Source organism: Sporosarcina sp. P19 (assembly GCF_002743165.1).
Lineage (GTDB): Bacteria > Bacillota > Bacilli > Bacillales_A > Planococcaceae > Sporosarcina > Sporosarcina ureae.
Genome location: NZ_PDYR01000011.1, coordinates 1 through 57,671, shown reverse-complemented (window position 1 = coordinate 57,671; position 57,671 = coordinate 1). Strand labels below are relative to the sequence as shown.

The window sequence follows — 57,671 nt, the reverse complement described above, 5'->3', positions numbered from 1 at the left end:
GAATGATGATGTAGACCGGTGCAACGAACTGGAATAATGTTGCGACTACTGCGTCACTATGTGCGATGGTTTGAACGAATCCAAACTGTACACCGAGCATCCCGATAACGCCGAACATCACCATTTTACGCAACCACAACTTTTGCCTCATAGGACGACCGACCTGTATACCTTTTGCTTTCAATAATAATAGCAACACGCCACCCGCGATCGACAAACGTAGGATTAACATCATCGAAACGGACATTTCACTATGGTTCAAAATCCACTCCATCATAGGCCCCGTAGCGCCCCATAACATAGAACCTATAATAATCATGATAATTCCTTTTAATCGCAACATGATCTGTCACCCCTAACTAATTTCTTGTCTTTTTAGTCATATAGTATAAAATTCACACATGAGTCATGGACAACACTGAAACTTCATTTATAATAGTTATATAGTAGAATTGGAAAGGAGTACCTTTATGCATACAATTCCGTTACTAGAGACGAGCAGATATCAGGCACTAGTCGATAGTCTAAGTAAATACCAATTAGTTACACATACGGATGGCGATGGTCTAATCACCTACGCCAATCAAAACTACCTAACCGTCAGTGGTTGGACACCTAAACGCATTTTAGGAAAATCTTTCTGGCAAATGTTTTCGGATCAACCTGAAAGCCAGGAAATAGCGAACTCCATTTGGGATTGTTTGCTGTCAGGGAAAACATGGGCGGGTAAAATAGAAAAAATGTCTCGCAAAGGTGAATCATTCTATGTGAATACACTCGCTGTCCCTACCCTCTCCGACTTCGGAGAACTGCAATCCGTATTTTTCTTGGAGCTAGATATTACGGAAGATGTTCGTTTGCAGGAACGCTTAGGAGACATTGCATTCATTGATGTAGAAACAGGACTCATGAGCCGCCATAAGCTAGAACAAGTAGTGAACGAATACATCGCAAATGCTAACCATTTTTCATTTGTCTATTTGACGATCGATCATTACTTCACTATGAAAGAGCTGCAATCCCAAGAAACTGAGACGCAGCTGATTCAAGAATTTACCAATCGATTAAAACGTTATTTCCAAGATAATCCGATTGCACGTATCGATACGAATAGCTTTGTTGTGCTGACAGCTTTCGGCGATTGGTATATTCAAGGATTCTATGATTTCTTAAAGCAACAGCCGATCTACCTCAGCCACAATGCGCAAACACTTTCGATCAGTGGTGGGATTGTACGTTTCCCTGAAGACCAGAAAACATACACGCAACTATACAAAGTTGCGATGACTGCCGCAGATGATGTCATTAGTCAAGGTGGTGGACGGATTGCTTCACTGTCTGCTGAGTCCCATAAAATTCTGAACCGCCGTTTGGAAATTGACCGCAAGATGCTGACAGCACTAGATCGCAATTCATTGCATGTAGCTTATCAACCGCAATATGATGTGGCTAGCGAGAAAATTACATGCTATGAAGCGCTCGTTCGTTGGGAGGATGAAGATCTTGGCGTCATCAGTCCCGACGAATTGATTCCGATTGCAGAAGAAAACGGCTTGATCGAAGAAGTCGGTGCATATGTGGCAGAAGAAGCGATGACGTTCGTAACGAAATGGCATCGCGCCGGGAATGATATGAGTATTTCCATCAACTCTTCTATTCGTGAATCTTTGAATCCACAATGGAAAGACCGATTAATCTCCATCTTAAATGAAACAGGTTGCCCCGCAAATAAAGTGCATCTTGAGTTTACGGAGAAATTTGCGCTTAAAGCGGAAGAAGAACAATCCGTACTAGCACAAATGTCCGAACTACAAAACCTCGGTTTACAGTTCACTCTCGATGATTTCGGTTCAGGATATGCATCGTTGCGTTACTTGCAGCATTTACCGATCTCCAGCGTCAAAATTGACCGCGTCTTTATCGATGCGTTATTGAGCAATCCGAAGACGCAGAAATTGATCGAAGGACTGATCCAACTTTCCAAGAAGATCAACTTGTATACAATTGCAGAAGGCGTTAGCAATGAACAGCAATTTGAATTGCTGAAAGAGATGGGCATCGATGCTATGCAAGGTCATTTCATCGGAATGCCAATGCCGGCTGAGCAAATCGAAATTAAATAAAGTATCGCTATCAAATTAGATGGAGCTCCTTTCATAAAGAAAGGGCTCCATTTTTGTCTATCTTGTTCAGTTGTGGTTAGTCTTAGTGCGTTTGATTACAGCTTACTGTACGAGAGGTGAAAAGACAACCTTTTGATTGGTATGCGGGGTGGGGCTGGGCGGACTGTGTGGGAAGTATAGAGCGGATGGCGAACGTGATAGAGCGCTTGGATGGGTGGATTGAGCGGATGGCGAATGGGATAGAGCGCTTGGTTGGATGGATTGAGCGGATGCCGAACGGGATAGAGCGCTTGGTTGGATGGATTGAGCGGATGGCGAATGGGATAGAGCGCTTGGTTGGGTGGATTGAGCGGATAGCGGATGTGATAGAGCGCTTGGATGGATAGATTGAGCGGATAGCGAATGTGATAGAGCGCTCGACCAGCTTCATTGAGCGGATGGCGGCCACGATAGAGCGCTCGACAAAATAAATGAGCGCCCACCAATACTAGTGAGCGCTCAAGCCTTATTTTTCTATCGATTCACGGGGGGTACACTGTCCGATGTGTAGCTAGCTCTTTCTAACGTATCCAGCGGTGTGAATCGGTCTAATGTGTAGCTGTTTACTTCATTTACGGAAATCGTGTAAAGGGAATTGCCACTATACACTAGACGTTGGATTTCTTTTTCCCAGTCCATGTAGTTATTTGTCATGCGATTGGTTAGATCAGCTGCCTTAACGATACCATGTTCAGCTGTGATTTCGTAGATCATTGCGCCAGAGCTTTGTAGATCTAGAATGTTTTCACGCTTGGATTGCTCATACACTGAAATCGGGAAACCGAATAAGTTGCGGTTTGGATGGATGAACAACGCGTGATGATCGTGCTGGACTGAGGAATAGGTCCCTTGCCCTCCGATGACTTCAGATGCGGTTTCTTTGGGATTCGCAAAATCTGTTACGTCGAACACTGAGATTTTCATGCCGCCTGTTTGGATGATGGGCGCGCCGCCTTGTGGATTTTTCTTCGCGATTGTTTCATAGCCGAAGCCGATTAAATGGCCTTCATCAAGCGGATGCAAGTAGTTGCTGAAGCCAGGAATTTTCAGTTCGCCGAGTACTTTCGGGTTATTCGGGTCCGCAACGTCCATGACGAATAGTGGATCTGTTTCACGGAACGTTACCATATACGCTTTGTCTCCAAGGAATCGTGCGGAATAAATGCGTTCATTGACTGCCAGATTTTCGACTGAACCAACTTGTTTCATATTTTCGTCGAGGATGAATAGATGGTTCTTCGCTTTATTGCGTTCGTCCCAGAGATTACCTTCTGTTGTGACTGTACGAAAATAGCCGTTATGCTCATCCATAGAAAACTGATTTAAGATCGTCCCTTTTAGTTGTGCCGTTTGCTGGAAATGAACGTGCGTTTTGTCCAGGCTGAATTTGAAAATTTCGCTAGTGCTTTGCTGACTATCTTGGTAGTTTGTAGACGTCAAGTACAGATGATCTTCAGACATGTACAGTTGTTCGCCGCTGCCAAGATAAGCTTTCGTATTCATCCCACCTTTTTCATCCGACTCGATATCGAGTGTCGTGATGACCGAGTAGGAAGATTCCATCGCGCCTGGCAAAATCGAGATTTTAGCGAGTGTGAGCGGTTGTACTTTTTGATTGGATATAGAATCATAGACTTTTGGTACTAGCTGATCTTCTACCGGAGTTGGATGATCATACCAAAGGAATGGTTGATTGTTCGTGATCATATAGACAAATCGGCCAATTTTTCGTGTCCCGATGACGTAGCCTTCTGCACCTGTTTCGCGAATGAGTTTCGGATTCGTGCGGTCTGTGACGTCGTAGACACGAATGACGGACATTTGCTGCGTTGGCATCATGCGATCTTCAGTCATGTTCGAATCCATATTGGACGTCGATGCGTCTAGACTTTGGCCTCCGATTAATACGACTTTGTCTTGATCTACATACAGTTGGTTCGCATAGAACCCATCCGTGAAGTCGGTCTTGCTGGCACGGACCATCTCGTTTGGATTGCGGATATCCGTGATTATAAGTCCTTCACCATTTAGGACATCGTAGAGGAAATCACCGTCTGTTTTGACAGTATCCGCTTCATCTACTCCGGCTACTTGTTGATTGGTTTGTGAATGATCGTTACCACCGCCAGAAGCTTTATCTTCCGAAGAAGACTCCTCCATAATTTCACTGCGTCCCTGAGGTTTCACCCGCTCAAAGAAGTTCTCTATTTCTTTCATAGAAGTGACAGGCTGTACGGATTCGAGGACGGTGAATGAAAGCGCTTGGTCTTCTGCGCGTTTCCATATGCCAAAACTATTCGCTGGAATATGCAATGTATAGTCTCCCGGTTGCAGCTCCCCTACTTGCAATGATTTCTTTTCATTTCCGTACGCCAGCTTGGCCGGAGTTCTCTTATTACTTTTCGTCACGTGAAACTGCGAAGCATCCAAGTTTCCTCTCACTGAATCCGTAAAGTAAACATGTAGCGACTGACCCGCGAGCACGGACTTCATCGATGTGATGCCTACTTTAGGCCAGAACAGGAAACTGATTAGCACTAGGATTCCAATCGTTCCAGCTGCACCTAACACTATGAGCCATCTACCTGTATTCATAATTTTCATCTCCTTTTATTTAGTATGTAGTAGAGTAGACTGAATTTTTTTAGTTTCGTTACATCCTATTTAAAAAAGCTAAAACCACTCTTTTTATAGAGTGGTTTTAGCTTAGTTATAGCTTCTTCCATTGTTTATCGCCTTTAACATTACTGATTGATTGTCCCGTATGAAATAGATTTTCAAGCTCTAGTTCATCCAGATAGCCTCTCAATTCAAGCATAACGTGATTAGTATCGATCGTCTCCTTGTTGAGTAGACTTACATTCACTGCAAGCGGTACTTTCATTTTTTGTCCCGGTTCAATTTGCAGTCCAAGGTCAGTTGAGTACTTGAAGGGGTTTTCTGCCCAACCTTTCTCTAGTTTCACTTCGAAACTGAAGATTAATGTAGGCTGGTGAATTACCCTATTGGTGTCATTATTTATTTCAATTAAGTATTCGATTTTTCCATCTTCTAACGGTTTTTCTTGTAACACCTTGAGTTGTAAATTTTCTAGATCTTCATAAAGACCTATGGCTGGTACAACCTTTTCATTTTCCGTATTCGACTCTTGCAACAATGGTAACACGAGTAGAAAAAACATCACGGTGGCTGTCGCGACAACACTCCAGATTACAATACTCTGCTTTTTTCTACGGGGTTGAATTCTGTTGTCTTTCTGGTAGCTTCGGTCCTTTTTATGTTCGGTCATCGTATCCCCTCCTCTCTCTGTTACGTTTCTATTAATATTTTGCGGTAGTAACATAATGTATGCAGTAGACGTCTTGTATCGAATTGATTTTGAACCATTTCTTTGATTACAAAAAAAGGAAGAGCATAAAAACCGCTCTCCCTTTTTTTATTTACACGCTAACAATCGATAATTTTCTAAGCTGTTCAATCGCTTGTTCAATCAATTCGACTTTTTGCACGAGGGCAAGGCGGACGTAACCTTTTCCTGCGGTACCGAAGATGCTGCCAGGTACCATGACGACGCCCGCTTGTTTAATAACTTCAAAGACGAATTCTATGTCGGCGATGTCGTATGGATACTTCGCCCAGACGAACATACCGCCTTCAGATGGGGTCGTTTCCCAGCCTAGTGATGCGAGTCCGTCCATTAACGCGTGGTGGCGTTTAGAGAACTCGGCGCGTAGGCGATCCGTGATTTCTTCACCGTTATCGAGTGCCACAATGGCTGCTTCTTGGATTGGTCCGAATGTTCCATAGTCGAGGTTGGATTTCAGTTCGCGTATCACTTTGATCATTTCTGCATTTCCGACGAAGTAAGCAATCCGTGCGCCAGCCAAGCTGAAGCTTTTTGACAGCGAGTTGATTTCCAAACCGACTTCCATTGCGCCAGGTGTTGTGAGGAAACTTGCTGGACGGTCGCCAGTGAAATAGTATTCCGAATACGCTGCGTCATGAAGCACGATAATTTCGTGTTTCTTTGCGAACGCTACAACTTCTTCAAAAAAGGCTTCACTTGGCATTGCCGGTACTGGGTTTCCTGGTAAGTTTAGGATAAGTAGTTTAGTCTTTTTCAGCACGTCTTCCGGGACTTCATTCAGATTAGGCAAGAAGTCGTTTTCCGCAAGTAATGGCATGTAATAAGGCACTGCGCCTGCTAGTTTGATCCCTGCGTCATAGGCGACGTAGGCAGGATTCGTTGTTAGGACGTAATCTCCTTCGTCACAGAATGCGAAAGGTAAATGAACGAGACCTTCCTGTGAACCCATTGTCTGCAGAATTTCTGTATCGGGATTGATGATGACACCTGTGCGTCGTTTGTAATAATTTGCGACGGCTTCATGGAATCGCTTCGTCCCTCCCAGTGTGTAACCGTAAGATGAGGCCAACGCGCTATGCTCAGACAACGCTTGACGTACACGCTCGTCAGGCGGAAGATCCGGGCTGCCGAGACTCAAATCGACGACTTGCGCGCCTGTTGCTTTTTTTAACTCAGCAGCTGCTTTTAAGTCACCAAAGATTGCTGGTGAGAATATGGACATTTTTTTGGAAGGTTGAAAGTTCACGAAGACACGCTCCTTAGCTGTTATATAGTACTACACGACTTTATTATAACACGCAAAAACACCGCTTGGATTAATTTTATACCGGACATTTGAATGTTTGGTCATGAGCAATCGGGGAATACTTTTGGTAACTATGTATTGAGGAGGATATTACATGAGCCAAAACCCATACGAAAAAATCGACGACAACATTTCAGGACAGACACAATCTACACAGCCCGGTGTCGAGGAAAAGATGGACCCCGCGCCAATTTACGATGACCCGAATTTCAAAGGTGCCGATAAACTCAAAGGAAAAACTGCACTAATCACAGGCGGCGACAGCGGAATTGGACGAGCCGTCGCGGTTGCCTATGCGAAAGAAGGTGCGAACGTCGCCATCGCATATTTAGCTGATCAGGAAGATGAGGATGCCGATAAAACAATTGAATTAATCGAGAAATACGGTGGTAAAGCAAAAAAATATCAAACGGATATTAGCAGCGATCAAAACTGTAAACAACTGATCCGCCAAGTGATAGAAGACTTTGGCGAACTCAATATACTAGTTAACAATGCCGGTAAACAGTTCCCGCAAAAATCTATCGAAGACATTACGGAAGAGCAGTTGAAGGAAACATTTGAAACGAACTTCTTTGGGTTGTTCTTTATGTCCAAAGCTGCCATTACACATATGAAAAAAGGCGACTGCATAGTCAATACTTCTTCGATAACAGCCTATAACGGATCACCTGGTTTGCTTGATTACTCCGCGACAAAAGGGGCGATCACAAGCTTTACACGTTCATTGGCATTAAATTTATCGGACAAAGGAATTCGTGTCAACGCAGTGGCACCAGGACCGATCTGGACACCGCTGATCCCTGCCACATTTGACGCGAAGACGGTGGATGAACATGGTGCAGACACACCGATGAAACGCCGTGGACAGCCTGCTGAGAACGCACCCGCGTATGTATTCTTAGCTTCACAGGACTCGAGCTATATGACTGGACAGACGATACACGTCGATGGCGGAGATTTTGTTGGGTCTTAATTCGGCATACATGAAGGGTAGAGCGTTAAGCACGACCGCGCTACACCCTCAAAACCAGAAATTCCGCACACAAAAAAAACGATGCGGTAAGCCATACCGGCTTACCGCATCTTTTTCATTCCTCAAACGGCCACTTAGGCAACATCCGATTCAACTTCTTATCACTACGCTCCCCAAGCACATACTCCGCCTGCATGATCGTATGGATTTCCCGCGTGCCCTCGTAAATAACAGGCGCCTTCGAATTGCGTAAATACCGCGCAACCGGATACTCATCCGAATAGCCATACGCTCCATGGATCTGCACAGCATCATCTGCAGCTTGATTAGCAAAATCACACGCTTGCCACTTCGCGAGTGACGTCTCGCGTGTATTCCGAACACCGCTATTCTTCAACTCACCCGCACGATAGACAAGAAGACGACTCATCTCATAACCCGCTTCCATCTTCGCAAGCATCTGCTGGACTAGTTGGTGTTCACCTATTTTCTTACCGAATGTTTCACGCGTGGTTGCATACTGTACACTCGATTCAAGACAAGCGTACAGTAATCCCACTGCACCTGCCGCCACCGTGAAACGACCGTTATCCAGCGCCGCCATCGCAATCTTGAACCCTTCGCCTTCTTCACCTAATAGGTTGGCAGCCGGTACACGAACGTCTTCAAAGAATAGCTCACCCGTGTTACCTGCCCGAATGCCGTACTTCCCTTTGATTGCCTTTGATGAAAATCCCGGCATGCTTCGCTCTACAATAAACGCGCTGATGCCGTGGTGCTTCTTTGATTTATCCGTGTAAGCAAAAACGAGAAAGTTGTCTGCCGAATCACAAAGTGAAATCCAGGTTTTCTGACCGTTCAATACATAGTCATCGCCATCACGAACCGCGGTTGTCTGAATGGCGGAAACATCTGAGCCGGCGCCTGGTTCCGTCAATCCGAATGCACCGATTTTCTCGCCTTTCGCTTGCGGTACTAAATACTTCTTCTTCTGCTCTTCCGTTCCCCACTGCATCAACGTCATGCAATTCAAGCCGATGTGTACAGAAACCGCGGTGCGAAAAGCCGTGTCTCCACGTTCGAGTTCCTCGCATAAAATCGCCAAAGCATTATAATCCATCCCGCTGCCACCGTACTTTTCCGGGACACAGACGCCCATAAATCCAAGGTGCGCGAGCCGTTTCCAAATTCCTTTGTCAAAACTTCCTTCTGCATCCCATTTCGCAATATGCGGCATAATTTCCGCATCTACAAACTGTCTTGCCGTCTGTCGCAACATGTTCTGTTCATCTGTAAATGTAAAGTCCATCTTCGTGTCCTCCTTTACAATGAAACTAGGCTTTTTCGATGCGTGCGTTCACCGCAATCTGTCCTACTGGTATGCGGTATACGCGGTTATATAACTGTCGATAAAACTTACGGAACTGCCGCTCGTTCAATGCAGGCAGTGCCGTAGTTGTCATTAATAATAACGGGTGCTTGAAATTGGTTAGCTTCACTGTTTGATCCAGTGTCAATCCATTCCGTTCATAAAATGCGATACGTCGTGTCCGAATTGATAATTCTTCTTCATTCCGAGAAAGGTCGGGATCTTCCACTTCAAGTAAAATTCCCGCTGGTGATAACGCATCTAAACGGCGAAGCATAACGCTGCCTAAGCCATATGAACGGAATTCCGGCGCAATTGCCAAGTAGAGTACGTGAATACCTCCATATTTCGGGATTTCCTGATAGATGGCATAGCCGTAAACGTTAATACCGTCCGTCAAATAGACTGCACGCAAGATGTTTTTCTTAAGTGCGTTGCGCATAATCGGGAATGGAATATGGTCGAGAAATCCGAAGTCTACTAGCACGAATTTGAATAATCTATTCAATGTCCGTCGATTCGTTGCGAGATGCTGTAATCCCATCTGTGATGTATTCAATGTTTGTTGTTGCATTTCACTTCACTCCTTAGAATTACGAGGAGATGGTCTGTTGAGATCTAAATCCACGCTTTCTTACCAGTATATACTGTATCAGGCCTGTTGTACGTCAATAACCACTCCGCGTTTCTTCATTTCAGCGATATACAGTTCGCCAGGCACGATGTTTTCCGGTGGATAAGCGCCTCTTTTCGTGATGATTCCATTGCCGATCATTTGCGCTACGACAGAAATAGTGTTGGCCGTTGCGAGTGCCATAGCCGTTTCATTCGTGTTCGGGTCTTTTTCCGTAATCATATTAAACGTCACCGTCTGCGGATGATCGTCTTTCGTACCGCTCACTATGACGCGAAGTAAGACAGCGTCCGATTTATCTCCAAGGCGTAATTGCGGCGTCAAATGAGCGAGCATGACGTCGCGCACACGTAAAGGTCTACCATCTACTTGAATTGTAGAATCTCTAGATAGCAAGCCAAGATCAACTAATAGCTGCGCCTTTTCTGCATGACCCGGGTAGCGGATTGTCTTGTATTCTAGTGTTTCGATGTTAGGGAATGATTCAAGCATCGTCGACGTACCGCCTGATGTATGGAAGGCTTCCATTTCGCCATAGCCATCGAATTCTAGCGTTTCGATTTCCGATAATGAAGGTAATTCCTTCACTTCACCATTTCGCATAACGCGAGATGAATCGGTATAATGATCGAATAATCCTTCCAATGAAAAGACAACATTATAGTTCAGTGGCGGTTCGGATTTGACCGGAACTCCGCCTACGTACAGTTTGATCGACTTGATTTCATCTAGTAACGACGCGCCATATCCTGACAGAATATTAATCATACCGGGCGCTACACCAAGGTCTGGAATTAACGTCACGCCTTTTGCAGCAGCCTGTTCACTTAGCGCGAGCACTTTTTCCGTTGCTCCACCGATATGTCCGCCTAGGTCGACAACATGTACGCCACGTTCTACTGCACAGCGTGCGACCGCTTCATTGAATGTATAAAACAGTGCGTTGACAACAATATCACCAAGTCCGATGACGTCGCTCAGTTGCTCTTCATTTGTAGCATCGAGCAATAGAATGTCGAGCTTTTCATTCAGTAGTTCTTCGGCGAAATCTTCCGCTTGCCGAATTGCGCGGTCCGCGAGATACACTTTTCTCACTTCGTCCTGCTTGACTAAATCACGAACGACTTCTTTTCCCATTAATCCTGCACCTAATACAACAACTTTCATCTGTTCATCCCTTCTTCCTGTGAGTTCATTCCGTATCGATTTGTGCGCGTTGCAACTTGCCGCTGTAATCGATGTAAATGCTCTTCCATTCCGTAAAGACATCCAGTGCCGCAACTCCAGAGTCACGATGACCGTTCCCCGTCCCCTTCGTTCCGCCAAATGGCAAATGAATTTCCGCGCCCGTTGTGCCTGCATTGATATAGACAATACCCGTATCGAGGTCGCGTTGTGCGCGGAATACTTTATTGACATCTTGCGAGAAAATGGAACTGGACAAGCCATATGCCACGCTGTTATTCACTTCGATCGCTTCATCCAGACTGCTGACCGTAATCAATGAAACAACTGGGCCGAAAATCTCTTCCTGTGCAAGTCGACTATTCCACGCGACATCCGCAAACAATGTAGGTTCAAAATAATGACCAGTAGCGAATTTGCCTTCATTCAGCACATTTCCACCTGCCACTAGATTCGCACCTTCGCTTTTGCCGATTTCGATATAGCTTTGGATTTTCTCCAGCGCTTTTTCATTAATCACAGGGCCGACTTTCACCGTTTCGTCCAGTCCGTCGCCCATCGTCAGGTCTTGCATGCTCTCTAGCAGACGCTTCTGCAACTCTTCTTTGACGTCTTTATGAACGATTACCCGACTGCAAGCTGTACAGCGTTGTCCTGCCGTTCCAAATGCGCTCCATAAAATACCTTCTACCGCTAGCTCGATATCTGCATCTTCCAACACGATGACCGCATTCTTGCCGCCCATTTCAAGAGACACTTTCTTCAAGTGACGACCGCCTAATTCCGCAACGTGGCGACCTGTTTCCGTCGAGCCAGTAAACGAAATAACGCGGACGTCGGGATGTTCGATCAGCGCAGTACCAACATCTGAGCCTGAACCGAAGACGATGTTCGCGACACCATGTGGCAAACCCACTTCTTCGAAAATTAACGCCATTTCATACGCCATCAACGGTGTTTCTGTCGCCGGTTTCCAAATGAATGTATTCCCCGCCACAATTGCCGGAAACGACTTCCACGTAGCAATCGCAATCGGAAAATTCCACGGCGTGATCAGACCGACCACGCCAATCGGTGCACGAACGCTCATCGCGAACTTATCCTGCAACTCAGACGGAACCGTTTCACCAATCAAGCGTCGACCTTCTCCCGCCATGTAGAACGCCATATCGATTCCCTCTTGCACCTCTCCACGGGCCTCTTCTATTACTTTACCCATTTCCTTCGTCAGTACTTGCGCTAGATGTTCTTTTTTATCTTTCATCATACGGCCAATTTCATAGAGATAATCCGCACGTTTCGGTGCTGGCACCAAAGCCCACTTCTTCTGCGCCTTCTTCGCCGCAGCCACCGCCTGCTGCACCTCTTCCTCCGTCGACAAAGGCACCTGCGCCAACTCTTCCCCATTTGCTGGATTGAGCACAGCAGCATAACTAGCAGCTTCCCCCTGCCAAACACCATCGATGTAATTAGTTAGCTTCATCCATACTACCCCTCTCTACTCCATATCGTTTTCGTAAGTTGTCCCTATTAGAATTGTTCGACAATATATCATCCTATTCCTTTAAAGCTAGAAATATTCCGGAAATTTAAATAAGATATGCAACCTTGGAAAAGCATTGCTTTCAGTGAGTTGCTTGAGGATGCTTCCTTGCTAAGCCTACGGTTTGGAGGTGCCTTCGTTTAGTTAATGAAAGGAATCTTTACACATCACTAGTTTTAGAAACGTAAAGTAGTTGATCTGCGTTTTAGGCGGCGACTCCCGCAGGAAAAGCATGAGCCTTGAGACCCCGCAGGAACGCAGTGACGAGGAGGCTCAAGCCATGCCCGCAGGAAAGCGTCCACCTAAAACGCAGATTAACGGTGCCTTCTCATCGCTCACCAATGCCAACACAAAAGGCCGCCACAGCAAGTCGGAACCTCCAACTCGCCATGACGGCCTACATTCATTACAACAAATACCAAATATAATGCGCTTCCTCATGACTACCCGGTATAAGCGCAACACTCTTCGGATAACTCATCTTCTCCACAGCCATCTCCATCAACTTACTCACATGTGGATTCAATTGTTCCGCCTTAGCAAACAACTCCAAAGCACGCTCCGAAGACTCACCTTGCGCACGCTCCATCTCCACCAACCACGACAAATACCAATACGCTGCATCACCTTCAGAAACTTCTTCAGTCGCCTCCAGCAGTCGCGCAGCCTGATCAATTTCGCCTTGATGAATCAACGAAGAAACCGCCAAGTACCGTGCACGTTGATGATCAAAGAGGTCGAGCGACAGCAGACGTATAAACATCTCGCTCGCGTCCGCAAAACGGTCTTGCTCATAGAGCCACACGCCGTACTGCAACAAACTACGTAAATACGGACGATTCGGTGCGAACTTCCACGCGTCTTCCGCACGATTATCAAACTGTTTTTCACCAGAGAATATAGCTTGTTTAAAGAATTTCTCCTGCTCGTCCTTCGAATCTGTCAGCTCCGTCTGAAGTAACAACGCATCGACATTCGTCGGATCAGCGCCATACGCACCTACCGCGAAGTCATGTCGTTGTTCAACCGTTTCGGCATTGTATGCCATATAACAAAGCATCTGTGCTTCTTGTTGCTGATTTTCCGGCTCGAACGGTTGCTGCATTGCTTCTTGAATGTATGCTTGTGCTTCTTCTAACGAATCAAAGTTATGCTTTTGCGTCAACATATGCACTTGCCAATTCATTTGCTCAGATGGAAGTGGATTGGTTCCAATAGGATATGCAGCATCCTTCTTCCCTTCCTCCATCATCTTCTCGAGTTCATCAATCTTCTCTAGCAAAACATCCGTATGCTTTCGGAATGAAGATACAGAAACGTCGAACAGTTTCCCTACTTCCGCTTGTGTGTACGTATTCGGCATCATGTTCGTGTCCACTGCCAATTGGAAAGCTGCTGCGGCGAGTACTTCCGGCTTGCGGAACTTCGGAGCTTGATCGGTAAAGTAATACGCCATCAAGGACAGTACCATTTCATACGCACCCGGGTATAGCTCTTCCTTTTCGAGTTGAGCATCCAGAATTTCTATCACTTCGCGCTGTAACGGTGTGAAGTTCTGCTCGACTACGTCAGATAACGTCTGAACGTCGAGCTTACAAACGACTTCGTAAATGTCGACTAGATGCTTCTTGAAGAAATCGAAGCTATTCTTTTCGTCACTCGTTTCAGCTAGTTCCTGCACACGCGTCAATAGTTCCTCACTCATATGCTCATTCACTGCGATGGCAGAAATCGGCATGACCCAGCGCTCTTCATTGCGCATCTCTTCCAGGACGATGGCAACGACGGCGCGAACATCTTCAGGCTCGCCTGCTTCTCTCGCCAATAAATACTCGCCACTCCCAAGAATCTCTTTCATATGGTAGACTTCTTTCTCCGCCTTCGTCACTTCCGCGAACGTTATAAAAGCATTCTGCCAGCTCTTCAGAATAGCTCGTACCCCTCTGTTTTGCGTACGGTTCAACGCTTTTACTAGGTGGCGTCTCCAAAGATCTTTACGAACGATGAAGAAATAATAATCGCTCACATTCGTCACGAGTTCCTCTTCTTCCATCCACTCACCCAGACGTCCAGCCCACTCTTTCAATAATCCTTCTAATGATTGAATCTCAGCAGGAGACAATGAAGTTTCATAATAGCTGTTTAATACTTTCTTCAGTTCTTCTTGAACGATATTTGTGCCCGGCATATCTGTTTTGCCGCAGCAGTTCTCTACAATTTCCCCGCTTCCGCATGGGCACTTTTCTTTGTTCCCTATCACATCGAACACAACCTTTTCTTTTTACTATACCATACTAAAAAGAAGCTCCGCATGCATAGTAGCATACGAAACTTCTTATTCTACTTTTCGGACTGTTCCTTCACTTCACCCATAGTTGGCGAAGTCGGTGGCATGACCCGTTTAATGAATAACGATAGAATCAATGCAATGGCTGTAATAACCGTTGAGATGAAGAACGCGTGATTGACACCGTCGAGCATCGCCAAACGTCCAATCTCTTCTGTCATAGTGGACACATTGACTCCAGACGCGGCCAAATCCTTTGCTTGTGCCACTGCCGATGCATCCAACCGTTTTGTCATGAGTGTCAATAACAATGCCGAACCAATAGCACCAGATACTTGCTGCAATGTGTTGTTCATTGCGGTACCATGTGGATTCGAAATCATCGGCAACGAGTTCATTCCGTTTGTCATAACCGGCATCATGACCATCGACAAACCAAACATCCGGAATGTATATACGCCCATCAAATAATAATAGCCTGTATCCATCTGCAATTGGCTCAATAAATACGTCGTGAATACCGAAATAGTCAGTCCCGTATAGACTAGGGCACGCGGACCGTATTTATCGAATAAGCGACCTGTAATCGGCGACATGATACCCATTAACACTGCACCTGGCAACATGAGCAATCCTGCATCTAGCGGTGAAATACCTCGAACATTTTGCACATATAACGGTGTCAAAATCATTCCGGAAAACATCGCTACTGCTATTACCATGGATATGACGGAAGCGAGTGCAAACATCGGATACTTGTAAATTCGAAAATCAAGCATCGGCTCTTTCATACGTAATTGTCTTACAATAAACCATACGAGCGATACGGTACCGAGCGCAATCGTGCCATAGACAATTGGAGTACTCCAACCCTTTTCACCTGCAGAACTGAAGCCGTATAGCAAACCGCCAAAACCAATTGTCGATAAGACTAACGAGAAGAAATTAATGCGTACATCACGATTCGGTGTAATATCCTTGAGTTTGAAGATAGCAAGAATCAGAGTCAGCAATGAAATCGGCAAGACAATCTCAAACAATGTACGCCACGAATAATGTTCAACTACCCAGCCAGACAATGTGGGTCCGATCGCCGGTGCCGTGAACATTACCAGACCGAACATACCAAGTGCCGCTCCCCGTTTTTCGATCGGGAATGCTGTCAACATAACATTCATTAACAACGGCATCATCAGTGCAGAACCAGATGCTTGAATCATACGTGCGACGACTAGTAAAGAGAATGTCGGAGCGATGATCGCAATAAACGTCCCTAACGAGAAAAGCACCATCGCTGTAATGAAAATCCTTCTATTGGTAAACTTCTGTATGAAAAACGCACTTGCCGGAATCATAATCCCGTTGACCAGCATATAACCGGTCGTCAACCACTGAACGGCCGATGGCGTAATCGAAAACTCTTCCATAATGACCGGTAATGCGATATTCAACAAAGTATTATTCAAGATAGCAACAAATGCACCAATGAACAATATAGCAATGATCCCATAAGGCGGTTTCTCATGCATTTTTTTTATTTCTAATGATTCCACCATTTTATCCTCCTATAACATGTATAAAATATGTCAGATTTATATTTTATACCGCTAGTACATTTATTACAACTAATAAATTTCAAGAGGATTAAACGCTTGATATAACAATGTTTTAAGAATAGTATATGAAGTATACACACAGTCTAAAAACAAATTTAAATAACAGGTGATTATCTATGAACGACCGTAAAAAGCACGTATTGCTGATCGCAAAACAATTATTCATCGACAAAGGCTTTCACTCGACATCCATTCAAGACATTTTGGATGCAGCGCAAATTTCAAAGGGAACGTTCTATAATTACTTTTCTTCTAAAAACGAATGTCTAATGGCGATCTTGCGCGACGCCTATTATATAAGTTACTTACGAAGAAATGAGCTGGCGATCGGTAAAGATCTTACAGACCCCGCCCTGCTTTCTGCACAAATTGAAATTCGTTTAACGATGAACCGGGAACAAAACTTGCTACCGTTGTTTGAAACTATCGTTCATTCCCCCGATGACGAGCTACGTCAATTCGTCAAACAGATGCATTTCCGGGAACTGGCATGGATCGCAAAACGACTCGTTAACGTCTACGGCGAAGAAATAAAACCTTACTCCTATGATTGCGCATCGTTGCTTTTCGGCTTCATCCAACACGCACTCAACGTCTGGAAAAGTTCCACTACAGAGCGCATCGATACGATGAAACTAGTCGAGTTCGTCATGCAACGAATGGAAGTTATCGTGCCAGACATCATAAAACGAGACGCACACTTCCTGTCGCAAAACTTGCTAGAAGACATGTTAACGGCTGCAGATTTTTACCCTATGACACGCGAAGTATTGATTGAGAGTTTGCAGAAGTTCGTTGAAGAGTTACCAGAGGAAGAAAACCAAAAGACGTTATACAGCCAATTTTTATTGGACGAGTTATCGACAGATCAACCTCGACTCTATTTACTAGAATCCGTCGTACGCTCATTCCGCGAAGCCTTCGAAGGCTCCGAACTGCAGCTACGAGCAATCGAACTATCCGCAGCGGTTTGGTTGTTCATCAATAAATCTCAATAAGAACAAAAAGAGACTAGCAAAGTCGCCAAGCATGACTTTGCTAGTCTCTTTTTTAATGGTTGAAAATAGGTACAAGTAATTTAGGGATTTGTGTGTATTACATATTGAAACCTACTTCAGCACTGGAGGTTATTGTCGCTCGTGTAGTGTGGGGAAACCTTTACACGTCGGTATAGATAATGGAATAAACTAGTCGCCCCCCGTCACTACTAACCACGAACCTGATGATTAGGCTCTTCCCCTAGCGCAAACGCAAGCAACGCGTCCACGTTCAGCTTCATCATCGCCTTACGCGTTTTCACCGTAGCACTGCCGATATGCGGCAACACCGTCAAATTCGGCAACGTCAGCAATGGATGATCGAGCGGAACAGGCTCCGTCTCAAACACATCTAGCCCTGCCGCATGAATCTTCTTCGTGCGTAGCGCATCAAACAACGCGTCTTCATCCACAATCCCGCCACGCGCAACATTGATCAAAATACCCGTCTCTTTCATCTGAGACAACTGCTCCGCACCGATCATTCCCTTTGTCTCTTCACTATACGGCACCAAAATCAGTACAAAATCGGACGAAGCCAGCAAATCCGGAAGCTCGGCATAACGACAGCCATACATATCTTCCATTTCGGACTTGCGGTTACGATTATGATACAGCACGTCCATATCGAACCCTTTCGCACGTCTCATCACCGCTTCACCGATCCGGCCCATTCCGACGATACCAAGAGTAGCCCCGTACACATCAGTTCCTGTGAAGCCAAGCGGCTCCCAAGAAGTCCAACGCCCTTCGCGCAACGCGTTCTCTGCGCCAATCAAATCACGGGCCGTTGCCATCAATAAAGCAAACGCCAAATCTGCCGTCGTTTCTGATAGTACATCCGGTGTATTCGTTACGATAATATTCCGTGCCACCGCAGCTTTGACATCGATATTGTTATAGCCCACTGCCATATTGACGATTACTTGTAATTTAGGAGCTGCGTTAAGCACTTCTTCATCGATTTGATCGGAGATGACGGTCCATAGTGCATCCGCGTCAGCCACTTCTTTCAGCAATACATCACGAGGAACAGCTTCACTCGTTGATTCCCACATACGTACTTCGTAGTGCTCGCGTACTGGTGCGATCATTTCTTCCGGTATCTCTCGACAAATATATACTGTTGGTTTCATGTACAACACTCCTTTAGCCACCGATATAGTTCATATTAATTTTCTTACGGTTCTTCACAGTTTGCTCCGTACGTTCATCGGAATAGCGGTCTTTTCTACCTCTCCACACGTTGGCAATCACTTCGTATAATTCTTCGTCGGTTTTATCCGAACGAATTAATTCCCGTAGATCAAAGCCGTCAGACGCGAAGAGACACGTGTATAATTTCCCTTCGGATGATAGACGAGAACGCGTACAAGTTGAACAAAACGACTCCGAAACGGATGTGATGAAGCCGACTTGTGCATCCGTTCCTACATAACGATAGCGTTTTGCGACTTCGCCGTAATAGTCTTCTTCCGCAGGCTCCATGTCGAATTCAGCAGCCAGCATGTCATAGATTTCTTTCTTCGTGACCACTTTTTTGAAGCTCCAGCCATTGTCATTGCCGACATCCATAAACTCAATGTAGCGCAATGTGATGCCACGTTCTTTGAAATACGTAGCCATTGGGAGTATTTCGCTTTCATTGACACCCTTTTGTACGACCATATTCACTTTAATCGTAAAACCGATGTCTTGTGCCTTTTGAATATTTTTGAGAACAAGTTCAGGTGAAATGCCACGGCCGTTGATTTGGCCGAACAGCTCTGGGTCAAGTGCATCTAAACTGATGTTCAGACGGCGCAATCCAGCGTCGTAAAGCGGTTGCGCGTATTGACCGAGCAGCACTGCATTGGTTGTGAGTCCGATGTCTTCGATCCCTTCGATGTCGTGAAGCTTCTGTATCAACTCGGGTAAATTGCGGCGCATTAGCGGTTCACCGCCTGTCAAACGCAGTTTCTTGACTCCTAACTGAGCGAATATCCGAGCCAAGCGTTCCAATTCCTCAAACGATAGCAATTCATTTTTGGCTAAAAATACAAAATCATCACCAAATACTTCTTTCGGCATGCAGTACGTACAGCGGAAATTACAGCGATCCGTTACAGAAATCCGCAAATCCCGAATCGGGCGTCCGAGTTGATCTACAATGGCATTCATCTTCTTCAACCCCTTTCCAGTTCACATGGCGTGTTGACATTTTTAAAAGCTATTTCAAATGTATCGGTTAATAAAGCGCCTTCAATCCACTGACCCTCATGTTGGCCTTGCACATGCATCACCCGACGATTGCCATCGCGTAACGCTTGTTTGATCGTCGGTTTGACGGTCGCATTCCAAACCGAAACGAGTGGATGACGCTTGCCTTCTACCGTGACAGATGAAATATCTCCATCATGCAATTCAAGCAATCTTTCCATGATATCCGCTTCTATAAACGGCATGTCACAAGGCAACACGACGTAGCGGTCTGCTTCCATTAATTCCATTGCGGATAAAATCCCTGCAAGAGGACCCATTCCCGCATACGACGCAAGATCCGTCGTCACATGAACGCTGTCCGGAAACTGTTCTTGAAATTCAGGACGCGTCACGACGATTATCTCATCGCAAATCGGTCGCAATGCTTCTAATGAATAATGATAGAACGAGTGACCTTCATGCGTCGCAAATGCTTTCGGTGAGCCGAAACGTCGCGATTGTCCGCCTGCCAGTAACACACCGACCGTCTTCATCCGCCGCTCACTGGTGGAATGAACGCGCAGACATCCCCTGCTTGTATGACATCATCTTTTAAGGCATACTCTTCATTCACCGCCACATGGATCGTCTCTTTACCGAAACCCGGATACGTCTCTTCCGCCCAGTTCAGCAATTCTTCCACCGTCAAAGGCGCACGATCCAAAGACTCTTCACCTTTACCCGTCAACTCCCGTAGCCTTGCAAAGTAATGAACTGTAATCATTGTGATTCGCTCCCTTTCTCTGGATATTTCTTCTGTGCACCGATCCATTCTTCGCCATCTTCCCAGATTTCTTTTTTCCAAATCGGTACGACTTCTTTAATACGCTCGATCGCATATTCATTCGCCTCATACGCTTCTTTTCTGTGAGGTGACGATACCGCAATCACTACAGCAATGTCCGATATTTTCAACTCACCAATTCGATGCGCCATAGCGACCTGAACTCCCGGCCACTTCGCTTCCATCTCGGCACCGATTTCAGCGAGCTTCTTTTCCGCCATCGGTACGTATGCTTCATACGCGAGATACAATGTGCGAACACCATGCGTCCACTCGCGTACATGTCCCGTGAATACCGTCACTGCACCCGCTGCCGGATGCAAGACCAGATCACTGTATCTCTGCACATCAATCGGCGTGTCTATGATTTCATATCGTTTCATTGTCTCGCCTCCATCCATTCTTGCAGCCAGTCGTCGAGTCGTGTGATGTCTTCGAACAGTTCGGCTGTTTTCACCGTCTGAATGATTCCAGGCAACAACTCCAACTCTTGCCGTTCCTCTTCATTTCGGATGAGAACTACTTTTTCACCAGCTTCTTGTTTATATCCTTCTATTAATAAAACATCTGGCTCACTAGAAGCCGCCAATGCCTTTAGTTGTTCAAATGAATGTTCTCTATTTTGTATCAATTGTATCATATCGCCGCCTGCCACAAGAGTAGAGACAGCTCCAAATTCTAAAAATTGCACCGTATCGGTATGTGCTGGCGGCAGTTCAGGCGCGCCACCATGCCCATGATGTTTCAGCACGGCAACTTCGCAACCAAGACGTTTCAGCACGGTAATCCAATGCGAAACAAGCGTCGTTTTCCCACTGTTCTTGAAGCCAACGACATGTAGTGTCTTCACAGTTCCCAACGCTCCACACCTTGTTCCGTTCCTAGCAATAATACGTCTACTACCATCCCTTTTTCAAAGCCGCGCGTTCCGCTTGGCAAGACGATGATACAGTTACCCCGCGCAATAGAAGACACGGCGCTAGATTTATTGAAACCTGCAGGGGTTGCAACGATGCCTTCATTTGTCATCGACCAGCTAGCACGAACGAAACGCGTGAACGGGTTCGCTTTCTTGAAATCTTCACCCAGAACCGCTTGAATCCGCGGCATATAAGGCGCTGTACAGCCCATCATCGAGTAAATGGCAGGACGCGCGAACAATTCAAATCCTGTGAAGCAAGCAGAAGGATTACCTGATAGACCGAATAATAATTTATCCCCTAAAACCGCCACCGTCGTCACACTGCCCGGACGCATCGCCACTTTATTGAACAATACTTCCGCACCGAGACGTTCATAGATTACCGGCAGATAATCATAATCCCCAACTGACACACCGCCCGTCGTAATAAGTAAGTCTGTCTCTTGAAGTGCTTTCTCGACGATTTCAGTACATGCATCCAAATCGTCTTCCATCATGCCGTACGACGTATATGTAATCCCCATTCGCTTCAACTGCGCACGAATCATCGGCCCATTTGAATTGCGAATCTTTCCTGGCTCAAGTTCATCAGCGACATCTAGCAATTCAGTTCCTGTCGACAGCACCCCAGCAATCGGCCGTTTCGCGACACGCACTTCCGCATAGCCAAATGTCGCAAGTAGCGCAATTGTTCCTGGATGAATAATTGTTCCTGCTTCGATCAATATCTCGCCTTGTTTGGCATCTTCTCCTTGACGCGAAATATTTTCGCCCGCTTCAAATGACTTTCGCAGCGTAAATCCATCGTCGTTTTCCACCGTTTGCTCCAACATGACGACTGCGTCTGCCTGTTCCGGAATCAATGCACCCGTCATGATACGAAACGATTCGCCTGACTCAATCGGACGATCCGCTACATGCCCTGCACCAATTTCCCCAATCACACGGAAGGCTTTTCTTGTATCACCCGAAGCACCCGTCGAATCTTCCGCACGGATCGCAAATCCATCATACGGTGAACGATCAAAAGGCGGCACATCATGCTTCGCTACGATCGGCTCTGCCAGCACTCGACCATATGTATCTTCTAACGGAAGAACTTCCGTCTGAAGCTTATGTACATGTTTCATCACACGCTCTACAGCTTCCGCCACTTGAATCGGTTTTCGAATTTCTACCACGTACATCTCCTACTTTCTTTTGTTATACTAACTAGTACAATGAAATGAAACGAAAGGGTGATCATCATGTCCGAACTTACACACTTCAATGAACAAGGTCGTGCCAAAATGGTCGACGTGTCCGAAAAAGAAACTACCCTACGTACAGCAATCGCAACATCGTCCATCCTCGTCAACCAATCGGTTCACGAGCAAATCACGCATGGCACAAATAAAAAAGGAGACGTCTTCGCCGTCGCGCAAGTCGCCGCCATTATGGCCGCGAAAAATACGTCCACTATCATTCCAATGTGCCATCCACTCCCTTTAACGGGTGTTGATGTCCGATTTGATTGGGACATCGATGAAGAATCTTCCCATTATAACGTGTTCATCCAAGCCGAAGTCAAAACGAAAGGCGTAACCGGCGTCGAAATGGAAGCCTTGACTGCCGCTTCTGCCGCCGCATTGACAATTTACGATATGTGTAAAGCTGCCGGCAAAGATATGGTCATCGGACCGACGATGCTACAGCATAAATCAGGTGGAAAGAATGGAGATTATCAACGCGCGGACTAACTGTCGCGCGTTTTTTTGATTGGGTTTGGTGGCTTTGGTAGCGACGGTGCTGGGGCGGCGTGGTGTGGCGCTCAATGAAGTCGCTTGAGCGCTCTATTGGGCTGCGTATCCGCTCATACTTTCATGCTAGGCGCTCTATTAGGCCGCGTAAGCGCTCATGCTTTCATGCTATCCGCTCTATCAGCACGCGTAAACGCTCATACTTTCACGCCAACCGCTCAACACGCGTAAACGCTCATACCCCCACGTCAACCGCTCTATCAAACCGCGCAGCCGCTCATACTTTCACGCCAACCGCTCTATCAGTACGCGTAGCCGCTCATACTTTCAAGCTATCCGCTCTATCAGCACGCGTAAGCGCTCATACTCCCACGCCAACCGCTCTATCAACACACGTAGCCGCTCATTCCCCCACGCCAACCGCTCTATCAACCGACACAACCGCTCATACCCTCACTCCAAATGCTTCCCCAACTCATGCACAATATGTGGCAACTCCGGCACGATCAGCTTATCCATCGCCAGCGTCACGGCCTTCGAAGAGCCCGGCAATAAAAACACGGCCTGTAAGCCAACTCCACCTGCCGCCGCGCGACTGAGCAATGCTTTCGATCCCACGTCTTCGGTATAACTCAAAAAGCGAAACAGTTCGCCAAAACCGTCTAACGGCTTCGTGAAATAAGGTGACACGGTTTCCACTGTAATATCCCGTGCGCCAATCCCCGTTCCGCCTGTGAAAATCATAGCCTGAATGGATGAATCGGACGACCAAGCGGACAGCCGCTCTACAATGTGTGCCGCTTCATCCGAGCAAATTTCATACGCCTTCACAGTATGGCCAGCTTCGACCAGCTTGTCGCAAATCACCTTGCCGCTCTTGTCATCTGCTTTCGTCCGCGTATCACTGATGGTCAGCACAGCGACCGCAATCGATTTGTCTCGCGCTTTCTGTGGTAAATGAGCCTCTTCCATTAGCTATTCCTCCTAGCCGAATAATGAATGATAGATTTTTCGTCCTTTTCGCATGTCTTTCAGTCCATGAATCAATAGTCGGCCATTGCCGAATAAAATACAGCGATAGCCTTCCGCTAGAAACTCTACGAAAAACGGTGTCTCTCGGTATTTCGATCCTAGTTGTTGCGCGACTTTCACACCGTCTACCACCGTCAATTTACGTCCCGCATCCGGTATAATCTGCACTGTATCGCGTCCGCATAGCACAGCGTATTGCGTTCCCGCCGATTGATGCAACGCAGGGTACGTCGGATGTTCACCACATGTTTCGCATTGCGGGTTCTTCATCCGACTAATTCCTGCTTCCACTGATGTATTATTCCACACATCAAAATGCAGAAGTTTTGTGCGCATGGCCTCTTCATTCCCTGTTAGCCATTTCATCGCTTCCGCACTTTGATGCGCAGCCGAAATCTGTACAGCGGGCGCAATTACCCCTACTGTATCACATGTTTCATTGACTGCCGGCATGACCGGTAGTAGACAGCGGAAACATGGTGTCTTGCTTGGAATGAAAGGAAAGACGCTGCCTGAACTGCTCACGACTGCGCCGTAGACCCAAGGGATATTCAGTTTCCATGCGACGTCATTGATCAGCAAACGCGTCTCGAAATTATCAGTTGCGTCGAGTAAAATATCCGCACCGACCGCAATTTCTTCAAGTAGTGGTCCGTCGATATGATCGAGCACCGTCGTAATGTCTACGTCTTCACGAATAGCATGCAAGCGGCGCGCTGCTGCCACCACTTTTGGCACACTATTTTTCGCATCTGCTTCGACAAATAATTGTTGCCTCTGCAAATTGGATGCTTCAACATAATCGCGGTCTGCGAGCGTTATTTTGCCGATTCCCGCGCGTACGAGCGTCTCGGAAATCGAAGAACCGAGTGCGCCACAGCCTATGATTACCGCATGTGCGTTTGATAGTTGCCGCTGTCCCAACGTGCCAATAGGTTGAAATAATGTTTGCCTTGAATAACGATTCTCCACTGGATCTACTTCCTTTCATTAAACCACAAGCGAGGCAATCGGTTAAGACCGATTGCCTACGTTTACGTCTGGACTAATATCACTGAATGAACCAACATAGCGAACGACTTCGCCTGTTCCATCTTTTACTGAACTGATGGAAAGGAACTCCAGATACTCTTCGCCGTTCTTTTTCCTATTCCAGATTTCACCTTGCCATTCACCTTGTTCATTAATAGTGCGCCACATGTCGTTATAGTAATCTCGGTCATGCCTTCCAGAACTTAAGATGTTCGGGCTCTTACCGAGCACTTCCTCTTCACTATAACCTGTTAGTTTCGTAAATGCCGGATTGACGGAAACAATAAGCCCCTTTGAATTGGTCACGAGAATACCTTGCCCAGTCGAATCAAATACTTCTTTAGACAAGCTCGTACGATCCATATAGTAGAGCCAGAAAGCCAACACAAGACTGACTAATGATACTTGTGAAAACGCCATGAAGCCAATTGAATAAGAACCTGTCATGGAGAAGATCGTTGCGAGTAATAATGGAGGGAAAAATCCACCAAGACCACCCATCATCGATACAATTCCGTTCACTGTACCTGCTTGCTTACTGAAATACATCGGTACTAGTTTAAAAATAACACCATTTCCGAGTCCCGCAGCTGCTGCAATCATAATACTGCCGACTGTGTACAGTTCGATACCCGGTGAAAATGCCAGGACGATGGACGAAATTGTCAAACCTGCGAAACAACCCATTAATAAGAATAACGGCTGGAATTTATCGCCTAACCAACCACCGACTGGACGCAATAACGTCGCGACGACGATGAAGCCGGCTGTACGAAGTCCTGCGTCGACCTTTTCAAGTTCAAAGTAATTGACGAGAAAACTCGGCAAGAACACGGTAAACGCAACGAATGAACCGAATGTGATGAAATAAAACAACGAGAAGAACCAAAGTTTCTCATTCTTATAAACGCCTTTAATTTGCTCTACAATGGGTGCTTTCACTTTTACTTCTTTACGGTCACCGAAGAAGAAGTTCATTGCGATGAACGCAAGCAGTAAAATTAAGTACATTTTGACAGTCAACGACCAACCAAACTTCATAGCGAGTACGGGTGCTGCAAACGTCGTAATTGCTGTCCCGATGTTCCCCATTCCGTAAATACCATTGACCAGTCCGTGCTTTTCTTTAGGATAATACTTCGGTAGCGACGTAACACCAACAGAGAAAATCGCGCCCCCTATCCCAAGTAACGTACCGCCGATCAAAAGCCCTGTCACTGTTGATGTTTCACTTATGTAGTAGACAGGAAATAGCAATACGATGAAACTGATGAAAAACATCATACGTGCGCCATAGACATTGGCGTAGTAGCCGAGTGGAATTCGCAAAATTGAACCGAGTACTACAGGGATTGCTGTAATGATGGCCACACGCTCTGGTGGAATGTTGATATCTTCGCTTATAAATGGTAGCAAGGAAGAAATCAAGACCCACACCATGAAGCCGACAACTAGATTTGCCGTTTGTAGAGGCAACTGAATCTTTTGTGTCATAGGAATCCATCCAATCTGAAATTAGTAGCAATGCTAACCCATTTCTTTCATTGTTTGTTAATCCGGTAGAATTGACGTGTACAATTGGTCGAATAATTCATCTTGCTCTTTTGCAAGTAAGACCGATAGAACCATTGGAAAAATGACGTTTTCTTCTTTTACAAAGTGAATCATGATCACTTCAAACGCCTCGCCTGCGTCTTTTACAACATCTTGCATCATAGCGAGTGTAAATTCCGATAGATCCCCTCTTGTGTGATGAAGGAAATGTCCGATAAACGCATCGATCTCGTCGTGTTCTTCTTGCACAGCTTGAACCGGTCCTTGATCACTGCCCACATATTTCGCGAGCATTGGAAACAGGAATGCTTCTTCCTTTTCCGTATGATTCTTTAGCGGATCAATGAATTCGACGACTAGCATGCGCAATCGCTTGAGCGCTTCGAGGCCTTCGTCACGCGTGAATCTATCATTCTCAAAATCCAGTACGATCGCATGCCACTGCTCCATTAAAGATGTCAGGAAACGATGTTCATTTTCGAGCACGCGTAATGCAGGTAGCGTATGCGTAAGTCCTGTATTGACCAACATCCTTCACCCCTTCATTTAGAAATTTAAAAATTTCTTCCGCAGCGCGTATTCGACGAGTTCCGGACGACTCTTCAATTGCAACTTGTCCATCATTTTCGCTTTATGCGCTTCTACAGTCTTGACGGAAATATAAAGCATTTCTGCAATTTCCTTATTACCGTAACCTTTAGCAACAAGCGGCAGAATCTCGATTTCGCGTTTAGATAAAATCTTGAACGGATCATCTTCATCTGCCTCTTTCGTTCCTTTCTTCACAAACTCCCTGACAAGCGACGTAGCCATGGACGGGTGAACATACGTCCCGCCGTCGTATACTTCACGAATGGCGTGTAGCAATTCTTCATCAGGAGCATTTTTCAAAATATAACCCGCTGCACCGTTTTTTAGCACATGAAACATATACTCCTCGTCATCGTACATCGTTAAAATGACGATTTTTGTTTCTGGGAAATCTTCATGAATTTTGCCTGTCGTAATCAATCCACTTTGGCCAGGAGGCATGCTAAGATCCAGTAAAATAATATCCGGTCTGTGCTTCGCAACTAGTTCATACGCTTCCAGTCCATCTGCCGCCGTTGCTACGACTTCCATATCGTCTTGGAAATTCAATATATGCATGAATCCTGTGCGGACGACTGCATGATCATCAGCTATTATGATTTTCACTTGTTGCTCTCTCCTTCTTCAGTGGAATAGTTGCTTGGACTGTCGTGCCTTCTTGCCGACTAGAATTGATCGCCAAATTACCACCTACTAGTTCCACCCGTTCTTTCATACCATAGAGACCGAGGCCCGTGCCTTGCGGTGTGAAGTCATTGACATCAAAGCCAACACCTTCATCGAATACTTTTATTTGCAGCTGGCCATCGACTTCGCTCAACGTTAAAAAGACATCTTCTACTTGGGCATATTTCATGGAGTTGAGAATCGCTTCCTGGCCGATACGATACGCAACCGTTTCAATCGCGCCTTCATAACGGCGTTCCCTCAAATCGGATTCGAAATGAACATACAGTCCATAATTCTTTTCTAAATTCTTGATGTGCGTTCGGAATGCGGCTTCCAATCCAAAATCATCGAGTACAGCCGGTCGCAGTTCGACAGATAGATGACGGATCTCATCAAGTAAGCGCATCAACGAACCTTCCGTTTGACGCAACTTCTCAAGCGCCTTATCAGTCATACCCATATATTTCAATACGCGCAAATCGACGAGTGAACTGAGCATCTCCTGCGCTACACTGTCATGCAACTCGCGTGAAATTCGTTTGCGTTCATTTTCCTGCGCCAAAATGACTTGTTGCATGCGCAATTTTTGGTGGAGAATTTCGGACGTCTCGGTTTGCCGTGTTAAATTACGCAACATCAACATGGACACGTGGTTGTCTTTATCCAACACCTGATACGTTGCGCTGTATGGTTGCAAGCCAAGATCTTTCGTCTCCAAATAGAGTTGGAATGAAGATAAGGTTTGTTGTGGTTTCTCCATGAAACACGAGACACACGTCATCTGTTCATCTTCACTCGTGAAGCCGCGGCATGTGAGACACATCGCGTCAGCCTCGCCTTGCAACATCTTTTCATAGAGCGCGGGTTCTATAATTTCTTTCGCCGCTTCATTCATCGATAGAATCTCGCCGTTCGCGCCGAAAAAGAACATCGCTTCTGTCGTACGATCATATAGTTTGTGCAGCATAGTCGTTAGTTGGTCATTATCCAATAAAGTCATCTTTCAATCGCTCCTTCATGTGAAACGGTCCGAATTGAGGTCCTACCGCATGCTTGAATTGCTCAAACTTGTCAGCCGTTAACCGGTTCGCTTCACGATAGCCAATCAAAAGCACGCCTTGCACATGATCATCAAGGAATAATGGTATCGCACCAAAACTTCTCAGCTTTTCAAATACGACAATTGGATAGTTATAGAGATCTCCATCCATCACACTTACGTCTACGTTCTCGATATTCATTGGCTTTCCTGTCTTGAAAACAATTCCTGCCACACCTTTTCCTGATTGAAGGACGATTCTACGATAGCGTAAACTTATATTCCCCGTTACATATCGCCATCTAAAGTCGTGATGATATTTCTTCAAATCCACTAACGCTAAGCCAATGAAATCCGCATGAAGCGTTTCTTTCAAATTGTCGATCGCCAGTTGGAAATTACTATTTGCTTGTCCCGTCATAGCTTAATCTCCTATTATTCATCATTCGCTTACCGAGGTGATTGTTTGGTGGGCTGATGTTTTCTATATAGGATATAACTTCTACCTACATAATTCAATGGCACACTCCAGACGTGAACGAGTCGCGTAAATGGCCACATTGCGAAAATCAGGAAGCCAGTTACAACATGAAGCTTGAATGCAATTGGAACAGATGCCATATAGGCAGCTTCCGGTTGGAAAAGTAGCAAGGATCTGAACCAGACCGAAATCGTATCACGGTAATCGAATCCTGGCGTCATCGTGTTCGTGATCAATGAGCTGTATACACCAATGAACACGATAAACAGCAAAAAGGTATTGACGATTAAATCCGATCTAGAAGATAACTTGCGAACATTTTTCTTTGTGAAACGACGTGACGTCAGGATAATCATTCCAGCTAGCGTCATCACACCAAAGAATCCGCCACCCCACACGGCGCCGATGTGGTACATGTGATCGCTAATACCCATTGCCCGCGTCCACTCTTTCGGAATTCCGAGTCCCGCCACATGACCTAAAATCACAGGGAAGATTCCGAGATGGAACAACAAACTCCCAATCATCAATTGCTTCTTTTCAATAAACTCACTCGACTTTGCCGTCCAACCGAATTGATCGCTCTTATAGCGGAAAATATGTCCTACAATAAATACTGCGATACAGATGTAAGGAAAAATGACCCATAGAAATTGACTAGTCATTAGCGGAAACCTCCCGTTGAATACATGATTTACATGTTTCACGCAGTGCACGGATCAAATGCAGCCATGGACTTTCATACTTTTCAAGTGCTTTCATTAGAAAGTACGAACCGTCCTCGATGACTGCGAGCAACATTGAAAAGCTCTGTTGCGCTCGCGGATCTCCCTTCCATTCAGCTGCATAAATAAACTCACACATTAACGGAAGCAAGTCAGATAGTTCTTCATCCGGCATTTCGAGCCCGAACATTTCGTATAACACTTTTAACTGCGCTAGCGTCTGACCACGCTCTTTCGAGTCCGCAAACTTCACATAGGTCATGAACAACGTAGCGTCTTTTTGGAAATCGAATGTGTAGGTGTACATCTCTTGTATTTCATCCAAACTGTACGTTTGCATCGTTTGCCAATACAGCTGCAGGTCTTCATAACCTGCAGCATCTTCTGTTACATACTCATTCCACATATCTGGATGGAATGTCAGCTTTTCCGGGTAGTTCAGTTGATGGGAGAAAAAGCCGAAGATATGCTTCTTTTCATATAAGAGATCGAGATTAATCACGCCAGATCCCCCCATAGAAATTCTCTTCGTAGATTTGCTTGCCCGTTTTCACTGGAGCTGCTCCCGGCGTCACAGGTCCACAACCATCACACCCTCCGTCCGATCCCATTACGGAGAATGAAGAATACGGATTTTGGGCTGGTGCTTGTTCGCCGTATGTGCCCATGCCGTCATAACCTGCTGAACCTTGTGAGCGGTAGACGTTCATCTGACTTTCCTTATGAGATGTCGGGATCACGAAACGATCTTCGTATTTGGCAATAGCAAGCAAACGATACATCTGCTTTGTCTGTTTCGCTGTCAATCCGACACGCTCTAGTTTGGATTCGTCGAAGTCCTTGCCTGAAGAAACCGCACGCATATATGAACGCATCATCGCCATACGTTGCAAGCCTCCCTTGACGATATCCACGTCTCCAGCGGTCAGCATATTGGCTAAATACTGAAGCGGAATCCGCATTTCTTCAATAGCCGGGAAAATCATGTCCGGATTTTTGATGGAATCTTTTCCTTCAAAGTAATTCATGATCGGGCTAAGTGGCGGAACGTACCATACCATTGGCAATGTCCGGTATTCCGGGTGCAATGGGAAGGCCAGTTTATACTCAATCGCTAACTTATACACCGGTGAATTTTGTGCTGCTTCGATCCAGTCTTCAGAAATACCATCTTTGATTGCTTGTTCGATAATTTCCGGATCATGTGGATCTAGGAACAAATCGCATTGTGCTTGGTACAAGTCTTTCGGATCGGGTGTAGATGCGGCTTCTTGCACGCGGTCTGCATCGTAAAGCAAGACACCTAGGTAGCGGATTCGACCTGTGCATGTCTCGGAACAAACTGTCGGCAAACCGGATTCCACGCGCGGAAAACAGAATGTACATTTTTCCGCTTTATTCGTTTTCCAGTTGAAGTACACTTTCTTGTACGGACAACCCGTCATGCAGTAACGCCATCCGCGACATGCTTCTTGGTCGACAAGAACGATTCCATCTTCGTCACGCTTGTACATGGCGCCTGACGGACAAGAGGCTACACAGCTCGGGTTCAAGCAGTGTTCACATAGTCGCGGCAAGTACATCATGAACGCTTGTTCAAAGTTGAATTTGATTTCTTCTTCGATTTTCTCAATATTCGGGTCTGTGGGTCCTGTAATATGTGCACCAGCTAACTGATCTTCCCAGTTCGGCCCCCACTCTGGATCCATGTATTCGCCTGTGACTACAGACTTTGCACGTGCAACCGGCGTATGTTCTTGATCCGGTGCGGACGTCAGTTTTTCATAGTCGTACGTCCATGGCTCATAGTAATCTTTCATTTCAGGCATATCCGGATTATAGAAGATTTTACCGAGTGCGACTTTCGACAGCTTAGAACCAGACTTCAATTCCAACTTACCCTTTCGCAACTGCCAGCCACCCTTGTAGAGTTCTTGGTCTTCCCAGCGTTTCGGGTACCCAATCCCCGGTTTCGTTTCTACGTTATTGAACCACATATACTCGGCACCTTCGCGGTTCGTCCATGTCGTTTTACACGTCACACTACACGTATGACACCCAATACACTTGTCTAAGTTCATTACCATTGCAACTTGCGCTTTAATTTTCAAGCCAGTTGACCTCCTTCATCTTACGGACTGCGACGTAGACATCACGTTGGTTACCGATCGGTCCGTAGTAGTTGAATCCATAACTGAGCTGGGCATAGCCGCCTACCATTTGAGTCGGCTTCATGTGAATTCGCGTCGGTGCATTATGGCTTCCTCCGCGTTGCTCGGTGATTTCCGAACCTGGCATCTGAATATGCTTATCCTGTGCGTGGTACATAAACATTGTACCTTTAGGCATTCTGTGACTGACAACGGCACGTGCATTGACGACCCCGTTTCGGTTATACACTTCGAGCCAAGCATTGTCGTCGATTCCGTGTTCTTCCGCATCGAGATTCGATAGCCATACAGTCGGACCGCCACGGAATAACGTCAGCATGTGCTGGTTGTCTTGGTATGTCGAGTGAATATTCCATTTGCCGTGGGGCGTTAAATAGCGAAGAACGAGTGCATCTTGTCCGCCTTTAACTTCTGCATCGCGATCCGCGAAAACAAATGGCGGAAGCGTTGGTTTATAGACCGGCAATGCTTCGCCGAACCCAAGGAATAATTCGTGATCGACGTAGAAATGCTGCCTGCCCGTCAATGTTCGGAATGGCACGAGACGTTCGATGTTTGTCGTAAATGGCGAGTAGCGTCGGCCGAGTTTATTCGAACCACTGAAGACCGGTGTTGGAATGACTTCACGCGGTTGCGCGGTAATCCCTGCGAATGTGAAGCGCTCGGCTGCGCGGTCTGCCGATATATCTTTCAATTCGACGCCCGTGTCTTGCTCCGCTGCTTCAAATGCACGTTGTGACACGCGGCCGTTTGTTGCGGAAGACAGTGTTAACATCGCTTCTGCTGCGTGTTTCGCTGTGTACAATTTAGGCAAGCCGTCTTTCACGGTATCGTCCTCATAAATACCGTTGATCCCTTTCATCATTTCATATTCGTCCGCTACTGAGAAACTGACACCGTGTGCGCCCGTTTTTCCTGTGGATAATAAAGGTCCGAGCGTAATGTATTTATCATAAATTTTCGTAAAGTCGCGCTCCACGATTGTCATACCTGGCATCGTTTTGCCCGGAATGGCTTCGATTTCACCTTTACTCCAGTCATGCACCTCGCCCATCGGCTGAGCAATTTCCTGAACCGAGTCATGCGCTAACGGAGATGTGACTAAGTCTTTATAGACGCCTGGCAAATGCGTTTCCGCAAGTGTCGAGAACGTTTTTGCGATTTCGCGATAAATGTCCCAGTCCGATTTGGATTCCCATAATGGGTTAACTGCCGGATTAAATGGATGGACAAATGGATGCATATCTGTTGAAGATAAATCCACTTTTTCATACCATGTCGCAGCTGGGAGCACGAGATCTGCATAAAGTGGCGTCGCGGTCATACGGAAATCGAGCGCTACTAATAGATCGAGCTTGCCTTCCACATCATCGCGCCAGACCATTTCTTTCGGTTTCATATCTTCGTTCGGTGTCGCAAGCAAGCCGTCCGAAGCACCGAGTAAGTGTCGCATGAAGTACTCTTGTCCTTTTGCAGAACTGGAGATCAAATTCGAACGCCAGACAAATAATGAACGCGGGAAATTTTCCGGTGCTCCTGGATCTTCTGCTGCGAATTGTAATTCACCGGATTTCAATTGATCCACGACATGCGAAACAACTTCTTTTGTATCCGTCTTCCCAAGCTTCGCCGCTTCTTCCACGAGCAATAAACTATTTTTATTGAACTGAGGATAAGATGGCAACCAGCCAAGTCGCGCCGCGAGGACGTTATAGTCTGCCGGATGCTGGTATCTTGCTTCTCCACCAAGTGGCGACATAAGTGTATCTGTCCCCGCTTCTTCGTACTTCCATTGATCCGTCGCAAAGTAGAAGAATGATGTGGCGTTTTGCAAACGCGGTGGACCTTGCCAGTCTTTCGCGAAGGCGATCGTGCTCCAGCCTTCGATTGGACGACATTTCTCTTGTCCTACGTAATGCGCCCAACCTCCGCCGTTCACTCCTTGGGAAGCCGTCAGTGTAACGAGGTTGAGAATCGCACGGTAGATCGTATCACTGTTGAACCAGTGATTGATTCCTGCGCCCATAATAATCATTGAACGTCCGCCTGTGTCGATGGCGTTTTGTGCAAACTCCATGGCGATTTGCGTAACGAGTTCCGGTTTAACGTTCGTGATCGCTTCTTGCCAAGCCGGTGTATAGATAGAAGTCACATCGTCATAACCTGTTGCCTCTAGCTCACTGCCGATCCGGTTGACACCGTACTGACTCAGCATGACATCATACGTTGTCGCAACTAAACGCTCTGTGCCGTCTGCAAACTGTACTTTCATCGCGGGAATCGGGCGCTTGAATGTGCCATTTCCTCGGTTATCGAAGTACGGGAAATGAATTTCTTGCCATTGCTCTGCTTGCTTTTCGATGGATAATGCGGGCTCAACGCGTGTGCCATCCGCGTTTTCTAGTTGCAGATTCCACTTGACGTCTTCTTCCCAGCGCTGCCCCATCGTGCCGTTTGGAACTATGATTTCATCTCTCGCTTCATCAAATAGTACGGGTTTCCATTCGGCGTGTGCCGACTGCTGTCCAAGATCGCTTGCACGCAAGAAACGTCCGGCTTTATACGAATCTTCATGCGGATCTAGTAGAATCAAGAACGGCATGTCCGTGTATTGTTTGGCATATTTCATAAATGTCGGTTCTTTGCGTTTCTGATAGAATTCATCCAAAATAACGTGCGTCATAGCTTGAGCAACTGCCGCGTCCGTCCCTGGGTTCGCTCCAATCCAATCGTCGGCATGCACTACGCTTTCCGCATAATCCGGTGCAACCGAGACAACTTTCGTCCCTTTATAGCGAACTTCCGTCATGAAGTGCGCGTCTGGCGTCCGTGTAAGCGGAACATTAGAGCCCCACATAATGATATAGCCTGCGTTGAACCAGTCACTCGATTCCGGAACGTCCGTCTGCTCACCCCAGATTTGCGGAGAGGATGGCGGTAGATCTGCATACCAGTCGTAGAAACTGAGCATTTCGCCGCCGAGTAATGAAATGAAGCGCGCGCCCGATGCATAACTGACCATTGACATCGCAGGAATCGGTGTGAATCCTGCCACGCGATCCGGACCGTATTTTTGTACCGTATAGATGAGTTGTGCCGCAATCAGCATCGTCGCATCACGCCAATGAATCCGAACGTGACCGCCTTTACCGCGGGCTTTTTTGTATTCATTGGATTTCTCAGGATCTTCAACAATCGCTGTCCATGCTTTTACAGGATCTTTCGTTTCCTCCAGCGCTTCGTTCCACATGCGCCACAGTTTGCCGCGTATATAAGGATACTTCACGCGCAATGGGCTGTATTCATACCAAGAAAATGATGCGCCACGTGGACAACCACGCGGTTCGAATTCAGGCATATCCGGACCACAGGAAGGATAATCGATTTGCTGATTTTCCCATGTGATGATGCCGTTCTTGACGAAAACCTTCCAGCTACAAGAGCCTGTACAGTTTACGCCATGCGTTGTACGCACCACTTTGTCATGCGACCAGCGCTGACGGTACATGTTTTCCCAGTCACGATTTTTCTCTTCTAACACTGACCAACTTCCAGAATAACTCTCAACGGGTTTAAAATAATTCAATCCGAATCTCTTTTTCATCGAACATTTCCACTCCTTCTCAGAATGTAGCAGTAAATGAATCAGACTTATTACTCTTCTACCCTCAAATAGACGAAGTAGTCTGAATTTAAACTAAGGGAATTCCCTATTAATTACTGTGTATTACAGGACTTTTCGACTGACTCTCATAAAATATCTTTATATTATACAAGTATAGGTGTTTTTATAGTAATTCCTATGGGGGAATTCCCTATTCTCATTTCACAGATCCCTTGTCTTAATTTCTGTGTAAGGGAAAACATTCTACGACGGCTAATGCATTTGATCTGTAATTTTCATAATTTTAAGTGTTTTTCTTGAATGAGTGGTAAAATTAGTATAGTTCTCATAATATTAAGTTGATTTTATTTATATAAATGATAGAATTATATACAAAATGAAAGGTAAGGTGGATGATACCGTGGCAAACGAATTAAATAAGGTACTTCGTTGTGAAGCACTGAAAGACAAAATTGTTACAGCAGAAGAAGCAGCGTCTTGGATCGAGGATGGAATGTCTCTAGGTCTGAGCGGATTTACTTTGTCCGGAGACGCGAAAGCCGTACCATTGGCATTAGCAGAACGAGGAAAAACTGAGGACTTCAAAGTAAACGTTTTCACTGGCGCTTCTATGGGCCCGAACGTTGATGAATTGATGGCCAATGCAGACGTAATCAATTTACGCGTTCCTTACCAAGGCAACCCAGCAATGCGTGGCAAAATCAACTCAGGTGACTCATTCTACATCGACCAGCACCTTTCCCATACAGCTGAATGGATTCGCCAAGGCGTAATCGGACCCGTTGACTATGCAATCATCGAAGCGGCAGCTATTACAGAAGACGGATCAATTATTCCGACTGGTTCTGTTGGTAACTCTCCGATTTTCGTTCAAGAAGCGAAGCATGTCATCATCGAATTGAACGTCAACGCGCCTATGGAGTTTGAAGGCTTACATGACATCTATATCCCAGATGCTCAAAACCAACGTAAAGAAATCCCTATTTATAGTGCAACAGATAAAATCGGTACACCAGGTATCAAAGTAGACCCTGAAAAGGTTGTCGGAATTGTTCTTACGGAGCAAGGTGATATTCCTTCCCCTATCGTTCCTCCAGACGAAGAGACACAAGAGATTGCAAACAACTTGTTGAACTTCTTCCGTGACGAGATCAAATTGGGCCGTATGGATGAAACGCTAATGCCTCTTCAATCAGGTGTTGGTTCAGTTGCGAACGCAGTACTTGACGGTATGAGAAATTCCGAATTTAAAGATATCGAAGTATATTCTGAAGTACTTCAAGACGCAATTTTCGACTTGATCGATGATGGCGTAGTGAAATTCGCTTCTGCTACTTCATTGACTCTATCTAAAAAGCGTTTGGACAGCTTTGAAGATGATATCGCTAAATACCGTGATAAGCTTGTATTCCGTCCACAAGAAATCTCAAACCACCCGGAAATCATCCGTCGTTTGGGTATCATTTCATTCAACACAGCGCTTGAGCTGGACATCTACGGAAACGTGAACTCTACACATGTTAGCGGAACACGCATGATGAACGGGATCGGGGGTTCTGGTGACTTCGCTCGTAACGCGCGCATCGCAATTTTCGTTACGAAGTCTTACGCAAAAGGCGGAGACGTGTCATCCATCGTACCTTTCTCTTCCCACGTGGACCACACAGAGCACGACGTAGACGTAATTGTTACAGAACAAGGGTACGCGGATCTTCGCGGCTTGGCTCCAAGACAAAAAGCTGAGTTGTTGATCGAGAACTGTGCTCACCCTGATTTCAAGGAAGAACTTCGTGATTATTACAACAGAGCATGCGAACAAGTGGGCGGACAAACTCCACACATCTTGGAAGAGGCTCTATCTTGGCACGTGAATCTTGCGAAGAACAAGACTATGCACAAGGTTGCAGAAGCTCAGAAGTAATTTTATAGGAATGACATGACCAAGCGGACTTCGATCTGCTTGGTTTTTTTGTGTTGTTTTGTGTTGTTGTGTTGTTGTGTTTCTTGTTTGGTGAGGCTGGTGTGTGTGGGATGGCTATGTTGATTGAGGTGTTAGGTGGGTGCTTTCTGGCGGGGATTGAGCGGTTTTGTGGGGGGATTGAGCGGATAGCAGAGTTCATTGAGCGGATACATGGATGGATAGAGCGCTTTCGGGGATTCATTGAGCGATTGGGAAGATGTATGAGCGGATAACGCGGAAGTATGAGCGCTTGGCCAGTTGTGTGAGCGGATAAATGGGTGGATAGAGCGCTTTTGGGGATTCATTGAGCGGCTGGGAAGATGTATGAGCGGATAACGTGGAAGTATGAGCGCTTGGCCAGTTGTGTGATCGGCTCACGTCCAAAGATGGACACAGCTGATCGCTATGATGGACATTGAGCGGTTAACTAGGAAGATTGAGCGGATGCCAGAGTTCATAGAGCGGATAAATGGATGGATAGAGCGCTCTCGGGGATTCATTGAGCGGTTGGGAAGATGTATGAGCGGATAACGTGGAAGTATGAGCGCTTGGCCAGATGTCCGAGCGGCTCCACTTAAACAAAACCACACTTTAGTTGATCGTAAACGAAGAGCGTTGATCGACAGTACCCTCCCCCTTCCCACACATAAAAAAAGAGGAACCCATAATGGATTCCCCTCCCTTACTTATTACAAGTCATCAAAGCCGTTCAAATCGCTAGTCTTCACATACTGACGGCTAGTTTGTTCGAAGAAGTCTGTTTTCGTGTCGTCGAAGTTATCGACGTAGGCGCGGATCCACTTCATTGGATTATCGGTGAATTCTGGATAGATTTCGCTTAAGCCGAGCATGCGCAACATTTTGTTCGCGCGATACTTGACGTAGCCTTCCATCTCATCTAGCTCCAGGCCATCGATTCCCGCTAATACATAGCGACTCCAGATGACTTCTTGCTCGACGGAGTGGCGGAATTGGTCATAGATCCATTCCGTGAATTCATCTGTGTTGTACTCTGGATTTTCAGCCAACGCTGCACGGAAGATGTCGCTGATTGCTTTACCATGCTGCAGTTCGTCGCGGTTGATGTACGAGATCATCGTGGATGTACCAACCATTTTCTGATGGCGCGCTAAGTTATAGAAAAATGCGAAGCCGCTGTAGAAGAATAGACCTTCTAATAATGTCGTGTACACCATTGCTTTTAGAACCGTTTTGATTGTTGGGTTTTCCGCAAACTCATTGTAAACGTCTACGATTCGTTCATTTCGCTTCATTAGTACTTCGTCTGTACGGCCCATTTCGAAGGCTTCCATTTGCTTGTCCAAGTTCGTGACAGATGAAAGTACGTACGCGTAGCTGTGATTATGTTCGCTTTCCTGGTCTGCAATTGTCGCCATAATCGACTTGACGGAAGGATCCGTTGTGAAGTCTGCGATTTTCATTGCGATGACGGTTTGCGGGCCGTCGAGTGTAGCCAGTAGGCCGATAATTTTTAAGAATGCAGATTGCTCTTCTTTTGTCAGGCTTGCGAATTGCTTGACGTCTTGTGTCATGTCGACTTCATTCGCCGTCCAGAAAAGAGAACGGATTCGCTGACGCAATGTATAGAAATGAGGGTGCGCGATGTCGTTCCAGTTCAGGATGCCGCTTGCTTCCCCACCGAAAATAGCTGTTGCCTTATTCGGGTTAGCAGGATTCAGTACTTTTACTCTTGTAAGTGTCGCCAATGTTCGAGCACTCCTTTCGTCCAATTCGTAACGCTTTGTTCTTGCATGCCGCGTGGGCTTTGCTCAATCTTTAATGGTTCAAAAGGAGAATGATAAAATTTCGCGAGCTTGTCTGCTGCCTTGCAAAATAGATCATCGCCGCCAAACTGTGTATCCCCTGTGCCAAAAACGTAGACGAGATCGGGTTTATAGCCGACGTCCGCCACGAAATCTTTGACTTCATCCGGCGTTGCCCCTTTTTCCCATGTGAATGAACCGATGCACAACGCGTCGTATTCTTTAACGTTTGGGATGACACCGATGCCGATACGATAAGTATCGACTTCGACGCCTTCATTTTGTAAACTTTCCGTAATCAATTCCGCTACTTCCTGCGTGTTGCCACTCCAGGATGCATAGGCGATTAAGAATGACACCACTCGCACTCCTCAATCTCAGCTGCGGTTGAACGCATATAGTACGTTGTTTTCATTCCTGACTTCCATGCCTGCAAGTGCAAGTCCAAAATAACGGATGCGCGGATGGAGTTTGGTACATAGATGTTGAATGAAATCGACTGATCGATGTGCTGCTGACGAGCGGCGTTTTGCTTAATAGACCAGCGCTGATCCACGATGTAAGCGGAACGACGGTAGATGTCATACGTGTTGTGATTCAAATCCGGTGCGATGACCGGTAATTTATAGTCTTTCTTCTCTTCATGGTAGAACGGCTTGAATACTGGGTCAATTGACGCTGTGGAGCCTGCGATAACCGATGTCGAACTGTTCGGTGCGACTGCCATCAAGTAGCCGTTACGCATACCGTTCATTGCCACATCCATGCGCAGTTCACGCCATTTATTGGAATCGTATTCGCGTTGATCGAAGTATTCGCCCGTTTGCCAATCCGAACCATCAAACAATGGATACGCGCCTTTTTCTTTTGCTAATTCCATTGATGCTTTAATTGTCAAATACGCGATATTTTCATATAACTCGTCTGCAAAGTCCACCGCTTCATCTGATTCCCACTGAATGTTTTTCAATGCGAGTAAATGGTGCCAGCCGAATGTGCCGAGTCCAATTCCACGGTAGCGTGCATTTGTGCGTTGCGCTTGTACAACCGGGATTTGGTTCTGATCGATGACGTTGTCGAGCATACGTACTTGAATTTTGATCAAACGGTCTAGTACGTCTGCTGTAACAGCTTTTCCAAGGTTAATCGATGACAGATTACATACAACGAAATCGCCTGGCTTCGTGCGTGTGACAACCATATCGTCTTCAAGCGTTACGGATTCATGTGTAGACGCTGACATATTTTGGAGTATTTCTGAACACAAATTACTAGAATAAATCATTCCTTCATGCTTATTCGGATTCATACGGTTTACTTCATCACGGTAGAACATGAATGGCGTTCCTGTCTCCAGCTGGCTACGCAGGATCCGTTTCATGATTTCAATCGCTGAAACCGTCTCTCTTGATAAATCTTCATTGCGGACACATTCTTCATACTTCTCGCGGAATGTTCCTTGTCCTTTTGTTTCATCATAGAAGTCTTCCAATGAATAGCCCATTTTCGTGCGGACTTCATGTGGATCGAATAAATGCCAGTCTTCACGGGACTCGACTTTCTCCATGAACAAGTCCGGCAAGCAAACGCCTGTGAAAATGTCATGTGCACGCAAACGGTCATCGCCGTTATTGAGCTTGAGATCGAGGAATGTGAAGATATCTTGATGCCATACGTCGAGATACACCGCCACGGCACCTTGACGTTGACCGAGTTGATCGACGCTGACTGCTGTGTTGTTCAGCTGTTTGATCCATGGAAGAACACCGCTTGACGCGCCTTCGAATCCACGAATCGATGCACCGCGAGAACGAACTTTCCCTATATAGACGCCGATACCGCCACCGAATTTCGACAAGTTCGCGATATCCGTATTGCTGTTATAGATCCCTTGTAATGAATCATCCACTGTATCGATAAAGCAACTCGATAGCTGACCGTGCATCTTGCCTGCGTTCGATAATGTAGGTGTCGCAACCGTCATGTACAAATTGCTCATCGCCCAGTACGCTTCGCCGACTTTATGAATGCGGTCTACTGTTTCGTCCTGCATTAACGTCATCGCAATGATCAACCAGCGCTCTTGCGGAAGCTCCACTGACTGTTTCTTAAAGTTTACCGTTACATAGCGGTCTACTAATGTTTTTAATCCAATATATGTGAATAATAGGTCACGAGAAGGATCGAGTAGCTTACCGATTTCCTGAAGCTCGTCCTGGCTGTATTTCTCTGTTAGAACGGGTGTATATAACCCCTCTTCCACCAAGCGTTCTACATTTTTCGCAAAATCGGTATAGACATCCGCTCCACGCAATGCTTTTTGCTTTGCATAGACGTCGAACAAATAAATACGCGCCGCTACAAACGTCCAGTACGCATTTGCTTCATCAATACGGCTTAAAGATTCTAGCACCATCGCGTTCGTCCACTCAGTTGCCGAGCTCGCCGGGTGACGCTCCTGGAATTTCTCACTCGCTTCGATCAACGGCTCGATTTGCTTCTTGCCGAATTCCTCCTGTAAGTTTTCCATCAATAAATTAAGTCCCACAGATTCTTGAATTATAGCCATTATATCCGCTCCCTTTAGTGAATTAATTCGGTTATGTACTAAATAAAAAAGCTCCCAATAAAAATCGGGAGTCGTCGATTGACGCTTAGTAGATTGCGGAAAGTTTTAGGCAGACTGAAAAAAGACTGCTTTGTGCTTTCACTCTCCAACCCCGAAGAATGTTTTGCTGAGATGACTGGCAGGTCTACTGGCTGGCACATCGTTCTTCCATCTTTCCTTCCCGCCGTAGCAGTGGTTTTTATAAGATAGTCGTCCGTGCCCTCAGTTGCGGGGGCAGCTCCGTTAGTGGCGGATTCCCTTTTAAACTTCGTGGGTACCAATTCATCTAATTGCTGTTAAACACTATATATAGTGTGTTAATTCATATATAACCCTAACATGTTGTGTTCAAACATGCAAAACAAAAATCGAACCGAGGTCCAGAATCCTTCTTCTGAACTACGATCCGATTTTTTATATTCAATATTTTATAGTATATCAAACTTTTTACTTCTTGACTAAATTGATTGTGTGAACGTTTTAAATTAGATAGTGAAAACTAAAAGTGGAAGGGATGAGGGCTCCAGCCGGGGGACGCGTTCCGAAGGGCCCGCGGCGAGCCAACCAGTTCGCTTCGCTCTCTTTGGTTGTCTCTCCTGTCGGGCTGATCCTTCCGGAGTCGCCCCCGTCTTCCGCCCTCAACCTACTTTCTAACGTAGACCACCTAGAAACTTCACTGTATTTTTAGTACCAGTTCGAAGTCTTAAGAACATAAGGCTAAAGTTCAAAACATAAAAAGCCCTAGATTATCTCTCAATATCACAAGCGATCTTCCGCTCTTTCAGCTGTTTCTTCCCAACATTCTGCGCCTTTTAGTTCAGGAATGCTGGCTGATTTGAAGACGGGATTTCTGCCGGCTCTTCGTTGTTTCGTGAAGTCGTCGAGTACTTTGAAGGCGATTTTGCCGAGTAGCAGAATGACGATTAGGTTAATGATAGCCATTAGTCCCATGAAAAGATCGGCCATGTCCCATACTACTTGTACTTTTGCAATGGCTCCGAAATATACCATAGCAAGTACGAGAACTTGGTAGATTCGTTTCCATACGACGTTAGCATTGATGAATTCAATATTCGTTTCGCCATAGTAATAGTTTCCGATGATAGAACTAAAGGCGAAGAACATGATCGCAACGGCGATGAAGTATGGTGCCCATGCGCCGACTTGTACGGCCATGGAATTTTGTGTCAAGATGATCCCGTTTGTTTCACCTGATTGATACAAACCGCCGAGCAAAATAATGAATGCTGTGGCAGAACAGATGATAATCGTATCGAAAAACACACCTAGACTTTGTACCAATCCTTGTTTTGCCGGATGCGATACGTTCGCTGTAGCGGCTGCGTTGGGCACACTACCCATACCTGCTTCATTGGAGAAGAGACCGCGACGTACACCTTGCATCATCGCCATCCCGATTCCGCCACCCATGACTTCTTTAATTCCGAAAGCATGCTCGAATATTAAGACAATCAAGCCTGGAACTTCTGTGATATTTATAATCACGATGTATAGGGCTACTAAAATATAGAAGGTTGCCATGACGGGTACGATGGTCTGTGTTACTTTGACAATACGTTTGACGCCGCCAAAGACGATCATCCCTGTCAACAGCATTAAACCAACCCCAATACCCCAGTTCGGAATACCGAATACTTCAGTAAAGGACTGACTAATCGTGTTAGATTGTACTGCGTTAAATATGAATCCGAAACACATCGTCAATAAAATCGCAAAAACAATTCCAAGTTTTCGCCAGCCAAGCGCTTTTTGCATATAATACGCTGGCCCTCCGCGGAATGTATCGCCGTCTTTCACTTTATACACTTGCGCCAATGTACTTTCGATGAATGCGGTCGCCATACCGATAATAGCAATCACCCACATCCAGAATACCGCACCCGGACCACCGATTCCGATCGCAAGGGCTACCCCCGCTACGTTACCTGTTCCTACACGTGATGCGGCACTAATCGTGAATGCCTGAAACGGAGACACCCCGTCATTGCTATCTTTCTTCTCTACAATCAGACGGAACATCTCGCGAAATAAGCGTACTTGCACAAATTTCGTGCGAACCGTGAAATATAAACCTGTTGCCAATAAAAGTCCAATTAAAACATATGTCCAAATGAAATTATTCGCCGGCCCTACAAGCCAGTCGATCGCATCTTGAAACATCTGACCACCTCCTTGTGTATTCTATACCCTACTTGTCTAGTTACTATGCTCGGCATAAAGAAACTATTTTCTACTTTGCATGACGGTTGACGCTTTATTCTCCAACAACACTGCTGCATATGCCATCAATTCAGCCAACGACATCTTCCCGTCATCTAATGAATGTAATTCGGAGAACCACCCGAGAAGCTCTTGACGCGCCGCTTCTTCAATAGCCCCCGAAATGACTATGACCGGAACCCCCTCTACTTTTGCAAGCTTTGCAATCCCCATTAATGCCTTGCCTGCAAGCGTCTGCCGATCTGTCTTACCTTCACCCGTCACAATGAAATTTGATGAAGATAGATGCTTTGCGAAGTTCATCGACTCGAGCACGACATCAATTCCACTTTCAAGACGCGCCCCACAGTAGGCAATTAATGCACCTGCACTTCCCCCGGCCGCACCTGCACCCCGTAACTCATGCAATCTCACGCCTGTCCGCTTTTCCGTCTCGTCTGCCAGATGACGTAACCCTTCATCCAAACGCAGAACCATTTCCCCATTCGCCCCTTTTTGCGGACCGAAAACAAACGACGCACCTTGCTCACCGACAAATGGATTGTCCACGTCGGACGCAATGCGAATGTCCGTCTCCAGCAAACGCTTATCTAGTTGCGAGGTATCGATTTCATTGATGAACGGAAGCGCTTCCCCATTTATCTGCAACAACTGTCCGTCAGCAAGGAAACGTACGCCTAGCGCTTCGAGCAAACCTGTTCCCCCGTCAGTCGTCGCACTGCCGCCAAGTCCAATAATCATTTTCCTGTATCCCGCATCCAGCGCATGACGAATTAATTGTCCCGTGCCAAATGTTGACGCTTTCATTGGATCCAGTTCATGATCCTCAAGCAACAGCAAACCGGACGCCTGCGCCATTTCAATGACCGCTGTCTTGTCGTCACCAAGCACACCAAAACACGCATCGATTGCGCGGCCCAGCGGATCTTGCACAGACACCGTTCGCAACGTCCCACCAGTTGATGAAACGAGAACAGCAAGCGTCCCCTCGCCACCATCCGCAACCGGCAAACGTACTATTTCTGCGTGTGGATAGACTTTTTTCACTCCACTATATATAGCGTCGGCCGCTTCTTCCGCATGCAAACTTCCCTTAAATGCATCAGGCGCAATGACAATTTTCACGGCTCACACTCCCTTTAATCGTATTCTAGCAGATTACGTGGGAAAAGTTACCGTAAAATATTGGTTAGTGCATATATTTTTATAATGAAGGCTTTCAGAATTCTCTGTAGATGGACAGGGTAATAGTTTTGCTAGGTGTTTCTGCTCAATGAAGGTGGTCATTCGCTCTATCAAGTCTTGCATCCGCTCTATCAAGTCCCGTATCCGCTCATAGTTTGCGGTATAGCGCTCTATGTGAGCGTGAATCCGCTCATTAACAACGTGGTTCCGCTCTATGACCCAGCGTATTCACACCGAACCTCGCGTCCGCTCTATCAGGTCGCAGATCCGCTCATAGTTGGCAATAAAGCGCTCTATGTCGATGTAGATCCGCTCAATGTTAATCTGTATTCGCTCATACTTCGAAGTAAAGCGCTCTATCTGAATACGAAACCGCTCAAAGACAACGTGGTTCCGCTCTATGAACCCGCGTATTCACACCGAACCTCGCGTCCGCTCTATCAGGTCGCAGATCCGCTCATAGTTGGCGATAAAGAGCTCTATGTCGATGCAGATCCGCCCAATGTTAATCTGTATCCGCTCATACTTCGAAGTAAAGCGCTCTATCTGAATATGAAATCGCTCTATGAACCCGCGTATTCACTCCGAGCCGCGCGTCCGCTCTATCAGGTCAGAGATCCGCTCATAATTGGCAATAAAGCGCTCTATGTCGAAGTGGATCCGCTCAATGTTAATCTGTATCCGCTCATACTTCGAAGTAATGCGCTCTATCTGAATACGAAACCGCTCAATGACAAAGCGGTTCGGCTCTATGAACCCGCGTATTCACTCCGAGCCGCGCGTCCGCTCTATCAGGTCGCAGATCCGCTCATAGTTGGCAATAAAGCGCTCTATGTCGATGTGGATCCGCTCAATGTTAATCTGTATCCGCTCATACTTTGAAGTAATGCGCTCTATCAAGCCACGTAACCGCTCAATGAGCCCGACCCCACCCCCGTTCCACGCCGCTCTATTCGCCCATCTACCAGCACGCGCCATGTATTAAACACCGCACCCTCAGGGAACACTACCTACGTAAGGAAAGGAGCAGTAATGAATGGCTGAGTCACAAGTGATAAATTGGACGAATCGAAAAAGTTATCAGAAGAGAAATCTCTGGGCGGGTATATTATTCGGACTCGGGTTTGTGGCGTTTTTGGACGAGACACTGTTTCATCAGTTGCTGCATTGGCACAAGTTTTATGATAAATCTACAGTGGCGATCGGATTAGTGTCGGACGGTTTATTTCATGCGTTTAGCTGGTTTGCGACGGTCGGTGGATTGTATTTGGTGGCGGATTTACGTAGGAGGAATGCGTTATGGCATAAGATGTTCTGGGGTGGCAAGTTGCTCGGGGGTGGAGCGTTCCAATTGTATGATGGAACCATTCAACACAAAGTCATGCGTATTCATCAGATTCGTTATCATGTAGACATCGTTCCATATGACGTCGTTTGGAACGGTTCTGCGATTGTGATGATTGCGGCAGGCCTGTTGCTAATCAAGTCAGCGCGACAGAATGCACGCTCGGCGGAAAGGCTGGTGCTTCATGCCACATGATGCATATATCAGTGCGACCGATTGGCTGTTTGGGACGCTTGCGTTGCTCGCCATCCTGTTATACGGGGTCGGGATATTTCATTCCAATCGGCAAAAACGTTTACGTAAATGGCCACGCAGACGGATTGTGTTGTGGGTAGCAGGCGTACTCGCTTCAGTAAGCACTGTTGTCGGACCGCTTGCCGAACTATCACATGATCATTTCACCTGGCATATGTTCGGCCACCTTTTGCTCGGCATGCTCGGACCCCTTCTATTGGCGCTCGCTGCTCCTATGACGTTGGTGCTGCGGACACTTCCCGTTCGGCAGGCTAGAAAGGTAAGCCGATTGCTAAAAAGTCGACTCGCGGGGTTCTCTACACATCCCATCATTGCTTCTATTTTGAACATTGGCGGACTTTGGTTGTTATACACGACAGGCTTGTTTGCGGCCATGCACCATCATCTCTGGCTGCATATTTTAATCCATATTCATGTGTTTGTTGCGGGATATCTATTTACCATTTCTCTTTTATACATCGATCCCGTATCTCGCCGCTACAGTTACCGTTATCGTACTGCGGTCTTTATTGTAGCTCTGGCGGGACACGGAATTCTATCCAAATTTCTATACGCCTATCCGCCAGCCGGTGTGCCGATTGAAGAGGCGCGTGCAGGAGCGATGCTTATGTATTACGGTGGTGATGCGGTGGATCTTGTAATTATCATTCTGTTGTTTAGCAACTGGTATCATTCGGCCAAACGTCAACAGACCCGCGTTACATCTACTCCCACTGATCATGTGCATGCGAATGAAACGACACAAAACGCACCCGCCAGCTAATGGGTGCGTTTTTGCCTTAGGCTATTCATTTCATTACTCCGATATAACCGTCATAATGGTCCCTTGTGCAGTGGCACAAATCTTCTCTTCCCCATCCTTGACGGCAAAAACATCACAGCGACACACAGCTTGTCGCTTGCCAGCTGAAATAACTGTCGCCCGGGCAATGAGTTTTTCACCTACTGCGGGCCGTACATAGTTGATTTTGTATTCTGCCGTCAATACGTTCGGACCTAGAACGGAACCGCCTACAAACGTCAATGCGTTATCCGCTGCATAACCAATGACCCCACCGTGTACAAAGCCATGTTGCTGTAGTACGTGTTCCGTGATGGGAACTTCTAGAACTACTTCCCCCGCAGTAAACTCCATCAATTTTGTTCCCAATAGTTTACTGAAAGATTGTGCTTCTAGTGCTTGTTTGCCAATATGAAAGATTTCATTTTGCGTCATGTGATCGTCCTCCCGTTATCTAATGAGGTCCTTCATTTTCATACTCTGCCTTAAACCCACCATTCACTGTTACGATCTCGGTGCAAACAATATGACGGACACACCAAGCAGACAAATACCTGCCCCTAGGAAATCGTATAAATCAGGAGTCTTTTTATCAATTCCCCATCCCCATAATACGGATAGAAAGACGAACACGCCTCCATAAGCCGCATACACTCTGCCAAAAGTCGGGAATGTTTGGAATGTGACTACTACGCCATATAAAATTAAGGCAATACCTCCGAATAATCCGAACATCGCGGATTTACCTTCGCGCAACCATTGCCAAATCAAATAACCTCCGCCAATTTCAGCCAAGCCGGCCAGCAGAAATATCACCACGACCTTCAACATCAGTAAACCTCCATTTACTCACTTCGGATAATCTAGCCCTAACTACTGCTCCTAGCCATATAATGTGTAAACACCAAATGGATTATATAAGATCTTTTCTTGAAAACTAGTACTCACTATATCATAATTCTGACAATTTAATAATGAGGTTGTTTACATTTTGAACAGATGACTTGGTGTGGAGTTAATTAAAATGGAAGATTCAACTTTTAATGATTGCAGATCAACAATAAAAGACCCTCTTCATAGATAAAAAAGGGTCCGTAAAGTAGTATAAATCAAAACATAAAGAACCAAGACAACGGCGTCAATTCAATTACACTTGTGACCATAACAGAAAGAACAATCACTATAGTTAGTTGTTTAGAGTTTCGGTAGAAGATCACGCACAAAATGATGTACATAATAAATTCTTCTAAATAATTCACATCCAAATAAAACAACCCGATTCCTAGTGAGAGACTTAACATCAATCCCATTGGTAACGCGGGTAAAAAACAAGCCAAACATCTACCATGTTTCGCATACCAGACGACCACCGCAAGAAATGGCGTAACGACCGCTACAATGCCCCAGTACTTCATATCATTCGTCGAATACACACCGAATAAATGGGCGGAGTATAGATAATAGCCGGTCAACATTCCTAAAAAGAATAGCAACGTATGAATCGCTGCCCGCAAAGCAGTTTGGCTGTATGCCGCAATGCACGTCGCAATTAATACCCAAATGCCCATTCTAGTAAAGACATCTCCAAGGAAAGGGACAGAATCCAGCATCTTGGTCAATACGCCAAATAGAATACTGACTACTAGCCATGATACGAGCACAACTATTCTTTGCATCTTCACTTTAATCTCTCCCACATCCATAAGTTACTGTTTTCTACGCATTGAGTGGTTTATTAAATGTTAGAAGAAGATAAATGTAAAAAAGACTTCCCAATACTCAATAAGTCTGTACTTTATAAAGACAAACATGCTCAAAATCATATATGGTCTATCGATAATAATTTGTAATCTCGATTGCATCTATTTGAACAGGTACATTATTGTAATTCAAAACTATTGCATAGGTTTTATTCCGCTGATGAGAAGTTACTATTCCATTCTGATCAATTAAATCGAATGCTTCATATGTTTTTAAATACAGCATCCCTTTGTCCCTGTAATAGTCCAATATTTCGTTATCATAGAAGTTAAAATAGTATCCTGAGTTTTTGATATCATCTATGTATTTATACATCTCACTGTACGCAGAACTATTTGGAGTTAAAAGTGATGCTACTATACTGAAATCCAGATTGTTCAATGACTCACTATACATCAAGCGATAGTCTTGATAGAATTCTTCCACTAGCTCACGCATCGGTAACGGTTCATCAACCTCATATTCTTGCGTATTCCCTATAACCGGATCAGATTGTACGGATACACTTTCAGATGTCACCCCAGGATCATCAGCCACCAGTTCGTATTCTTCTTCCACCCACTCATCATCGTAATCTGGATTAGTTGTTGATCCACCTAAGACAGATTCTGTCGCCTGTTTTACACTCTTTTTTTTCAACGTAAAATCATGATCACTGTATAGTATAACAACTACTGCTACTAAGGCACCAATCGTCAACACTGCGAAAAAAAGCATCTTCGCTACATTATGACTTTTCTCTAATTTATAGACAATCGGCTCGCCACAATTCGGACAGTCTTCATGTCTAGGCTGCAAATGACGGCCACATCTTGTACATTTCATATATTTATGCCACCTTTCTTACAACCCACTAATTAGTCTCATTATACCAGAGAAATTTATGATATAGTGGTTTAAATAACATAAAGAACTATAGGAGATGACAGTACAATGGACTACATAAGTAAGAAAGGCATGACACACGAAGAAGTAATGCAATTACAGTATGAATACAATAACCGCAAGAAAACAAATGCCATCACGTATGTACTTCTGATTTTCTTTGGCAATTACTTTCTTCACAGATTTTATCTCGGTATTACGCCATATGCGATTTTCGGTGCAATTTATACGTTATTACTAAATGGTGTAATCATCTATTTCATCAGAGATGCATATATCAATCAAATGACGTTCGATTACATCTTATTTTTACTCATGCATCCGCACTTTATCATTCTTCCACTCATTCCGTACCTTTGGCTATTGCTTGATCTATTTCGTGTGCCACAGTTGGTTGATTATGCCAATCACCAGTCAGAATTGGCTTTGGTTCGTGCAATCAAGCGCTCAAGAGATACCCCGGGACATTAATAAAACCCCGCCACTTCCTCAAGTGAAGAAGTGGCGGGGTCCATACGATATAAGACACGCTTATTTCGCCAAAGCCATCTCAATATGCGCTAAATGATGTTCTTCATGCCAAGCTAACTTCGCTACTTTTTTCGCTACTGCGATCTCGCCGTTTACTTGATGTATAAATGTTCGATCCAGTTGCGCTTCCGTCAGACTATTGCCTAACGCTACAATACGCTCATTGAGCCCTTCAAGCATTTTAATCGAAGGCTCAACCGGTAGTTCTGTGTCAGGTAATACAGCCCACTTCTCTTGATCAAAAGCAGGTGCTATGGGGTTGTCGTCTGTTAACGCAAGCTTGAATCGCTGATACATCGTCAACTGCGAGTCTGCAATATGATGCACCAATTGACGAACGTTCCACGCACCTTCGCGATACGTTTTGTTTAACTCTTCCTCATTCAATGAATTTACAATTTCTCTCAATCGAGTAGTGTAGGTTTCAATTTCTCGTAACCACTTTTGAATATCTGCCAACGTGACATGCTCCGGAACGTGTAATTGCCCGATTGGAAATCGACTATCCATGACGAATCCCCCTTTTCATTATCTTATTATCTCATAAACTATCTGATTATTCTATTTATAGGACGAAACAATATGTAAAAGGAGCGCTTCACATGTCAATGGATAGCCCGGATAGGCATCTACAGCATCTTATATTTATTGACCTGTTTTAGAAAACTCCGCAATCCTTGCACCTATTTCGTCGCGTACACGCTGGAAGAATTCCCATTTTTCTTCATCTGTTCCTTGTGCTTTTGCAGGGTCATCAAACCCCCAATGATCACGTTTTACATGAGGTGGTGTCATCGGACACTTGTCAGCGGCATCCCCACAAAGAGTGACGATAAAATCTGCATTGTGTAAGATTTGTGGATCGATGATATCCGAAGTTTGGTTCGATATGTCGATGCCGACTTCATTCATAGCTTTTACTGCATTTGGATTCACGCCATGCGCTTCAATTCCAGCACTAAGAACTTGCCATTCTTCACCTAGATACTCTTTACCCCATCCTTCAGCCATTTGACTACGGCATGAGTTGCCTGTACATAAGAAATAAAGTATTTTTTTCGACATAATGAAATCTCCTTCTTATTGTATAATTGACAGCCATAGATACAGTCCGATAAGTGTAATCAGGAGTGTAGGGACTGTTAGAATAATACCAATTTTAAAGTAGCTACCCCAAGAGATCTTCACGCCTTTTTGAGACAGTACATGCAACCATAATAAGGTGGCCAATGAACCAATTGGTGTGATTTTGGGACCTAAATCAGATCCAATAATATTCGCGTAAATCAAAGCTTCGAGAATGGGACCTGTCGTAGTTGTGTCCGATATTGCTAACGCGTTAATCATGACCGTAGGCATATTATTCATAAGTGATGACAGTATCGCCGCAATAAAGCCCATCGAAATCGTTGCGACAAAGAGTCCTTGATCGGCTGCCGTTTGAATGACATCCGCCAATACACCCGTTAGACCGACATTACGCAATCCGTATACTACAACATACATCCCGACAGAGAAGAATACGATCGCCCAAGGTGCACCTTTAAGCACTTGTTTCGTATGAACGGCTGGACTTTTTTGCGCCATAACCATAAAGAATATCGCCGTAAGCCCTGCAATAATAGATACAGGCAATCCCGTAAACCCACTTGAGAAATATCCTATAAGTAATACACCTAAAATTACCCAAGCAAGTCGAAACAACTTGAGGTCTTTGATCGCATCTTTCGGTTTTTTTAAATCTGATACTTCATAGTCTTTCGGAATACTTTTACGGAAGAATAACAACAACACTAAAATACTCGCAACCAATGCAAATAAATTCGGGACGATCATTCTAGATGCATATTCAACAAATCCAATATCAAAAAAATCTGCTGAAACAATATTCACTAAGTTACTTACAACCAATGGTAATGAAGTCGTGTCAGCGATAAATCCGCTGGCCATAATAAATGGGAAAATCATTTTTTCATTGAAATTCAAATTTCGTACCATGGAAAGTACAATGGGCGTTAATATAAGGGCCGCCCCATCGTTTGCAAACAGAGCAGCCACGACTGCACCTAGAATCGTGACGTAAATAAATAGGCGAATACCGCTGCCTTTGGCTAATCTAGCCATATGTAGGGCCGACCACTCGAAAAAACCAATTTCATCCAAGATTAATGAAATAATGATGATCGCGATGAAAGCAAGCGTAGCATTCCATACAATCCCCGTTACATCCATAACATCTTGGAAGTTAACTACCCCAACTAACAATGCGATGATCGCACCAATACAGGCAGACCATCCGATCGAGAAGTTTCTAGGCTGCCAAATGACAAAAATAAGTGTGATGATGAAAATCAATGATGCAGTTATAGCCAACGTACTTTCTCCTCCTTATTCACAACAAATTCGAAGCCCTTGTGCTTCCAATTCAGCGATAGATTCATTCTGTTCTGGAAGATGTTCAAGGATGCTTTGAATAAACGGGTAATCTTCATGATTTTCATTGATCGAGAAGAAAACCCATTGACCTCTACGTTCTTCTTTAACCAACTCAATATCTCGAAGTTTACGTAAGTGCTGGCTAATCGCTGGCTGACTCATTTTAAAAATCGCAACAAATTCACAAACACAGCATTCATGTGACTTGAGTAACTTCATCATCGTCAACCGTGTGGGGTCTCCTAGCAATTTTAATAGTCGTGATGCGCGTTGTAGATCAACCGTAACAAGTGTATTCATAGTCCATCCCTCCACTTCCCTACAATCATATAATGATATGCTTATATACGCAAGTGAAATAATAAGTACAGCTCTCATCGTTTTATTTATTCCAATCAATGAAAAAGGGCTCCCACTCGTCATGCTGACAATGTAGGAACCCCTTACCTATCTAGTTATCATCTTTTCCGCGCCGCCTTCATAATGTAACTGACAACTATGACAAAAATCAGCGCACCTACAATAGAAGGTACAACATAAAATTCTCCTAAGCGCGGTCCCCAACTGCCGAATAAACTCCCGCCAATCCACGCGCCTATGATTCCCGTAATAATATTGCCGACGATACCGCCTGGGACACTTTTGCCGATGATCAGACTAGCAAACCAGCCAATGACACCGCCAATTATTAAATATAAAAGGATACTCATTTCACACACCCCTTCTCCTATTTTCAAACGTATTTAGTACTCAAGTTGGGAACAGGATAATGAAGTAATCGAGTGACATCTTATTAGCAATCTATTCCTTGTTACAGCATAGTATTCGCCAAATAAAAATTTGTGTAGGTATATTTATGCGAAAAGTACCACTCGTACGTTCCGATGGTAGCGGATGATATAATGTACTACAGTACTAGATATACGCAGTAGGAACAGGAGGTTATAACGGTATGCGATCCTTTCAATTTAACGGCAGTCGAATAGTGAAAACAGGCATAGCAATCTTTTTAACAGCTATTATTTGTGAATGGTTTAATTGGCCCCCAGTATTTGCTGTAATCACGGCAATTGTCACGATTGAGCCTACTGTCAGTGATTCCATTAAAAAGGGAATTATTCGATTTCCTGCATCTGCTATCGGTTCTGCATTTGCTGTATTCTTTATCACGCTCTTCGGGAATTCCCCGATTACCTATACATTAGCAGCGGTTGCCACCATTTTAGTCTGTTACCGACTAAACTTGCATGCCGGACTACTCGTTGCCACATTGACAGCGGTCGCCATGGTCGAAGTCATCCACAGCAACTACTTAATCGCTTTTTTCATTCGACTCGGTACGACCACCATTGGTTTGCTAGTGTCTACTGCTGTGAATATGTTGGTCTTCCCGCCTAACTACAGAAGAGATATTGTAGAAAACATCCAACATATTAGTGAGCGAGCAGGAACTATTTTGGAACGAACATTCCAAACCATCTTATATGACGTGCACACAAACCGTCGAGATGAGCTAGAGACTACCAAGCAACTTACGAAAGAAATTAGGAAAACCGAAACATTGATTCATTTTCAACGTAATGAATCGAAATTGTATCCGTGGGTAAGAGGAAAAGAAAAAGAACTACTCATGGCTGAAAAGCAGTTGTTATTTCTACATAATCTCGAATATCATTTGGGTGCTTTATTGAACATACCGGAACAGCGCATTTCCTGGACGCCGGCAGAACGCGATCGGATCATGCACGCTGTAACCGAGCTTGCGAACGACTTGAAGCATTCCATTGACTACAACCCGAAGAAGCATGAGTCACAATTAAAAAACGTTACGGACCTTTTCTGGGATGACAATAAGGAAATCACAACTAGTGAGGAGAGACATCCAAGCCAATTCCCACCCGAGTTTGTCGTTCTCTATGAACTGATCACTATTTATAACTTAGTCGATCAGTTTTACAAACCTTCTAGTGTGAAATTAACGCCTGATGCTGAACAATAAAAATCGCTTTGCCTGACTAACGGGTTCGGTTGATGGGGAGAGAAACGATACTAACAAGTCAAATAACAACCGGTTTAGCATATGTTTTATAGATGAATTAAGCATAAAAAAGCAAAAGAAAACACACAGATTATTACGCCTGTGTGTTTTCCACTTATCTTACTTCATAATATATATTTCGTATCACTTGTTCCACAATCGGCCCCGATTGTGGAAGTTTTTTATCGTTGTACTGCGCAAATGCAAATTTGTTGTTCTTAAAGACAAGGACCTTACAGATTACAAGAGAGAGTGGGTTAATCCTTTACATCTTCCTTGCATATTTCACTAACTGGCTGCCATAACGCGATGTTTTCTATACTTTTCGGTCCAAGCTCATGACAATTTTCACATTGAGGCTTTGAATTTCTTTATTTTTTGCATTAAACCTTAATACATACTTTAGATATAACTACTTACTTTGTCGTTTGTTAACTTCAATCGTAATAAACTCCGGCAAATAGTTGGGAGTACATCCTTTTGATACTTTTTCACCTTTGTAAAGACCCGTTTTCTCACCTAGTTTAATACAACGTGCACGATTATTTTCATCATAAACGCCTATCCAGCCTGCGGTGAAATTCATAGCCCATTGAACTTCCGGTTCTTCCTGCGTAATATTCGCTTCTAATGCAGATAGCAATTCTGCGGTGTTATCCGGCGGTGTTTGTCCAGTCCATCTCAATCGCCCTTGATAATACCAGAAAGTCCGCCTTTGAAGAGCAGAAGGACTATTTTGCCATGACTCCATCAATGCAATTTTCTTCTTGTCTTTGGCGAGCTGATTAGCCATTAACCAATCCATTAAGTAATTTCGCTCATCAAAACAATGATTCTGCATATCTTGATCCAGCTTATTTAGTACATCTTGTGAAAGAAGCTTTTTGTCCATAATTAAGATTGCTAATAGTCTGGGCAAAAACTCTTCGGTTGACCAAAGTTCCATAGCTAGTTCGTGATCTTTTTTGATGTCCTTCGCGATTTTTCTTAAGTCGCCTAGCTTAGTGTTACTATTAATTTGAGATAGAATGTTTTCTGCTTTTGAAGAGGATTTTAATTGTACATCTTTTTTTCCATCCATTTTATACAACTCCTTTAGTAGAGCCATTTGTTGAATAATAGAAATGACGCCTATTCAACAAGCGTTCACGTCTGCAGAATAATGTAATGATTATCTCATTCATTAGGATAAAGACTCTGATATTTTTCTACTGTATGTTTAATTAAATCTTTTAAAACATTGGCATCGATATCAGCTAATTTATTTACATAAATGCAAGCCTTACTCTTCGTATGTTTACCGAAGTTTTCTAATAATTCTTCCCTTTCTTCACTTTCATAGTCTAAGTAAAGGCTAATCTTTGCCTTCCTCGGTGAAAAACCCACTAAAGGCGCATCCCCTTCGCGTCCTGATTCATATTTATAGTGATAGCTGCCAAAGCCTATTATACTAGGACCCCACATTTTTGCTTTGTAACCAGTCACCTCTTCAAAGATAGCTAATAACTGATAGGCATCCGCCTTCTTCTTCTCATTTTCTACACTTTCAATAAAGTCAGTTACACTATTTTCGTTTTCTTTCATCTTCGGTTCATTCATATATACGATCCCCTCTCCTACTCTCAGTATATACACTTGTTTACACTATTTTCATCAATAGTAAATTAAATGGCCCGTTTACGTGATCTGGACACGATCACTTATAAAGCAATCGCACCCGTTAACGAGATAGTGGTTGCAACCCGTTGATCTGCGCTGCAGCCGGACGCGTTCC

General features: G+C 45.1%; 55 protein-coding genes and 1 riboswitch (1 of these 56 running past the window's edge). Of the genes, 11 read left to right on the top strand and 44 right to left on the bottom strand.

Annotated elements, in window-relative coordinates; genetic code table 11:
* Positions 1–343: the beginning of a DMT family transporter gene (locus tag CSV74_RS12110; protein ID WP_099691849.1), read on the bottom strand. Its footprint begins 605 nt before the window's first position; 343 of the gene's 948 nt are visible here — the first part of the coding sequence; its start codon is at positions 341–343; its stop codon lies beyond the left edge, outside the window.
* A gap of 127 nt (positions 344–470) precedes the next feature.
* Here CSV74_RS12110 and CSV74_RS12105 point away from each other — a divergent pair, with 127 nt between their 5' ends.
* Positions 471–2,123 (top strand): sensor domain-containing protein, encoded by a 1,653-nt coding sequence (locus CSV74_RS12105; RefSeq protein ID WP_099691848.1) that lies wholly within the window; start codon positions 471–473, stop codon positions 2,121–2,123.
* A 116-nt stretch (positions 2,124–2,239) separates the two neighbouring features.
* The gene (locus CSV74_RS12100) at positions 2,240–2,509 is read left to right on the top strand and encodes a hypothetical protein (RefSeq protein WP_143560769.1); all 270 of its coding nucleotides are present in this window, start codon (positions 2,240–2,242) and stop codon (positions 2,507–2,509) included.
* 127 nt (positions 2,510–2,636) lie between these two features.
* Here the strand turns inward: CSV74_RS12100 and CSV74_RS12095 are convergent, their stop codons facing one another.
* From CSV74_RS12095 to CSV74_RS12085, 3 genes are all read right to left on the bottom strand, one after another.
* Positions 2,637–4,757, bottom strand: coding sequence for a beta-propeller domain-containing protein (locus tag CSV74_RS12095; protein ID WP_158231795.1), 2,121 nt, complete (start codon positions 4,755–4,757; stop codon positions 2,637–2,639).
* Positions 4,758–4,872: 115 nt separating this feature from the next.
* Positions 4,873–5,451, bottom strand: a complete 579-nt coding sequence (locus CSV74_RS12090) for a hypothetical protein (RefSeq protein ID WP_099691845.1) — start codon at positions 5,449–5,451, stop codon at positions 4,873–4,875.
* A 151-nt stretch (positions 5,452–5,602) separates the two neighbouring features.
* A complete protein-coding gene (locus tag CSV74_RS12085; protein WP_099691844.1) occupies positions 5,603–6,775 on the bottom strand; it encodes an aminotransferase class I/II-fold pyridoxal phosphate-dependent enzyme in 1,173 nt (390 codons plus the stop codon).
* Between the two features lie 154 nt (positions 6,776–6,929).
* On the opposite strand from CSV74_RS12085, the gene CSV74_RS12080 reads away from it, so the two are divergent.
* The gene (locus CSV74_RS12080) at positions 6,930–7,811 is read left to right on the top strand and encodes an SDR family oxidoreductase (protein ID WP_099691843.1); all 882 of its coding nucleotides are present in this window, start codon (positions 6,930–6,932) and stop codon (positions 7,809–7,811) included.
* Between the two features lie 115 nt (positions 7,812–7,926).
* Here the strand turns inward: CSV74_RS12080 and CSV74_RS12075 are convergent, their stop codons facing one another.
* The 6 genes from CSV74_RS12075 to CSV74_RS12050 all read right to left on the bottom strand — a co-directional run bounded on the left by CSV74_RS12075 (position 7,927) and on the right by CSV74_RS12050 (position 16,385).
* Entirely contained in the window at positions 7,927–9,120 is a 1,194-nt protein-coding gene (locus CSV74_RS12075; protein WP_099691842.1) for an acyl-CoA dehydrogenase family protein, read from the bottom strand.
* Between the two features lie 25 nt (positions 9,121–9,145).
* Positions 9,146–9,754 (bottom strand): GNAT family N-acetyltransferase, encoded by a 609-nt coding sequence (locus tag CSV74_RS16530; protein ID WP_199170350.1) that lies wholly within the window; start codon positions 9,752–9,754, stop codon positions 9,146–9,148.
* A 78-nt stretch (positions 9,755–9,832) separates the two neighbouring features.
* A complete protein-coding gene (locus CSV74_RS12065; RefSeq protein ID WP_099691841.1) occupies positions 9,833–10,981 on the bottom strand; it encodes a saccharopine dehydrogenase family protein in 1,149 nt (382 codons plus the stop codon).
* A gap of 25 nt (positions 10,982–11,006) precedes the next feature.
* Entirely contained in the window at positions 11,007–12,482 is a 1,476-nt protein-coding gene (locus CSV74_RS12060; protein ID WP_099691840.1) for an aldehyde dehydrogenase family protein, read from the bottom strand.
* Between the two features lie 466 nt (positions 12,483–12,948).
* Complete coding sequence (locus tag CSV74_RS12055; protein WP_099691839.1) at positions 12,949–14,802, bottom strand: tetratricopeptide repeat protein; 1,854 nt, start codon at positions 14,800–14,802, stop codon at positions 12,949–12,951.
* Positions 14,803–14,882: 80 nt separating this feature from the next.
* Positions 14,883–16,385, bottom strand: coding sequence for an MDR family MFS transporter (locus CSV74_RS12050; RefSeq protein ID WP_099691838.1), 1,503 nt, complete (start codon positions 16,383–16,385; stop codon positions 14,883–14,885).
* A 176-nt stretch (positions 16,386–16,561) separates the two neighbouring features.
* On the opposite strand from CSV74_RS12050, the gene CSV74_RS12045 reads away from it, so the two are divergent.
* Positions 16,562–17,443: a TetR/AcrR family transcriptional regulator gene (locus CSV74_RS12045; RefSeq protein WP_099691837.1), complete on the top strand. Its 882-nt coding sequence runs from the start codon at positions 16,562–16,564 to the stop codon at positions 17,441–17,443.
* A 209-nt stretch (positions 17,444–17,652) separates the two neighbouring features.
* Here CSV74_RS12045 and CSV74_RS12040 read toward each other — a convergent pair whose 3' ends face one another.
* The 7 genes from CSV74_RS12040 to CSV74_RS12010 are packed head-to-tail and all read right to left on the bottom strand — an operon-like array spanning position 17,653 to position 22,610.
* A complete protein-coding gene (locus CSV74_RS12040; protein WP_099691836.1) occupies positions 17,653–18,618 on the bottom strand; it encodes a 2-hydroxyacid dehydrogenase in 966 nt (321 codons plus the stop codon).
* Between the two features lie 13 nt (positions 18,619–18,631).
* Positions 18,632–19,642 carry a GTP 3',8-cyclase MoaA gene (moaA, locus tag CSV74_RS12035; protein WP_099691835.1) on the bottom strand — a complete coding sequence of 337 codons (1,011 nt, stop codon included), beginning with the start codon at positions 19,640–19,642 and terminating at the stop codon, positions 18,632–18,634.
* A 5-nt stretch (positions 19,643–19,647) separates the two neighbouring features.
* Positions 19,648–20,217 (bottom strand): molybdenum cofactor guanylyltransferase, encoded by a 570-nt coding sequence (mobA, locus tag CSV74_RS12030; RefSeq protein WP_099691834.1) that lies wholly within the window; start codon positions 20,215–20,217, stop codon positions 19,648–19,650.
* The gene (gene moaD, locus CSV74_RS12025) at positions 20,214–20,447 is read right to left on the bottom strand and encodes a molybdopterin converting factor subunit 1 (RefSeq protein WP_029053550.1); all 234 of its coding nucleotides are present in this window, start codon (positions 20,445–20,447) and stop codon (positions 20,214–20,216) included. Before moaD ends, mobA begins: the two co-directional genes overlap by 4 nt.
* Positions 20,444–20,890 carry a molybdenum cofactor biosynthesis protein MoaE gene (locus CSV74_RS12020; protein WP_099691833.1) on the bottom strand — a complete coding sequence of 149 codons (447 nt, stop codon included), beginning with the start codon at positions 20,888–20,890 and terminating at the stop codon, positions 20,444–20,446. Before CSV74_RS12020 ends, moaD begins: the two co-directional genes overlap by 4 nt.
* On the bottom strand, positions 20,887–21,357 hold the full coding sequence (mobB, locus tag CSV74_RS12015; RefSeq protein ID WP_158231794.1) for a molybdopterin-guanine dinucleotide biosynthesis protein B: 471 nt from the start codon (positions 21,355–21,357) through the stop codon (positions 20,887–20,889). The genes CSV74_RS12020 and mobB overlap by 4 nt, the downstream gene beginning before the upstream one ends.
* Positions 21,354–22,610, bottom strand: a complete 1,257-nt coding sequence (locus tag CSV74_RS12010) for a molybdopterin molybdotransferase MoeA (RefSeq protein ID WP_099691831.1) — start codon at positions 22,608–22,610, stop codon at positions 21,354–21,356. Before CSV74_RS12010 ends, mobB begins: the two co-directional genes overlap by 4 nt.
* Before the next feature lie 66 nt (positions 22,611–22,676).
* Between CSV74_RS12010 and moaC the strand changes: the two genes are divergently transcribed.
* A complete protein-coding gene (gene moaC, locus CSV74_RS12005; RefSeq protein ID WP_099691830.1) occupies positions 22,677–23,168 on the top strand; it encodes a cyclic pyranopterin monophosphate synthase MoaC in 492 nt (163 codons plus the stop codon).
* A 453-nt stretch (positions 23,169–23,621) separates the two neighbouring features.
* Here the strand turns inward: moaC and CSV74_RS12000 are convergent, their stop codons facing one another.
* The 11 genes from CSV74_RS12000 to CSV74_RS11950 are packed head-to-tail and all read right to left on the bottom strand — an operon-like array spanning position 23,622 to position 36,066.
* Entirely contained in the window at positions 23,622–24,140 is a 519-nt protein-coding gene (locus CSV74_RS12000; RefSeq protein WP_099691829.1) for a MogA/MoaB family molybdenum cofactor biosynthesis protein, read from the bottom strand.
* 12 nt (positions 24,141–24,152) lie between these two features.
* A complete protein-coding gene (locus CSV74_RS11995; protein WP_099691828.1) occupies positions 24,153–25,172 on the bottom strand; it encodes a ThiF family adenylyltransferase in 1,020 nt (339 codons plus the stop codon).
* A gap of 42 nt (positions 25,173–25,214) precedes the next feature.
* Entirely contained in the window at positions 25,215–26,726 is a 1,512-nt protein-coding gene (locus tag CSV74_RS11990) for an MFS transporter (RefSeq protein ID WP_099691827.1), read from the bottom strand.
* Positions 26,727–26,783: 57 nt separating this feature from the next.
* Positions 26,784–27,317 (bottom strand): hemerythrin domain-containing protein, encoded by a 534-nt coding sequence (locus CSV74_RS11985; protein ID WP_099691826.1) that lies wholly within the window; start codon positions 27,315–27,317, stop codon positions 26,784–26,786.
* A 15-nt stretch (positions 27,318–27,332) separates the two neighbouring features.
* Positions 27,333–27,983: a response regulator gene (locus CSV74_RS11980; protein ID WP_099670229.1), complete on the bottom strand. Its 651-nt coding sequence runs from the start codon at positions 27,981–27,983 to the stop codon at positions 27,333–27,335.
* Positions 27,964–29,046, bottom strand: a complete 1,083-nt coding sequence (locus CSV74_RS11975; protein WP_099691825.1) for a sensor histidine kinase — start codon at positions 29,044–29,046, stop codon at positions 27,964–27,966. Before CSV74_RS11975 ends, CSV74_RS11980 begins: the two co-directional genes overlap by 20 nt.
* Positions 29,030–29,506 (bottom strand): GAF domain-containing protein, encoded by a 477-nt coding sequence (locus CSV74_RS11970; protein WP_029053561.1) that lies wholly within the window; start codon positions 29,504–29,506, stop codon positions 29,030–29,032. Before CSV74_RS11970 ends, CSV74_RS11975 begins: the two co-directional genes overlap by 17 nt.
* 29 nt (positions 29,507–29,535) lie before the next feature.
* Complete coding sequence (narI, locus tag CSV74_RS11965; RefSeq protein ID WP_099691824.1) at positions 29,536–30,231, bottom strand: respiratory nitrate reductase subunit gamma; 696 nt, start codon at positions 30,229–30,231, stop codon at positions 29,536–29,538.
* Positions 30,224–30,793 (bottom strand): nitrate reductase molybdenum cofactor assembly chaperone, encoded by a 570-nt coding sequence (narJ, locus tag CSV74_RS11960; RefSeq protein ID WP_099670226.1) that lies wholly within the window; start codon positions 30,791–30,793, stop codon positions 30,224–30,226. The genes narI and narJ overlap by 8 nt, the downstream gene beginning before the upstream one ends.
* On the bottom strand, positions 30,786–32,402 hold the full coding sequence (narH, locus tag CSV74_RS11955) for a nitrate reductase subunit beta (protein ID WP_029053564.1): 1,617 nt from the start codon (positions 32,400–32,402) through the stop codon (positions 30,786–30,788). The genes narJ and narH overlap by 8 nt, the downstream gene beginning before the upstream one ends.
* A complete protein-coding gene (locus tag CSV74_RS11950; protein WP_099691823.1) occupies positions 32,392–36,066 on the bottom strand; it encodes a nitrate reductase subunit alpha in 3,675 nt (1,224 codons plus the stop codon). Before CSV74_RS11950 ends, narH begins: the two co-directional genes overlap by 11 nt.
* 421 nt (positions 36,067–36,487) lie before the next feature.
* Between CSV74_RS11950 and CSV74_RS11945 the strand changes: the two genes are divergently transcribed.
* Positions 36,488–38,008 carry a succinyl-CoA:acetate CoA-transferase ScpC gene (locus CSV74_RS11945; RefSeq protein WP_099691822.1) on the top strand — a complete coding sequence of 507 codons (1,521 nt, stop codon included), beginning with the start codon at positions 36,488–36,490 and terminating at the stop codon, positions 38,006–38,008.
* Between the two features lie 728 nt (positions 38,009–38,736).
* Here CSV74_RS11945 and CSV74_RS11940 read toward each other — a convergent pair.
* The 5 genes from CSV74_RS11940 to CSV74_RS11920 all read right to left on the bottom strand — a co-directional run bounded on the left by CSV74_RS11940 (position 38,737) and on the right by CSV74_RS11920 (position 45,805).
* Positions 38,737–39,774, bottom strand: coding sequence for a ribonucleotide-diphosphate reductase subunit beta (locus tag CSV74_RS11940; RefSeq protein ID WP_099691821.1), 1,038 nt, complete (start codon positions 39,772–39,774; stop codon positions 38,737–38,739).
* Positions 39,753–40,190, bottom strand: coding sequence for a flavodoxin (locus CSV74_RS11935; protein ID WP_099691820.1), 438 nt, complete (start codon positions 40,188–40,190; stop codon positions 39,753–39,755). Before CSV74_RS11935 ends, CSV74_RS11940 begins: the two co-directional genes overlap by 22 nt.
* Positions 40,178–42,400, bottom strand: a complete 2,223-nt coding sequence (locus tag CSV74_RS11930) for a ribonucleoside-diphosphate reductase subunit alpha (RefSeq protein ID WP_099691819.1) — start codon at positions 42,398–42,400, stop codon at positions 40,178–40,180. The genes CSV74_RS11935 and CSV74_RS11930 overlap by 13 nt, the downstream gene beginning before the upstream one ends.
* Before the next feature lie 160 nt (positions 42,401–42,560).
* Positions 42,561–42,737, bottom strand: a riboswitch (cobalamin riboswitch).
* Positions 42,738–43,198: 461 nt separating this feature from the next.
* A complete protein-coding gene (locus CSV74_RS11925) occupies positions 43,199–44,620 on the bottom strand; it encodes an alanine/glycine:cation symporter family protein (RefSeq protein WP_099691818.1) in 1,422 nt (473 codons plus the stop codon).
* A 63-nt stretch (positions 44,621–44,683) separates the two neighbouring features.
* The gene (locus tag CSV74_RS11920) at positions 44,684–45,805 is read right to left on the bottom strand and encodes a glycerate kinase (RefSeq protein WP_099691817.1); all 1,122 of its coding nucleotides are present in this window, start codon (positions 45,803–45,805) and stop codon (positions 44,684–44,686) included.
* 135 nt (positions 45,806–45,940) lie between these two features.
* Here CSV74_RS11920 and CSV74_RS11915 point away from each other — a divergent pair, with 135 nt between their 5' ends.
* From CSV74_RS11915 to CSV74_RS11905, 3 genes are all read left to right on the top strand, one after another.
* Positions 45,941–46,747 (top strand): hypothetical protein, encoded by an 807-nt coding sequence (locus tag CSV74_RS11915; protein WP_143560767.1) that lies wholly within the window; start codon positions 45,941–45,943, stop codon positions 46,745–46,747.
* A 154-nt stretch (positions 46,748–46,901) separates the two neighbouring features.
* A complete protein-coding gene (locus CSV74_RS11910; RefSeq protein ID WP_099691815.1) occupies positions 46,902–47,405 on the top strand; it encodes a DUF2243 domain-containing protein in 504 nt (167 codons plus the stop codon).
* Positions 47,395–48,228: a cytochrome c oxidase assembly protein gene (locus CSV74_RS11905; protein ID WP_099691814.1), complete on the top strand. Its 834-nt coding sequence runs from the start codon at positions 47,395–47,397 to the stop codon at positions 48,226–48,228. The genes CSV74_RS11910 and CSV74_RS11905 overlap by 11 nt, the downstream gene beginning before the upstream one ends.
* A gap of 33 nt (positions 48,229–48,261) precedes the next feature.
* Here CSV74_RS11905 and CSV74_RS11900 read toward each other — a convergent pair whose 3' ends face one another.
* The 4 genes from CSV74_RS11900 to CSV74_RS11885 all read right to left on the bottom strand — a co-directional run bounded on the left by CSV74_RS11900 (position 48,262) and on the right by CSV74_RS11885 (position 50,832).
* Positions 48,262–48,681: a PaaI family thioesterase gene (locus CSV74_RS11900; RefSeq protein WP_029053575.1), complete on the bottom strand. Its 420-nt coding sequence runs from the start codon at positions 48,679–48,681 to the stop codon at positions 48,262–48,264.
* A 69-nt stretch (positions 48,682–48,750) separates the two neighbouring features.
* On the bottom strand, positions 48,751–49,077 hold the full coding sequence (locus CSV74_RS11895; RefSeq protein WP_099691813.1) for a YnfA family protein: 327 nt from the start codon (positions 49,075–49,077) through the stop codon (positions 48,751–48,753).
* Between the two features lie 278 nt (positions 49,078–49,355).
* On the bottom strand, positions 49,356–49,922 hold the full coding sequence (locus CSV74_RS11890; protein ID WP_233190909.1) for a DUF6518 family protein: 567 nt from the start codon (positions 49,920–49,922) through the stop codon (positions 49,356–49,358).
* Positions 49,923–50,076: 154 nt separating this feature from the next.
* Complete coding sequence (locus CSV74_RS11885) at positions 50,077–50,832, bottom strand: TcaA NTF2-like domain-containing protein (RefSeq protein WP_099691812.1); 756 nt, start codon at positions 50,830–50,832, stop codon at positions 50,077–50,079.
* Positions 50,833–50,940: 108 nt separating this feature from the next.
* Here CSV74_RS11885 and CSV74_RS11880 point away from each other — a divergent pair, with 108 nt between their 5' ends.
* Complete coding sequence (locus CSV74_RS11880) at positions 50,941–51,363, top strand: TM2 domain-containing protein (protein WP_099670213.1); 423 nt, start codon at positions 50,941–50,943, stop codon at positions 51,361–51,363.
* A 60-nt stretch (positions 51,364–51,423) separates the two neighbouring features.
* Here the strand turns inward: CSV74_RS11880 and CSV74_RS11875 are convergent, their stop codons facing one another.
* The 5 genes from CSV74_RS11875 to CSV74_RS11855 form a co-directional block, all read right to left on the bottom strand.
* Positions 51,424–51,933 carry a YfiT family bacillithiol transferase gene (locus tag CSV74_RS11875; RefSeq protein WP_099691811.1) on the bottom strand — a complete coding sequence of 170 codons (510 nt, stop codon included), beginning with the start codon at positions 51,931–51,933 and terminating at the stop codon, positions 51,424–51,426.
* Positions 51,934–52,068: 135 nt separating this feature from the next.
* Positions 52,069–52,488: an arsenate reductase (thioredoxin) gene (arsC, locus tag CSV74_RS11870; RefSeq protein WP_099691810.1), complete on the bottom strand. Its 420-nt coding sequence runs from the start codon at positions 52,486–52,488 to the stop codon at positions 52,069–52,071.
* A gap of 15 nt (positions 52,489–52,503) precedes the next feature.
* Entirely contained in the window at positions 52,504–53,796 is a 1,293-nt protein-coding gene (locus CSV74_RS11865) for an arsenic transporter (protein WP_099691809.1), read from the bottom strand.
* A gap of 15 nt (positions 53,797–53,811) precedes the next feature.
* Positions 53,812–54,159: an ArsR/SmtB family transcription factor gene (locus CSV74_RS11860; RefSeq protein WP_029053582.1), complete on the bottom strand. Its 348-nt coding sequence runs from the start codon at positions 54,157–54,159 to the stop codon at positions 53,812–53,814.
* Positions 54,160–54,317: 158 nt separating this feature from the next.
* Positions 54,318–54,569 (bottom strand): GlsB/YeaQ/YmgE family stress response membrane protein, encoded by a 252-nt coding sequence (locus tag CSV74_RS11855; protein WP_099691808.1) that lies wholly within the window; start codon positions 54,567–54,569, stop codon positions 54,318–54,320.
* 242 nt (positions 54,570–54,811) lie between these two features.
* On the opposite strand from CSV74_RS11855, the gene CSV74_RS11850 reads away from it, so the two are divergent.
* A complete protein-coding gene (locus CSV74_RS11850) occupies positions 54,812–55,858 on the top strand; it encodes an FUSC family protein (protein WP_099691807.1) in 1,047 nt (348 codons plus the stop codon).
* A gap of 451 nt (positions 55,859–56,309) precedes the next feature.
* Here the strand turns inward: CSV74_RS11850 and CSV74_RS11845 are convergent, their stop codons facing one another.
* The gene (locus CSV74_RS11845) at positions 56,310–56,978 is read right to left on the bottom strand and encodes a DNA alkylation repair protein (RefSeq protein ID WP_099691806.1); all 669 of its coding nucleotides are present in this window, start codon (positions 56,976–56,978) and stop codon (positions 56,310–56,312) included.
* A 95-nt stretch (positions 56,979–57,073) separates the two neighbouring features.
* Positions 57,074–57,496 carry a DUF1801 domain-containing protein gene (locus tag CSV74_RS11840; RefSeq protein WP_099691805.1) on the bottom strand — a complete coding sequence of 141 codons (423 nt, stop codon included), beginning with the start codon at positions 57,494–57,496 and terminating at the stop codon, positions 57,074–57,076.
* Between the last annotated feature and the right edge of the window lie 175 nt (positions 57,497–57,671).

Coding starts and splice junctions, on each gene's coding strand:
- CSV74_RS11900 (WP_029053575.1), bottom strand. CDS start 48,681: ATGACGCAAAATGAAATCTTTCATATTGGCAAACAAGCACTAGAAGCA.
- CSV74_RS12050 (WP_099691838.1), bottom strand. CDS start 16,385: ATGGTGGAATCATTAGAAATAAAAAAAATGCATGAGAAACCGCCTTAT.
- moaC (WP_099691830.1), top strand. CDS start 22,677: ATGTCCGAACTTACACACTTCAATGAACAAGGTCGTGCCAAAATGGTC.
- arsC (WP_099691810.1), bottom strand. CDS start 52,488: ATGTCGAAAAAAATACTTTATTTCTTATGTACAGGCAACTCATGCCGT.
- CSV74_RS11860 (WP_029053582.1), bottom strand. CDS start 54,159: ATGAATACACTTGTTACGGTTGATCTACAACGCGCATCACGACTATTA.
- CSV74_RS12090 (WP_099691845.1), bottom strand. CDS start 5,451: ATGACCGAACATAAAAAGGACCGAAGCTACCAGAAAGACAACAGAATT.
- CSV74_RS11975 (WP_099691825.1), bottom strand. CDS start 29,046: ATGACTTTATTGGATAATGACCAACTAACGACTATGCTGCACAAACTA.
- narI (WP_099691824.1), bottom strand. CDS start 30,231: ATGACTAGTCAATTTCTATGGGTCATTTTTCCTTACATCTGTATCGCA.
- CSV74_RS11985 (WP_099691826.1), bottom strand. CDS start 27,317: ATGTTGGTCAATACAGGACTTACGCATACGCTACCTGCATTACGCGTG.
- CSV74_RS12040 (WP_099691836.1), bottom strand. CDS start 18,618: ATGAAACCAACAGTATATATTTGTCGAGAGATACCGGAAGAAATGATC.
- CSV74_RS11950 (WP_099691823.1), bottom strand. CDS start 36,066: ATGAAAAAGAGATTCGGATTGAATTATTTTAAACCCGTTGAGAGTTAT.
- CSV74_RS11845 (WP_099691806.1), bottom strand. CDS start 56,978: ATGGATGGAAAAAAAGATGTACAATTAAAATCCTCTTCAAAAGCAGAA.
- CSV74_RS12105 (WP_099691848.1), top strand. CDS start 471: ATGCATACAATTCCGTTACTAGAGACGAGCAGATATCAGGCACTAGTC.
- CSV74_RS11890 (WP_233190909.1), bottom strand. CDS start 49,922: ATGCAAAGAATAGTTGTGCTCGTATCATGGCTAGTAGTCAGTATTCTA.
- CSV74_RS16530 (WP_199170350.1), bottom strand. CDS start 9,754: ATGCAACAACAAACATTGAATACATCACAGATGGGATTACAGCATCTC.
- CSV74_RS11970 (WP_029053561.1), bottom strand. CDS start 29,506: ATGACGGGACAAGCAAATAGTAATTTCCAACTGGCGATCGACAATTTG.
- CSV74_RS11875 (WP_099691811.1), bottom strand. CDS start 51,933: ATGGATAGTCGATTTCCAATCGGGCAATTACACGTTCCGGAGCATGTC.
- CSV74_RS11895 (WP_099691813.1), bottom strand. CDS start 49,077: ATGTTGAAGGTCGTGGTGATATTTCTGCTGGCCGGCTTGGCTGAAATT.
- CSV74_RS11910 (WP_099691815.1), top strand. CDS start 46,902: ATGGCTGAGTCACAAGTGATAAATTGGACGAATCGAAAAAGTTATCAG.
- CSV74_RS12065 (WP_099691841.1), bottom strand. CDS start 10,981: ATGAAAGTTGTTGTATTAGGTGCAGGATTAATGGGAAAAGAAGTCGTT.
- CSV74_RS11880 (WP_099670213.1), top strand. CDS start 50,941: ATGGACTACATAAGTAAGAAAGGCATGACACACGAAGAAGTAATGCAA.
- CSV74_RS11905 (WP_099691814.1), top strand. CDS start 47,395: ATGCCACATGATGCATATATCAGTGCGACCGATTGGCTGTTTGGGACG.
- CSV74_RS12020 (WP_099691833.1), bottom strand. CDS start 20,890: ATGAAACGATATGAAATCATAGACACGCCGATTGATGTGCAGAGATAC.
- CSV74_RS12060 (WP_099691840.1), bottom strand. CDS start 12,482: ATGAAGCTAACTAATTACATCGATGGTGTTTGGCAGGGGGAAGCTGCT.
- CSV74_RS12000 (WP_099691829.1), bottom strand. CDS start 24,140: ATGGAAGAGGCTCATTTACCACAGAAAGCGCGAGACAAATCGATTGCG.
- CSV74_RS12080 (WP_099691843.1), top strand. CDS start 6,930: ATGAGCCAAAACCCATACGAAAAAATCGACGACAACATTTCAGGACAG.
- CSV74_RS11840 (WP_099691805.1), bottom strand. CDS start 57,496: ATGAATGAACCGAAGATGAAAGAAAACGAAAATAGTGTAACTGACTTT.
- mobA (WP_099691834.1), bottom strand. CDS start 20,217: ATGAAGACGGTCGGTGTGTTACTGGCAGGCGGACAATCGCGACGTTTC.
- CSV74_RS11885 (WP_099691812.1), bottom strand. CDS start 50,832: ATGAAATGTACAAGATGTGGCCGTCATTTGCAGCCTAGACATGAAGAC.
- CSV74_RS12075 (WP_099691842.1), bottom strand. CDS start 9,120: ATGGACTTTACATTTACAGATGAACAGAACATGTTGCGACAGACGGCA.
- CSV74_RS11855 (WP_099691808.1), bottom strand. CDS start 54,569: ATGAGTATCCTTTTATATTTAATAATTGGCGGTGTCATTGGCTGGTTT.
- CSV74_RS11925 (WP_099691818.1), bottom strand. CDS start 44,620: ATGTTTCAAGATGCGATCGACTGGCTTGTAGGGCCGGCGAATAATTTC.
- CSV74_RS12095 (WP_158231795.1), bottom strand. CDS start 4,757: ATGAATACAGGTAGATGGCTCATAGTGTTAGGTGCAGCTGGAACGATT.
- CSV74_RS11850 (WP_099691807.1), top strand. CDS start 54,812: ATGCGATCCTTTCAATTTAACGGCAGTCGAATAGTGAAAACAGGCATA.
- CSV74_RS12045 (WP_099691837.1), top strand. CDS start 16,562: ATGAACGACCGTAAAAAGCACGTATTGCTGATCGCAAAACAATTATTC.
- CSV74_RS11990 (WP_099691827.1), bottom strand. CDS start 26,726: ATGACACAAAAGATTCAGTTGCCTCTACAAACGGCAAATCTAGTTGTC.
- CSV74_RS11930 (WP_099691819.1), bottom strand. CDS start 42,400: ATGGCTATAATTCAAGAATCTGTGGGACTTAATTTATTGATGGAAAAC.
- moaD (WP_029053550.1), bottom strand. CDS start 20,447: ATGATTACAGTTCATTACTTTGCAAGGCTACGGGAGTTGACGGGTAAA.
- moaA (WP_099691835.1), bottom strand. CDS start 19,642: ATGAATGCCATTGTAGATCAACTCGGACGCCCGATTCGGGATTTGCGG.